This is a genomic window from Streptomyces sp. UF-297 (assembly GCF_058245575.1).
Window position 1 is genome coordinate 1 of the sequence record NZ_JBSIBZ010000074.1, and the last position, 52,692, is coordinate 52,692.

Here is a 52,692-nt window from a genome sequence, read left to right on the forward strand (position 1 = left end):
CCCCCCCCCCCCCCCCCCCCCCCCCCCCCCCCCCCTGGCCCGCCTGCCCTCTTGAATCAGAAGTTCCACCGTGCCTTCTCCCGTGCTGGGCACCGAGGCGCAGCACACCGCCGAGCCCCCGGCTCACGACATACCGGGCCGGTCGTCGAAGATGGCCCGGGCCGGCATGGTCCCCCTGGTTGTTCGCCTGGTCGCCGAGCTCATGGACGTCCTCGACCAGTCGGTCGTCCTGACCGCCCTGCCCGCCGTCCAGGAGTCGACCGGCGCCGGCAGTGGAGCTGCCGGAATATCGCCCGGCGCCATTCGAGGTGCGTGACGGCGACCCACCGTTGCCGCACCGGGCTCACAACCGTGCGTTCGGGGGCGACTGTCCGGATTGTATGCGTGCTGCCGGTGTGCCCCGGCAACGCGCGTGGGTGCCGGATGCACCATGTGTCCATGACGGGCATGCGACTGAGGCGGTACTCGGTGTCGATTGCCGTTCTCGTGGCTGCCGCGACTGCGGGCACAGCTCCGGGGGCGCTGGCGGACACCCCGGCCCCGCCCGGCCAGGCCGGTTCACCGGCTCCGGACCCAGGGCTTGACAGACCGTCAGGCCCTGCATCCGTTCATGTACCGATGCACCTCCGCGTCGCGGCGTCCGCATGCGTACGGCTGCGGCAGAGCCCGGGCCTACTGCTGCTGTCCGTCCGTGTCTCCGTGCGCCTCGGCGCCGGGGAGGCTCGGTACTGTCCTCCGCGCTCTGTCACCCCGCCGCCGCCCAGGATTCCGCCCTCCCCTTCTCCCCGCCCGTCGTCTCCCGCACCCAGCATCACGCCGGCATCGCCCATCGCGAGCATCCCGCCCTCGGCCCTGCCGTCCCGGCCTGCTGCGCGCCCCACTCCCCTGGCATCGCAGTCCGCACCGGGAGAGCCGTCCCCCCTGCCCTCGTCAGCCAGCCCCGGCGTCACGCGCACGGCCGTGCCGCCGGCCTCCCGACCGGAGGCCCGGTCGCCGTCGAGTCCGCGCCTGGCTACCGCCCTTGCCCGCGCACCCCACGCGGCGCCGGGCCCGGTCCGGACCCCGGAGCGCGAGCAGCCACGGAGCTCCCCGGCCACCCCACCGGGCGTGCCCGAGCCGGAGGCCGGACTGCAAGGGGACGCCGCACCGCAAGGAGAGCCCTCCTCCACCATCTCCGGCTTGTCCACACTGTCCCGGCTGCTGCTGGTCACCGTGCCCGGCGTGCTGACATCTGTGCTCTTCGCGACCCTGCGTGTCCGAAACCGGTCCCGGACACGGTGACCCGTCTCGCCCCTGCTCGCCGTCAACGCTGCAGCAGCGGGCCCTCAAAGGTGTCGGGAGTGACCCGCATGGCGTTGCTGAAAGGGGTGTTCAGGTCCCAGAGGAAGTGGAGCAGAAAGCCGATCATGACGCACATTCCCACCACGACGATGACGTGCGTCCAGCTGCGGTTCGTCGGGTAGACGAAGACGAACCCAAGCGTGATCCCCGCCCCCGCGATCAGACCGAACCAGATATACGCCGACAGCCCGGCTCCTTCATCCGCGTACGCCGCGCGTTCCACACGCTGCGCGGCGATCTTCTCGACGCCGTCGAACCCGCTGCGGAAGGCAGAGATCTGCCGCTGGTTCTCCGGTTCGAACGACATGATCACCTGCCGCAACTCCGTCAGCCGCGTCTCGGTGACCTCGCTCATCGCCCCGCTGTCGCGCATCTTGGGCCACTCGTCATCGAGCACACTGCGCGCGTAGGCGCGAGCGGCATCCTCGGCGCGGGCCCGCTCGGGCCCGGGCAGCTGCTCCGCGGCAGCTTGGACCCTCGCCACCGCGACGGCCTCAGCACGCACCGCATCCTCCGCGCCCTGGCGGGCCTCCCAGACGGCGGCGACCGACAGCCCCAGCATGATCGCGTAGATCACTCCGACCCACATCGTGGCGTAGTCGAGCGTGGCCTGAGTATCGCCTTCCGGAGCCCTTCGCTGGTGGATCCGGAAGAGCAGAGCAATCCCGGCAGAGAGGACCAGGATGAGGGCGAGACTGTAGAAGATCTCCTGCACGCGTTCGCCTCCGTCGGAACCGGATCGTGAACAGCGCTCAGGAGAGCCGCGGGCGCGTCGCTGCCACCCTCCCATTCCCTCCCCGAAGCCTCGCCCCCGCACATCGAACACGGCATACGGAGGACTCGTGCGGCCGTTCGCGCCAGCCTCGATTTCGGTTGCGCTCGCCGCATCGCCGGTCACGGGGCACTTCGACGGCTTCGGCACACTCCCTCTCTCGGCGTGGACCCGGATCCGTACGCCGCCGCCCCACCGTTCATGACCGTCCGGCCTGGTACCTCTGCACGGGCGACGACCAGGGGTGCGAGCACGGGGGCTCATCGGGGCACACGCGTGAACTTCCGCTGACCGGACGGGCAGTCGTTGCCGCTGCCTGATCCCGGGCGGCCGGCGCCCGGAGCTCACGGAGTGCCGCGGCAGACACCATCGTGGCCGCGCTACGCGAGGCCATGTCCTCCGGGCGGACGGGCCCGGTGCTCGCGCGAATCAGCACGTGCCCCGAACCGGATCCTTCCGCAGGGCACACCATGCTCACACGGGATCAACCAGCGGCACCGTCCCACGCCAGGGGCACTCCGGAGTGGTCTCGCACGGGGCCCCGCCAACCAAGTGGCTCCGTCCGCACACAGTGGATACGGCCGACGCACAGGTACCAGTGCCGCGCGCCGTGCAGTCGTGTGCCGTGCACGGATCACGCGCGGCCCTGCCAGCTGACCGGAAGCGTCTCGAACTTCCGGAACTTCCAGCCGTACGGGCGCACCTCATCGTCCAGCCGGAGTTCCTGACGGTACGCCAGAAGCTGCTCCAGCATGGCTTCTACGATGGCCGGGACCAGATGGGCGGCCAGACACTGATGCCTGCCGTAGCCCAGCGACATGTAGGGGGTCCGGGGGCGCAGCACATCGAACCGGTCGGCCTCCGAGAAGACGGTCTCGTCCCGGTTGGCCGAGGCGATGCACGGTATCAGCGCTGTGCCGATCGGGATCTCGGTGCCGCCGAGTACGACGTCCTTGGCTGCCACCCTGCCGACGCCGCCGACCGGAGGGCACCAGCGCAGTCCTTCGTGGACGGCGGCGCCGAGCAGAGCGGAATCCGCCCGCACTGCGGCCAGTTGGTCGGGATGGGTCAGCAGCGCGTGGAGGGTGTTGCCCGCGAGCCATCCGGGCTCCCGTACGGCGCTCATCATCATCTTGACGGTGGCCAGTACCTCCGACGCTTCGCGCACAGGGCCGGCCGAGCGCCCCGCGTGGAGCAGTCGTGACAGCACAGAGTCGTCGGGGCTCGCTGCCAGTTGCTCCAGGAGCGGCCCAAGCGCCTGGTCCATGTCACCCGACACCGCCATCCCCAGCCGCTGCGCCTCTGGGTCCTGTGTCGGGTTGTACAAAGCTGCGGTCAGCGACGCCGACCAGCGCACCAGGGTGGGGGTGTCGATCTCGCCGAGACCGAGGAACCATCCGGACACCGCCGTCCCGACGGGCTCGAAGTACTCGGTCATCAGGTCGACTTGGGGGCGGTCGGCCAGTGCGCGAAGCCGCTCGGCGGCGAGGGACCGGGCGTGGGCGGCCACGGAGGGCGCCGACTCCGTGGAGAAGAGGTCGTCCACGGACTCCCGCGTCTTGGCGTGCCGGTCGCCCTCCTGGTTCAGGATGTTCTCCGGCCCGCAGTACGTGGCCAGCGGTGAGGCGGTGTTGGTGGTCGTAAAGGAACCGGGGCAGCTCATCGCCTGTCGGACGTCTTGCCAACGGGTGAGGAATATCGCCTTCACCGCCGGTACCCACACCACCGGTTCCTCGGAACGGAGTTGGGCATAGACCGGGTAGGGATCTTCGTCGAGACGATCGAGCGAAATGCTCTCGGTCAGCGCGGACATCGCAGCACTCCTTCGGCAGGTCCATTCGGCAGGTGCAATGCGGATTCACCGTAGATCAAGGCAACCGACCGCTCTACCCGACCGCCTGCTGCTGACGGTCTGCACCAGAAACGGCATGGCGAATTTCCGAGTGGCGGTCACCGACCGCTTCGGATAACCATGGGGACTGACCATGAGGGGGAAGCGCTGCGCTCCGCGGCAGAAGGGCCGGGGCAGCAGAGGGGATGAATCCATGGCCGAGTCCTTTGACGCCCGTAAGGCGGATCTGGTTCAGCAGGCCCAGCAGCAGATGCAGACGGCGATCGCCGACAACACCTGGACGCAACGCCAACGACTGGCTCTGACCTGCCGGATCCTGTTCCATATGGGCCACGATTCCGGCCTGTCCGGGCAGATCACCACGCGTGCCGAGAAACCGGGTACCTACTACACCCAGCGCCTCGGGCTGGGGTTCGACGAGATCACCGAGTGGAATCTGCTCAAGGTTGACGAAGACCTCAACGTCCTCGAAGGCGGTGGGATGGCCAATCCCGCCAATCGCTTTCACAGTTGGGTCTATCGGGCTCGTCCGGATGTCAACTGCATCATTCACACGCACCCTCCGCACATCTCGGCGCTGTCCATGCTGGAGATTCCACTCACCCTCTCGCACATGGACACCTGCCCGCTCTATGACGACTGCGCGTTCCTGCCCAAGTGGCCCGGAATTCCGGTCGGCAACGAAGAGGGAGAGCTGATCGCCGGGGCCCTGGGCGACAAGAAGTCGCTCCTGCTGGCCCACCACGGGCAATTGGTCGCGTGCGCCACGATCGAAGAGGCCTGTGTGCTCGCGGTGCTCTTCGAGCGTGCGGCCCGATTGCAGCTGCTCGCGATGGCCGCGGGATCCATCAAGGCGGTGGACGAGCTGCTGGCCGCGGAGGCGCACGACTGGATCTCCACGCCGAAGCGGCACCAGGCCGCCTTCGCGTACTACGCGCGACGGGCGATGCGCGGCGGCCACGACGACTGCATCGAGCCCGACACACCCGACGTCTCGGGAGCCGAGCAGCAGCAGACGGTCGACGTCAAGGGAGGGCTGGGATGAGCACGCCGAAACTCCGGGGCATCGTCGCCTATCCAGTCACGCCGTTCCGTCCGTCCGACGGTGCGGTCGACACGGCCAAACTGCGCACGCTGATCGACCAACTGGTCACGACGGGCGCGCATGCCGTCGCACCACTGGGCTCCACGGGTGAAAGCGCCTACCTCTGCGACGACGAATGGTTCGAGGTCGCGGAGACGTCCCTGGACGCCGTCGCCCGGCGGGTACCCAGCGTGGTGGGCATCTCCGACCTCACTACCGCCGGCGCCGTCAAGCGCGCCACATTCGCCGAACAGCATGGGGCAGACGTCCTGATGGTGCTGCCGGTCGCCTACTGGAAGCTGTCGGAGCGGGAGATCGTGCAGCATTACGGCACGATCTCCGAGGCCGTCGGCATTCCGGTGATGGTCTACAACAACCCGGCCACCAGCGGCGTCGATATGGCGCCGGATTTGCTGGTCCGGCTGGTGAACGAGCTCGACAACGTGACGATGGTCAAGGAGAGCTCGGGCGACGTACAGCGCATGCACCGGCTCCACCAACTGACCGATGGCCGGCTGCCGTTCTTCAACGGAAGCAATCCGCTGGCACTCGAGGCGTTCGCCGCCGGCGCCGTGGGCTGGTGCACCGCCGCGCCCTGCCTGATCCCTGCCCAGGTCCTGGCTCTTTACGAGACGGTCCAGCGCGGTGACCTCTCGGAGGCCAGAAAGCAGTTCTACCGGATTCTCCCGCTGCTGCGATTCCTCCTGGGCGGCGGACTGCCCACCACGGTGAAAGCCGGCCTCGCCCTCCAGGGGCTCGATGTCGGCGATCCACGGCGCCCTCTTCTCCCGCTGGACGAGCCCGGCACCCAGCAACTCAAAACGCTTCTCGCACAGTTGTGACTGCCGCTCGGGCGGCCCGCACGCAGGATCCGCGCGGACGCCGTCGCACCGGCGGGTGCGCATCCGAAACCCGAATCGTCCGACACCGTCCGATCCGACACCGTCCGACCAGAAAAGGGATCCCGCATGCTCAGGCCCATTCATACCGACCGTCGGCAGGAAATGCTGCCGGTCAATCCTTTGTACAGCGGGCTGGTTCCGGAGGGTGGTGTGCCACGTTTCCGGCTGGCGGACAGCCCCATGAGCGCGGACGCGGCCAGCGCCCTGATCCGTGACGAGCTGATTCTCGACACCCACGCTCGGCTCAATCTGGCGACGTTCTGCACCACATGGATGGAACCGCAGGCGAGGGAGCTCATCACGGAGTGCCTCGACCGGAACCTGATGGACCAGGACCAGTACCCGCGGACCGCAGAGTTCGAGACGCGCTGCGTGAACATCCTCACCAACCTGTGGAACGATCCTGACGGCGTCGGCGCCGGCTGCTCGACCGCGGGCTCCAGCGAAGCGGCGATGCTCGCCGGGCTGGCGATGAAGTTCGCCTGGCGCGAGCGCCGCCGCGCGGCCGGGCTGCCCACCGACCGGCCGAACCTGGTCATGTCCACTGCCGTACACACCTGCTGGCCGAAGTTCTGCCGATACTGGGACGTCGAACCGCGCTACGTCCCGATCGAGGAGCCCGAGTTCAGCATCACTCCGGCAGCGGTGGCCGCACAGTGCGACGAGAACACGATCGGAGCCGTCGCGATCCTCGGCTCCAGCGCACTGGGGAAGTACGACCCCGTAGCCGACATCGCGGCAGAGCTCGACCAGTTGAGCACCTCCCGCGGCATCGACGTGCCGATGCACGTGGATGCCGCGGTGGGGGGTTTCATCACGCCGTTCCTGGAGCCCGAGCGCGTGTGGGACTTCCGGCTGCCACGGGTGCGTTCGATCAATGCCTCGGGCCACAAGTTCGGCCTGGTGTACCCGGGGGTCGGGTGGGTCGTCTGGGAGGACCGCAAGGACCTGTCCCAGGACCTGGTCTTCGACTGCGAGCTGCTCGGGGGCAGTCTGCCGACCTTCACCCTCAACTTCTCCCGTTCCGGAGCTCCGGTCGTCGCCCAGTACTACAACTTCCTGCGCCTCGGCTTCGACGGGTACCGCGCCGTCCAGCAGACCTCCCGCGACGTGGCGTACTACCTCGCGCAGGAGATTGCGCAGATCCCCGGCCTTGAGGTGATCGCCGACGGGACCCAGCTTCCCGTGGTCGCGATCCGGGTCCGGCCCGACCAGGACGCCATGACGGTGTTCGACATCCACGACCGGATGCGCCGCTACGGATGGCACATGCCCGCCTACCAACTGCCCCCCAACCTGGAACACATCGCGGTCATGCGCATGGTGATCCGCAACGGGTTCAGCCAGGACATCGCCGAGCACTTCCTGCGCGATCTGCGCACCGAGGTCTCCGCACTGCTGCACGGGGCACCCGACCGGAAAGGACGGCCCGAAGGCTGCCGATAGCCCCCACCGTGCGGCGTCGGACGAGGCCAGCCCATGAGTCGGCCAGAACGCGCGGTCGCGCACGCACTCATCGATGCGGTGACGGTCCAGGCCGGGTGGGGCGAACGCGACGTGGGCGAGCGCGGCAGCGTCGACGACCACTGCGACGTGGACGTGCTTGTGCGGGTCGATCCCCACTGTCACCATCGAGTTGTCCTCATTGTCTGCTGTCGCGGAGGACGGGACAGACGCAAGGGCCCCGGCCAGGGGGCGGACCTATAGCGAGTTGACGGCTCAGCAGGCTTCTCTCAAGTCACTCCCGGCCAGGTTCTCGCCCTGTGGACCGCCGTGGGCATCTCAACGGAAAGCCTTCCGGCACGTGTTCTCCCCGTCGCAGAAGCCCGGCCCGCCAAGGCTGCACCGGTAGGTGTGCTCGTTGGTGCCACGCCGGCGCTCCTACCCCATGCCCTGCACGGATAACAGCACCATCCGGGCCCGCCGCCAGGTCACCACCGAGCCACTGCCGCGGCGGATATTCCGCAGCAGCCGTCTGCCCTCGTCGCCGTTGATCTCACGGAGCCTCACTTTCCCAGCCACGCGGTCCTTTTGGATGCTCCGGCTGGCTCGTGCGGCGCAAGCGAGGAGGCCAGCGACGTGTCCTGGCGAGTCCGATCAGCTGACGGATACCGTCCTTTCATGTCCGACTCAGCCGAAGCCATCAGCAAACCTAATGCCGAGGTCGTCCGCCGCTACCTTCGGATCTTCGAAACGAAGCAGGTCGCTGAGCTCGAAGGACTCGTCGCCGAGGACGTCCTCGTCCACGGGGCGGGCTTTCACGGCCAGGGACGGCACTATCCCGAGGGAGCAGTGCTGACTCCGGGGCCGTCCAACTGTCGCGTTCGGGTGGAAGATCTCTTCGCGGCCGACGACCGGGTCACCGCGGCTTTCACCCTCACTCACACCCACGACCGCAGCGGCCGGGACCTCACCATGACCGGCATCAAGTCCTACCGACTCCGAGACGGACGGATCGTCGAGTTCTGGGGCGAGACCGACCTGTATGGCCTCCTCCGCCAGGCTGGTCTCGTACCCGAGCAGGTGCCGCCCCTCTAGCCAGACGGCACCAGAGCCCCCATCGCTCGTGATCAAGACAGTCACGACACAGGGGCGAACGTTGCTTGACGCGGCACTCGGTTCTGTCCGGCGGATTATGTGATTGCCTCGCGTGGACCATTGTGTTGGTCGTGGGGCGGGGCGATCTTACGGACGACGAGTGGGCGCGACTGGCGCCACATCTGCCGAAGACCGGGTGCTGTGGCGGACGTTGGACTGATCACCGGATGGTGATCAACGGGATCCTGTTCCGGGTCCGCGCAGGTGTCCCGTGGCGGGACCTGCCGGAGCGGTTCGGGAGCTGGAAGACCGTGTACGAGCGCCACCGCCGGTGGTCGGCGGACGGCACCTGGGAAAGGACCCCACAGGCCGTCCAGGCTGCGGCCGACTCTCAGGGACGCATCGACTGGAGCATGGTGAGCGTGGACTCCACCTCGTGTCGGGCCCACCAGCACGTCACCGGTGCACCGCGCAGAGCACCTCGGATCCCAAAGCGGAGATCAACACCCCGGCAGCATCGTCGCGACGAAGGACTCGGCCGGTCCCGTGGCGGTCTGACCTCCAAGATCCACCTGGCCGGGGAAGGCGGCCGCCGTCCACTGGCCGTGCTGATCACGGCCGGTCAGTGGGGCGACAGCCCGCAGCTGAACCCAGTCCTGGAATAAATGAGGGTCAAGCGCCCAGGCGGCGGGCATCCGCGCACCCGCCCCGACCACCTCGGCGGCGATAGAGCCTACAGCTCCCGCCGGAATCGCCACTACCTGAGCAGACGCCAGATCAAGCACACTGTCCCGGAGCCGAAGGACCAGCGGGCCAACCGCTGGCGCAGCGGGCCGAGATGGCCCGCCTGCGGGCTTCGACAAGGAGATGTACAAACGCGGAACGAGGTCGAGCGCACGATCAACCAGCTCAAGCGCTCCAGGGCCGTCGCGACGCGGTATGACAAGCGCGCCTACGTCTTCCACGGCACCGTCACCGTCCGCGTCGATACGCCTCTGGCTCAAGCCATGATCCCGGTGTTCGAGGTCGCACTCCGGCGAGGGGATGCCTTCACGTCTCGGCGCGGCGGAACTTACGGTTTATGGGTTACCCAGAGCAGTTCCGCCGGCCAGCGGTGTGCCCAGTCGGGTGGGTCGGTTTCGTTGTAGCCGTTGGATGTTCCGCGTTCGGGCCGCGGCTCGATGAGGTCGTCGATGACGAGACCCGCGCCGCGCAGGACCTTGACCCAGTCGCCGTAGGTGAGCTGGTAGCTGGTCGCGCCGTCGCCTTCGGCGATGGTGTTCAGCCCGAAGTAGTCCTTCTGCAGCGTCGTGGTCACGCGGCCGGCGCCTTCGTCGTAGCAGGCTTCGAACCATGGGCTGGCGACGTTGAACACCAGGCGCCCGCCTCGGCGCAGGATGCGTGCGGCCTGCGGGACGGCCAGGTGCGGGGGCGCCCAGCTGAGTCCGCCGAAGTCGCAGAACACCAGGTCGAAGCTGTCGGTGGCGAAGGGCAGTCGCTCGGCGGCGCCTTGCACCAGCGGGTAGCGGGCCGCTCCCATCGCGCGGGCTGCTGCCGCGAGCTGGGCTTCGGACAGGTCGAGCCCGACCACGGCGGCGCCCTCGGCTGCGAGCGCCCTGGACCACTGACCGGCGCCGCAGCCGAGTTCGAGGACGCGCTTGCCGGTGACGTCGCCCAGGGCGCACAGGTGCGCGTCGGGGATGGAGTACATGCCCCACAGCCGGGGCGCGGCGCCGATTTGTGGGTCGTGCTCGTGCTGGTAGGCGCTGCTGATCTCGTTCCAGAGACGCCGGTTGGCGGGGATGCTGTCCACCTGCCGACTCCAGCACTGCCTGCCGGGGGCGGTCAACACGATTAGGGCATTGGCCGGCCCTCGCCTCGGTCCGGCCCTGACTCGGTCCATGATCCGCCGGACGAGCCCTAAGCGCTCGTCGCCCACATCGCGGTCACGATGGGTGTCAGGGCAGCCGATTACCCGTCAGAGCGGTGCCTGTCGATGGCGCGCAGCGTCCGGTCCCTGTCGACCTGCGCGCGGATCAAAGCCTCGAACAGGGCTTCCGGATCGCCGCCTGCCCCTGCGATCGTGGAGAGGAGTGTGGCGATGAGGCTGGTGAGGACGGTGACCAGGTCTGCCGACCCCGCCGGGCCGCGGACTTGCAGCAGCTGACGCACGGCGTCGTCGAAACGGCCCATGGCCACTTCGTCTTCAAGGGCCATGCCGAGCCAATCCGCGAGGAAGGTCCTCACGACCGCCACGGCATCGCCCAGGGCGAGGTCCACGTTGTAGTCGGTGCGCGCCTGCTCCGCTTCCTTCAAGACGGCTGGCCTGGTGGGCGTCCGTGGCTCCGTCCAAAGGCCTTGGCTCTTCCACTGCTCGTAAGGGAGCGGCTCGGCGGCGTCGCGGCGGGCGCGGTGATGGTCGGCCGGATGGCCGCTGCTCGTACGGCAGGCGCGCCCCGGTGGGACGTCCGACACGGCGGTACCAGTCGCGCACGAGCTGCTGCTCGGGCCCGGATCGCAGCGGAATCCTGGGGACACATCGCGGGGCATGGGGAGGGTGCAGCGGACCGTACTCTCCCACCTGCGCAGTGAACCCGCCGGGCGCAGCGCCATCGACGGCGCTCCGCTGCTGACCTCGATCACCCGACTCGCCTGTGTCGTCTACGAGGTGGCCCAGTCGAGCGACGCCCAGCGCGCGGATGCGGGGCCGGCGCGTGGACTGTGGTGTGGGCACGCGGTCTCGCGCACAAGGCGCTGCCCTGCTGCGCTTGCACCTCTTGCACCTCTTATGCCCACTTGTCGGCGCCGTCGCGTTCCCGCTTCACTCTCTGATGCCGCACGCATCGCTGCGGCTTGCTACTGAACCCGTCCGTTCGGGTCGCGCCCCCTTGCCAGTTCCAGCCGCCTCTACCAGGCGGAAACCCACTGTGCCGTACTCCACTTCACTGGCAGAGAGAGGCCAACAACCTTGGCAATCGACAGTTCCGTCGCTGTGCGCGAGCTGCTGGGCTGGTCTCACGCCCAGATCGAGCCCGTCCTGCGGGAGGTGGTCGCCGAGCTGCAGCCGGATCTTGCCCGGGTGTGCGGCTATCACCTGGGCTGGCTGAACGCGGACGGCAGCCCGGCCTCGCAGGTGGCCAAGGGAAAGGCGCTGCGGCCGGCGATGGTATTGCTCGCCGCCCGGTCCCGGGGCAGCGGCCCAACCGCGGCGGTGCGGGCTGCGGCAGCCGTGGAACTCGTCCACCAGTGGTCATTGCTGCATGACGACATCATCGACAAGGACGACGTGCGGCGGGGGCGTTCGTCGGGGTGGGCGGTGTACAGGGTGGGTATGGCCCTGCTGGCCGGAGATGCGTTGCAGCAGGCCGCTGCCCACTGCCTATTGGCAGCCGGAGAACGCGGGGCGGCCTCGACGCCGCTGTTGTTGAGCACGGTAGCGAGGCTGACTGAGGGGCAGGCGGCCGAGCTGGGGCTTTCCGCCCGCGATCCGGCGGAGGTGGGCATCTCCGACTACGTGGACGTCGCCGAGCGGAAGACCGGCGCGCTTCTTGGCTGCTCCCTGGGCCTCGGTGCCCGCTTCGCCGGCGCCGACGAGACCGTCGTACGGACACTGACCAGAGCCGGTCACCTGCTGGGGATCGCGTGGCAGGCGGCCAACGACATCGAGGACATCTGGGCGGACACCGCCGTGACGGGAAAACCGGCGCGGGGGGACCTGCGTGAGCACAAGCCCACACTCCCGCTGATCACCGCCCTTCAGACCGGCACTCCGGCCGCACACACCCTGGCCAAGGCCGTCGCAAAGGACCGGCCATGGCCGACGCCCGGGGCACTCGCCGAACTGATCGACCAAGCCGGGGGCCGCACTGCCGCCCAGGAGTTCTCACGCCGTCACCTCCACCAAGCCCTGAACCTCGTCGACGACGCCGGGCTCGGCCTGGAACTCGCCACCACGCTGAAGACCCTGTTTCGCTACATCGTCACCCGCACCTGAACACCACAGCCCTCCCCCGGCGTCGGGAGGCACCGGCCGACGCCATGGAACACGACCTGGGCCCTCTGGCTCCGGGCCCTGCTCGCCAGCTGGCGAGCAACCGCCACGACGGAAGGGCGAATCTCGAGATGACCGACGAACCCCGCGACCCCATAACGATCCTCAAAGACACCGCTGATGCCCTGCGCCCACTGCTCCGCTCCCATGTACACCTGCTACCGCAAGAACTGCGGCACCTGGCGGGCCTGCACTTCGGCTGGTGGACGGATGACGGCACCGTGGTCGACCGGCCCGCGGAAGGCAAGGCTCTGCGCCCCGCACTCGTCCTGCTGGCGTGCCGGGCCATGGGCGGCTCCCCGTACGCGGCGCAGCAGGCGGCCGTGGCGGTCGAGCTCCTGCACAACGCGAGCATGCTGCACGACGACATCGTCGACCAGGACCAGACACGCCGCGGCCGCACCGCGTTGTGGGTCGCCAAGGGCATTCCAGCCGCGATCATCGCCGGTGACTCGCTGTTCTTCACCGCCGTCCGGGTACTGACGAAGACCCCGCACGCCGCGAGCACTCTTGCCTTGCTGCTCGACACCACCCAGACACTCCTGGAAGGCGCGTACAACCAGACCAACGCGAAGGAACAGACACTGGGCCGGGCCCGCCGCCACGCCACTGAGGCGTTGGAGCAGCTCGCCGTCGCCGGTCCCGAACCCACTCCCGCTGCCGAGCTGGTCTCCATCGCTCACCTCGTCACCCACCGGGACCACTGACTCCTCCCGCGCCGGCTCGCCGTCATGCCCCGACGCCCCAACGCCCCAACGCCCCAACGCCCCAACGCCAGTCTGCCCACCACGTGAAGGGCCCCGCCATGACCTCCCTACCCGCAGACCGACCGCTGGCCCGCAACTCCTATGAGCAGAAGCTGAACCGGCACTGGGAAGACAAAACCGACGACCCCATCAACCTGCTCCTGGGCGCTGACGACGGCCTCTACCACCACCACTACGCAGTGGGCAGCTTCGACCGCACGATCCTGACCGCACCCGCACCGCAGCGCGAGAAATTGATCCTGGCCGAGATGCACCGTATGGAGCATGACGCTGGAACTGTACGAACGCACACTGTGCCTGATGTTGGAACTGCAGCGACGTCTGCTGCGGGACCCGCGCCCGCAGGTAGCCCGATACGCAGCCGAGCTGCCGCAGTGGATTCCCGCCACTGTCCACTTCACCGCGACAAGCGCCCGCTACTGGGAGACAGCCTCACGCCAGGCGGGCAAGCCTCTCGACCTGCCCTCCCTGAGCCTCACGCAGACGCCCACAGTATGGGACGCCGCAGACCTCACCCCGCCGCCCTACCCGCAGATCGCCTGGTGGTGGAACCAGCTCCGCTGACCACCCGGCACACCTGCCGGGACGGCTACCGGGTACGGCGGTACAGGGTGGCCGCTCGTAACAGCGCCAGGCGGCAGGGCATCCGCCGGGTACTGACCGCCACCAGCCCCCGCACGGAGGTGGAGCACATCATCAGCGCCCGCCGCGCGCAGGCACTACACGTGCTGGACTGCACGCCGTTCCCGCCCACCGCGACCGCCGCCCCACGGCACCTCTGCTGTTGAAGGTAGAACACGTAGCCGGGGAGTCCGCAAGGTGCATGTACCTGCTCGTGGTGGTGGATGTGGCCGTCGAGTCCGGTGGGCCGCTACGGTCTATCCCGGCAGGGGCCCTGCTGAAAGGCTGTCACGCTGCACAGCACTGCCCGGCGAGTAGCTGTCATGCGAGGAGTGCCGTGATCATCATTGCCGGGAAGCTGTACGTGGATGCTGCCGCCCGTGACGCGTACCTGGCCGGATGCTCGAAGGTCATCGAGCATGCCCGGGCCGCCCCCGGGTGCCTTGACTTCGCCCTGTCGGCCGACCCGATCGAGCCCGACCGGATCAATGTGCACGAACGCTGGGAGACGGACGAGGACCTCGAACGCTTCCGTGGTGCGGGCCCGGAGCCCGAACAGACAGCTCAGATCCGCGGCGCCGAGGTAAACAAGTACCGGGTATCCGGTGTCGAGGCCCCGTAGCCATGCCCCTTCCATCATGACCGGAGCCGGATGAGGAGCGCGGCGGCGGTGACGGTGCCGATGACCTCTTCGAGCTGCATGGCACCGGCGCTGCAGGCTGGCCTGGGCAAATGCATGCGAGCTTTCGCGCTGCCTGACACCACAAGGTCGTGCGCCAAGCAACCTCGCCTGTCAGACCCTCCGTTTATCGTCTGCTTCATGACATCTATGGATCTTGTTGCGTTCGATCAGGCGTGGGGCCGCCTGGAAGCATGGCTCGCCTCGCATTCCCCTGCGGATCACGCCGCGCTTCGGCCACCGGCAACAGCTGCGGAGATCGCCGAGCTGGAGCAGCAGCTGGGTTTCGCCCTCCATCCTCAGCTCAGGAGGCTGCTGGAGCTGCACAACGGTGTTGCCGAGCCGGAGCCGGACAGCGGACCGGGGCCCGGGGCGTTCCCGGCCGGAGACATCCTGCCGCTGGGCCACCGGCTCATCTCCACCACTGAGATCGCTTCGATGCACAAGATCCTCGTGGAAGTCGGTGAGGACAACGCCGAGGCCGAACTGTGGGACGAAGACGACGAGGACCCCGCCGGCCATCTGCACCAGTGCGTGCCGTTCGCCCTACCCAACGACGGCGGTGTCGCCTTCCTCGACCACCGGCCCGGACCCACGTGCGGACACGTATTCGAGATGGGCATCGGCTCCGGAGACCTGGACGGCACGCTCTGGGGCCCGAGCCTGACCGAGTTAGTGGGGGCTGTAACGGACGCCCTGGAAAAGGGGACCCCGTTCCTGCATTACTGGCCCGCCACGTTCGAGCACGCTTCCGGCAGGACCTGCATCGACTGGGAGGTCCGTACGTAGATCACCGAACTGGCACGGTCTTCTCGCCCAGTTGCCAGCGCGGGCACGCTTTTTCGCCTCGCGCAATCCCGCACTGATACCGCGCGGTTCGACAGTAGCTGGCCCTGCCCTACCGCGCTGAGCACAGTTGGTCACGCGATGGGCAGCCGGCCGAGCGCCCGGTCCCGGCCGGCCCGCGCGGCCATGAACGCCCCCACATCACTGCCGTCGGCAAAGACGGGCCCCTGCCACGCCGGCGGAGCCGCGAAAGGCCCGAGCCCGACGCCCGTACCGAACCGGCCAGCCGCAGCGTACAACTGCTGCAGGATCCCCCAGTGCCCTCATGTCGATCTGCCCGATGAAAGCCGTCCACATCCGGGCAGCAGGGTCGAATTCAGCTACGAAGTACAGAAGTTGGCGCCGCTGCCCGAAGCCGACGCGGCCCTGCGGGGGCCGAGCTGGCGATGACCAAAAACAGCCAGACCGAGGCCCCAGCCCTGCTGGTCCCTGCGCGGCAGCACAGCGAATACATCGGTCACGAACTCCGCCAGGTCGCTGCGAAGCCGTTCCACCTGCCCAGACCTCATCCCCACAACGTGCTCCGCACCGGACATGAACTCCTGAGCTGACGAAGCACTACGAGGCGGCTGTACCGACAACCCGCCGAGGTGTGATCCGCACGACGAGCCGCACCACCTCCGGCGGCAGTTCCCGGTACTCCTGGGCCGCCGACTCCCCCTCGTACAGAACGGCGAGCCGGACGATCGCCTCCCGGTCCACGTCCTCGTACAGGGCGGCGGTCCCGCGGACCTCGACGTAGCGGTCCGGGTCGGCCGTGTCGTACACGGTCACGCTCACCCGAGGATCCCGGCGCAGATTGCGCACCTTCTTGCGCCCCTCCTGGGTGGGGATGAGGAGAGTGTCACCGTCCCGGCCGATCCATACGACCGAGGTCTGCGGACTGCCGTCCGCGTTGACGGTCGCCAGGACGGCGTGGTGGGCGCCGTCGAGGAGCTCGCGGGTCGCGTCGTTCAACTCGACTGTCACGCACCGAACTTTAGAACGCGGCCTCGGCCTTTGGGCAGAACGCAGCCCCGACCTTCATTCCGTCAGCACGCAGCCTCGACCCCGAGAACGCAGCCTCGACGCATGCCCGACAATCTCACCCTGACCGCCCGCCGCACCGTGCGACACCTGGTGGCGGTGGACACCGAGCAGGGCGCGATGCCGACGGATCCGGTCCGTCGCCTAGGTGTGGCAACCCGTTGCCAGACGCGCTATCCCGGCGCCCGACGGCACGGGCTTGGATCTCTCCAGCTCATCAGCCCGGGCTCGGTGCATGTCGGGAACGACCCCAGGGTAGAGGTGGACGATCTTCCAGCCGATGTACCAGCGGGTGCAGCCCGCCCCGCGGGGCATCACCAGGACGGCCGCCTCGATAGCGGACAGCTCCGCATACCGGCGCAGCCGGTCGGCAGACAGATCAGGCAGCCACTTCTTCAACTGCGCGGCCTTGCGCGGTCGGTCGCTGAACTGGCGGCTGAGTTTGCGCAGCCGCTTGTCCTACTGCGCAAGAAGGAATGGGCCGAGCAGCATCGACAAAACTCGCGCCTGGGAACGCTCGGCATCGGTGAGGTGACGGTCCAAGTCCGCCAACTCCAGATCAAGCAAGTCATCGGCGGCTTCGCCGGTACACCTCATTGTGACGTGGGTCCCTGACCGGACCAGCGCCGCCACACAGAGCATCCAAGCAGCACCATCCGACGGCGGGCACGGCGCGGCGGGGCCGGCGTAGGGGCGGTTCTCCAGGGCGACGGTGGCCGTCATGCCCCAGTCCTTGCCGCTGAAATTGCGGTACAGGATGGCGTGATAGCGGTCGTCCTTCTTGCGATAGGCTGTGACCAGATCGGTTTCGGTCGTACAGCCGTCGCCGGTGTCGAGGCAGGCTGAGTTGTCTCCCGTCCGGGGATTCTCCCAACTGGCCTGGACGCTTGCGATGCCTGCGCGGATCCGGGTACGGGCGGTCGTGCCGCGCGTCGGGTCGATCGAGACGGTCTTCCACTCGACGATCTCATACGGCCTCACCTGGCGCGGCGGGGCCACCTCGACCTTCCCGTGTTCCGCCTCGACGTCGTCGATCCATACAGACTGGTCGGTGTTGTTCACGAACACCATGCAGGCGGAGATGTTCTGCGGCCATCCTCCGGAGTTCGTCCTACAGCCTTGCGACGGCATGTTCTTGTCGTGCGGGGTGATATCGGCGAACACCACGCCCTTGGTCTTGCGCTCATACCACTGGGTGTCGTTCGCGCTCACACGGTCCCTGCTGCGGTAGTCACCACCGAGCACCTGGGTCGCCAGGGAGGCGTCCTGGGCGACCTGATAGCGCAGTTTGCCGTCGTCCGCCGCTTCCCAGCGCAGCGTGAACTTCTCCTTGCCGCCGGCGCCGTACGTCACCGTGCCGCGCAGCGGTCCGTCACCACCCCAGGGGTTGCGCCGCAGGGTGAGCCACTGGTCCGCGTCCTTGGCCAGCCGGTCGGGCAGCGGTGCGATGACCTTGCCCTGTCCCTCGACGTCGGCCTTCATCAGCTCCAGGTCCTGGCCGGTGGAGTTGCGTACGCCGATGCGCAGGGACTGGCCGGTCAGCGCGGGGGGCGCGGCACCGAACCACTGCTGGAAGCCGGTCTTGGCCAGCGGCTGGACGGGAAGGTCCATGATGATGTCCCGGGCGTTGTCCCACCGCTTCTTCTCGTGGCAGCTAAAACCGAATTTGGGATCGTAGCCCTCGCAGTTTCCGAAGTCCCCCCTTGCCCATACCGCGTCCATGAACTTCGCGTTGAACTCGGCTACCTGCTGCTTGTCGTTCTCAATCTTGCGGACGTTGGTCTCCATGACCTCGGTCATGGAGGTGTCGAATTTCTGCGCGGTGTCGGTGAGCAGCCTGGCGGCCGTTTCCTTGATCTTCGGAAGCTGTTCGGCGAGCGCCTCGGCCATGCCCGGCTCGTTCTCGTGGCGCTTGAGAGCCATCTCGATCTGGGCAACGGAGGCGTGCACGTTCTGCTCGAAGCGTTGGTACATGTCCTTGAACGCCTTCTCGAGCTGCGGCCGGAGCTGCTGCTGCGCGACGGTGGTCAGCATCCGGTGGAATGCCTCATCCCGCGCTTTGCCCAGGTCGCGCTTGACCACCTCAGGATCCACGACGGTGGAGTCCCCCCACGCGGTGCCGACCCAGTGGGCCGTCTTCTCCCGGTCGTCCACGATCTTGCTGATCTCGTCCGCCAGCATCTTGCCGAAGACGTAGACGGCCAGCCCCGCATCGACGATTTCGCCGGCCGCGGGGACGTACTGGCTGGCGACCCAGCCGGCCAGCATCACACCGCTGAGCGCCGCCTCCTCGCCATTACCGTGGGCGATGCCGTCGACCAGGCCCAGCGCGGGACCGAGCACCGGGGTGAACGATGTCAGCGAGGCCGCCTTGGTCAGGGCGTCGGCATCACTGGCCAGCGTCTTGCCGATGTCGATGACCATCTGCGGCGTCATCGCCGCCCCGAGGGCGGAGTTCAGATGCCCCGTCGTCTCCCGGAACACGTTGAACACCCGCTCGGAGGTCATCGCATCCCGCAGGGACGGCGTGAAGACCTCCCCGCCGACCTTCGTCCGCTCCGCGAGGGCCCTGTCGATGGTCTCCTTGGCGGTCTTCTTCCACTCCTCGTACGAGTGCTGTTCCGGCGCCGTCACCTTGGGCAGTCCGGCATGCTTGTCCAGGGCCTCCTTCAGACCCTTCGCCGGGCTGCCGTCCCCGGCCAGCGCCCCGGCCAGCTCGGTCAGCGCCGTGCCCGCCTCGGTCAGCTTGCCGCCATCGGACTTCCCGCCCGATGCAGCAGCCTCCAGCTTCTCCCGGACCGCCTTCGCCTTCTTTCGCACCTCGTCCGAAACATCCGCAGCCTTCTCCAGAGAGCCGGCCGCCTCAGCCACCGCCTTGAGCACCGCCGTCACATCCCCCTCACGCCGCAACCCGACCAGGGCAGCAGAGACCTCCCGTGCGAACCGCGCCTGCGCCGACTCCTCCGGCAGGCGCACCTGCGCGTCCGGGTGGTCCTTCACGAACTGCTCGACCTCGGCAATCCGCTTCTTCGTCTCCTCCGTCACCTCTTCCGACGGGCCATCAGGGCGGCATGACGCTGCCAAACGGAAGAAGCGTTTGCAGGATTGCAGACGGGTCTGCTTGCCGGTTTCGGCGAGCTTCTTCTCAAGGGCGCCGGGATTCTTCAGATCCTCGTCGGTGACGGACTTGCCGGCAGGCACCGTGAGGAACTTGCCATGCACCTCAGATTCCGGCATGGCCCACACGCGAGAGGCCGTCTGCCCGTCGTGACCGTAGTGCCGCCGCGCGGGCCACCCCAGTTCCGTGGCCAGGCTGGTTTCCGTGATGTTGAAGGTGGAGCGGCGGCCCAGTTGAACGTCCTCCAGGACGCCTCTGTCCGCTCCCGGCTCGGCCAGTGCCTTCTCGACAGCCTTGTCCGACTCCTCGAAATGCTTCAGCCGCAACTCGGTCCGGCCGTCCTCTCCCGTGACGGAGGTGAGGAGCTTGTCGCGGTCCTTCCCGCCCAGCGTGCCGACTTCTTCACCTGGGATCGCGATCTTTCCGGTCTCGCGTGCGCTGTTGTGGGTGTACTCCGCCTCCACGGGGACATCGTTGTTCTTCCCGTCCAGCAGCGCCCCCTGCAGATAGTGCGCGTTGTGCACCAACTCATGCCCGACCAGCAGCGTCTCGTTCACGGCAATCGGCGTCTTGTCCGGCTGAAAGCCGAGGAAGACCTTCTCCTCGTCCGGCATGGCGATCAGACCTTCGGAGCCGTTGCCGTTCCTGGCACGGTCGCGGTCGTAGGCCTGCGCCACCGGTTCGGTGACGACCACATCCGACTTCACGTCGTCGTGGGGTACGCCCGCGCCATCCAGCTTCCGCGTCAGACTGTCGGGCCATTTCTTGTCGTCGTCGGGCATGCCCCGGTAGAACACGACGTTGACATCGGGCAGCCCGGTTGCCGGCTTCGCGCGCCCCAGCGCCCGGTCGAGGGGCTGCATGCGGCTGATTCCCTCCAGCAGGGTTCTGCCGCCCGGCGTCTCAGCGAGCCTCTTCACGACGGCCTCGACCCGCTCAGCGAACGCCTTCGCAGCCTTTTCTTCACCGCCGCCCGCAGGCACGGTGTGCCCGCCATGGGCAGGGGTGTACCGATCGTCCAGGACCACGATCCCCGACTTCACCTGCGATCCAGGGATCGGAATGCGGCGGCCGCGCGCCGTCTGTCCCGTGGGCAACGTGATGGTCACCACCTCGGAAGCAGCCGGTGCAGGCGCCTCGACGGCCGCTTTCAGGGCGGACGGAGTCACGGGCTGCGGTGCGGCGTACGCCGCGGGGGCGGCTATACCCACCAGGGTGGCCGTCGCAAGCACGCCGGCCAGCGCCACCCGCATCGGTCTTGTGAAAACCGGTCTCATCTCTTCTCTCGAATCCATGCCAACAGCACGACGCCGCCCACCGCCGCTCCACGAAAGGGCGGCCGCAAGGCGGCGTCAGCTGCGGGACGCAAAGGTTCACTGCACAACGCGAGGCCGTACGACGCACAGATGCACCACCGACACGACCAGGGCACCGCCCCGGCGCAGGGAATGCTGACGCACAGCGCCGATCGCACTGACCGGCACCACAGGGACGCCAAGGATCGATCACTGTCCGGCCAAGCCTCGCGAGAGAAGAGATTAGCAGCCGAAATGCCCCACGATGTCCAGAATTTGATTATCCATAAGACCCCCTATGAGCTCGTAACAGGACTTGTTGAAGCGCCCTGACCAGACGTGATCGATGTCGCCGACCGGAAGGGCCGACAACCTGGTCGGCGATCGACGGTCTCGTCGGCGTTCTTGCGACGGGAGGTGATGTTGCCGCCGTCTTCGCGCAGCCACAGGTCCCGCCCGCACAACTGTCAGAGCCGGTAAGAGCACCCGCTCGGCGCGCCCTATATCGGGACCGCGCCGTCCCCGCCGAGTGTCCTGGGAGCGCCGCGCCGGTACAGGACCAGCGTGACGAGCAGGCCGATGGCGAAGAACAGCGCCGAATACCAGTAGGCCGTCGAGTAGCTGTGCAGCGCGGCCTGGGCCTGCGCCTGCGGCGTGGGCTGCCTGCCCACGAGGTAATTCGTCGCGGCACTCGTCGCCAGGGTGTTGAGCAGGGCCGTGCCGATCGAACCGCCCACCTGCTGGCTGGTATTGACCATCGCGGATGCGACGCCCGCGTCGTGCGTGGCGACGCCCGAGGTGGCCAGGTTCATGGCCGTCGCGAAGATCAAACCGAGCCCGAGGCCGGACACCAGGAGCGGCGGCAGCACGTGCGCCGGGTAGGAGCTGTGCACGTCGAGCGCGGTCAGCCACGCCATTCCGGCCGCTGAGAGCCCCATGCCGGTGGGCACGACGGGTTTCGCGCCGACGCGCGGCACCAGCGTGTTGGTGGTGACCACCGATGCAACGACCATGGCGGCGACCATCGGCAGAAACGCCAGCCCCGTCTTCACGGGTGAGTAGTGCAGGATCTGCTGGAGGTAGTACGTCAGGAACAGGAACACACCGAACATGCCCGCGCCTGAGATGAACATCGCCAGGAACGACGCCGCGCGGTCCCGGTCCAGGACGACACGCAGCGGGAGCAGCGGGTGTGCGGCGCGCGTCTGCCACCAGCCGAACGCCGCCACGAGCACGGTGCCCGCGACAAGATAGCCCCAGGTCTGGGCGCTGCCCCAGGGGTGTGTCTCGGCGTTGGAGAAGCCGTACACAATGCAGAACAGGCCGGCGGAGACCAGGAGTGTGCCGGGCACGTCAAGCTTGGGCCGGTCCGCGGGCGCGCCCGCGTGCAGCAGTCGCATGCCACCGACCATGGCGACGGCGGCGAAGGCCAGGTTGACGTACAGGCACCAGCGCCAGTTGAGGTACTCGGTCAGGACGCCGCCGAGCAACAGTCCCACTGCGCCGCCCGCGCCCGCGATCGCGCCGTAGATCCCGAACGCCTTGGCCCGCTCGCGCGGGTCGGTGAACGTCGTGGTCAGCAGCGACAGCGCGGCCGGTGCGAGGAGCGCGCCGAACAGGCCCTGCAGGGCGCGGGCCACCACCAGCATCGTGAAGCTGGTCGCCGCACCGCCCAGCGCGGAGGCCGCCGCGAACCCGGCCAGGCCCGTGAGGAACACCAGCTTGCGGCCGACCAGGTCGGCGATGCGCCCGCCGATCAGCAGCAGGCTGCCGAAGGCAAGCGCGTAGGCGGTGACGATCCACTGACGGTTACCGTCGGTGAACCCGAGATCCTCCTGTGCTGACGGCAGAGCGATGTTCACGATCGTCGCGTCCAGCACCACCATCAGCTGAGCGATCCCGATCACGGCGAGGATCAGCCAGCGGTGCTCGTGCCGGCCGCCGGTGAGCGCAGGGTCGGGCCGCTGGGCTGACGATGACGCGGATGTCGGGGATATGCCGTCCACGATGTGGTCTCCTCACGCATCCCCTGCTCCACGCTAATCGCGCCGCATGCCCCTCGCGACCCGAGCCCGCCTCGAAGCCCACAGCGTCCGGCTCACCCCGCGGCCGCGGCCCACCGGCACAGCGTTCCGTCTCTGGCTCAGCGAACAGGCGGGCCCACCATGGCCAGAGCCGGCAGCGGCAGCCGACCACGGCGGGCCGCTGATCATCTGGATGCGCGCCGTCATCCGCATCCGCCGCGTCGCCCCGCACCGGGCCGCCTCCGTGTGGATCTCCCTGGCCAACGGACGCTTCGAGACCGACACTGGCCAGGAACTCCACTTGGGCACCCACCGTGAGGTCGAACGTGGTGCCGGCCGCCCCGATGACGAACTGCCGAGAGACCCGCGGAAGGCTCCTCCCCCGACCCCCGAGGACGTGAGCGAGCCCGATTTCCAGCAGCTGTTCCGCTGTCTGCGCGCCACCGGCGCATATGAGGGTGAAGCCGACACCGCTCGCGAGGATCCGAAGTTCCGGGAGCTGTTCGGTGTCGTCGGGGCCGCCGATGCCAAACTCGCGCCAGACCTGCTCGCCCAGGACCTCGCTGAGGCGGGCTTCGGCCCTGACCACGGTCCAGGCCGAACGAGTCCACGGCCTCTTACAGGAAAGCGCCGGGGTCGGTCCAGGAAGGACTGCGGAACCGCAGCGGGTCGATCAGCTCCGGGGACCAGCCCTCGCGGCGGGCCCGGGCGCAGTGGGCGGACAGGCGAGGCCCATCGGCGCCGTGTTCGGGATCAGGAACTCCGCGGCGCAGCGGTAGTGGAGCTGTCGGAGCGTGCACTTCAGCGGCTGGTAACCGGTGGCGATCCGCGCGGCCCGCTCCACCACCGCCGGACAGTGCACCCGCTCGCGCGCCATACCGGTACCCCTCCTGCCGGAGGCGCCGTCGAGCACCTGGCAGCGGGTGAGGAGTCGGCGCCGAGATCGGCAACAACTGGTGGATCTCCCTCGTCTGGTGCCTGGGCCTGGCGGTCCTCGGCTACTTCAGGTCGAAGTCGGTGTTCAACCGCGACCCGAAGTAACCCCCCTGGGCTGCCTCGTGCAGCTCACGCCCCCAGGGTCACCCCGGGGGTGCTCACTTACGTGACGGGAAAGTCGAAATGGGTGTCCGGATACGGTTCATCTGTGAGCGTGTAATGCCACCACTCGCAGTCGTACGCACTGAAACCGCAGGCCTCCATGAGGGTACGGAGGTACTGACGGTTTCTCGCTTCGGCTTGCGTGATCCCTTGTGCTCCATGATGCGAGATGGAATCCATCAAGTCATGGGAACCGCCCATGGGGAGGAGTTCATGGGAAGCCAGGTCATAGAGCGTGAGGTCAATGGCGCTGCCCCGGCTGTGCCCCGACCTGGCGGCCACATATCCCCGCTCGAACATCTCGGCTCGGTCGATGTTCGGATAGTGCCGCGCCTTGGTGCGGCCGTCCTCCGGCTGCTGCGACCAGCGTATGAAGCAGTCGACGGCGCGCTGCGGGCGATAACCGTCCCAGAGGAGCAGGCCGAAGCCCAGGGATTCGGCCTGCTCGCGTGCTCGTTCCAGTCCTTCGCACAGCGCCCTCGTGCCGACGATCCGATTGGCCAGATACCCGTCCACCGGCTTTCCGGTGAAGTTGTCCCAGGTGGCGTACTTTGCGTCCCAGCGGATTCCGGCCGTTCCGGACGCGAACTCGTCCACGAAGACGAAGTCGTCCTTCATCGGCTCTTCCCCGTCAATGCCAGGGTCAGGATGCGGTCGATCACTTCACCGAGTGGTACCCCTGCGGCCGCCATCATGCGCGGATAGCGGCTGTACGAGGTCATGCCGGGGAATGTGTTCACCTCGTTGAGGACCACTGCTCCGTCCTCCTTGAGGAACAGGTCCACCCGTGCGAGACCGCTGCACCCCAAGGCGCGGTATACGGCCATGGCGGTCTCCTGGACGAGCAGGCGTGACTCCGTAGGAATGTCGGCGGGAACGATCGCCGTCGAGTTGTCGGAACCGGTTTCCGGCGCATCCTCCTGATGGATCCGGAAGAATCCGTGGGAGAGAGCGATCCGGTCCACCTCGCCCACCATGAGATCGAGTTCGTTCCCCAGGATGGCGCAGCCGATCTCGCTGCCGATGATGGCCTCTTCGATCAGCACCTTCGTGTCGTACTGTCGTGCGGTCTCCAGCGCGCTCTGCAGTTCTTCTGCCCGGGACACCTTGGTGACGCCGAAAGACGAGCCCGAACGCGTCGGCTTCACGAAGACCGGATAGGTGAGCAGGCCGGGGTCGATGTTCTGGTCTGCCGCGGCGGTCAGGAAATTCGGCGTGGCAACTCCCGCGTTTGCGGCGACGGTGTAGGCAAGGGATTTGTCCATGCACAGTGCGGAACTCTGCACATCGCAGCCCGCATAGGGGATGCCGGAGAGCTCAAGCAGCCCCTGTATCGCACCGTCCTCGCCGCGCTTGCCGTGCAGCACGGGCAGGACGACGTCCAGGGGGATCGTCTCGTACCGCCCCTGCGCCTGTCCCTCTTCCTGGACAAGCAGTCCGTGCACGGCGCTGTCCGGCGACAGTGCAGCCGGACGGCAGTTTCCGTTCTCCCAATCCGTGTCGGGGCCGTCGCAGAGTTTCCAGGCGCCGTCCTTCGTGATGCCGATATAGAACGGTTCGTACTTCTCGTCGTCGAGGTTCCGGGCGACCTCTTGCGCGGACTTGATGGAGATGGGGTGCTCTTCGGAACGTCCGCCGAATATAATTCCGACCTTCAGCCTATCCATGCTGGTTCCCGCTTTCGAATTTCAGGCAGTTGGTGAGGGAGTTCTCGACCGTGTCACGCAGGGCGCGGTCCGTGTAATAGGCGGTGTGCGGGCTGATGAGCACATTCGGCAGCTCTTGCAGCCGCAGTGTCGACTCGCTTTTGATGGGCCTGGTTCGGCAGTCGGCGTAGAAGATTCCTTCCTCGCCCTCGACGACATCCAGTGCAGCGCCGCCGAGCCTGCCGCTCTCCAGTGCCGATACCAGGGCCTTGGTGTCGATGAGCGCCCCCCGTCCGGTATTGACGATCAGCGCGCCCCGTTTCATCTGCTCGATACGCCGCCGATTCAGCAGATGATGCGTATCCGAGTTGAGCGGTGTGTGGAGAGTGACCAGGTCGCTCTGCTGCAGCAACTCGTCGAGAGGAACGTATTGGGCGAGGGTTTTGGGGTGATTGTCGTGCGCGAGTATTCGGCAACCGAAACCCCGCAGCCTGTCCACGACCGCAGCGCCGATGCGTCCCGTGCCGATCACGCCGACGGTCAGATCGCGGAGTTCCTTGCCGCGCACTTCGTTCAGCCGGTAATCGTGGACATCCGCACGCCGGATGATGGATTTCGCGTCGCGCACCGCCATCAGCATCAACATCAGCGTGAAGTCGGCCACGCTGTCCGGCGAGTAGCTGACGTTTCCCACCGTGATGCCGATGCCGGCCGCGTATTCCACATCGATGTGATTGCACCCGATGCTCCGCGTGGAGACGTATGTCACGCCGGCTTGGCCAAGCGCAAAAAGAGCGGCATTGGCGATGGGAGTCTTGTGGCCGACACTGACGGACCGGCTTCCGGCTGCCAGTTCGCTATTCGCTACGGATAGCGGCGCGTCCGTGATGGTCGGCGTCACACCGTAGCGAGGGGCCAGCTCCCGGAACAATACGGCTTCATCGGGGCCGCACCCATAGACGGTGATGCGGGGCGGTTCGCTGTAGGTCATACGTACAGTCAAGGCTGTGTGGCGTTGCCGGAACGTATGCGGATTTCGATATGCCGGCGATACACCGTGGCGCATTGACTGGCGGCATGACTTACAAGGAATCAGCGTGATCCCCCTCAGCCTCGGCGAGATCGCCGCAATCGTCGGCGGGACGGTCGAGGGCGACGCGGCGGTGACGGTGACTGCACCGGCCGTGCTCGACGGCCGGCAGGCCGAGTCGGGCGGCCTCTTCGTCGCCTTCGTCGGCGAGCACGTCGACGGCCACGCATACGTCGGCCAGGCCGGCCGGGCCGGCGCGGTGGCCGTGCTCGGCTCCCGGCCCACGCCGCTGCCCAGCGTCGTCGTCAAGGACGCCCAGGCCGCGCTGCAGACGCTCGCCGCGCACGTCGTGGCCCGGCTGCGCGACGGTCTGACCGTGGTCGGGGTGACCGGTTCTCAGGGCAAGACCAGCACCAAGGACCTGCTGGCGGCCGTGCTTTCGAGCGCCGGGCCGACGGTCGCCACGATCGGCTCGCTCAACAACGAGCTCGGCGTGCCGCTGACCATGCTGCGCACGGACGCGACCACCCGGTTCCTCGTACTGGAGATGGGCGCCCGCCACATCGGCGACATCGCCGCGCTCACCGGTCTGGTCACGCCCGACATCGGCGTCGTCCTCAACGTCGGCCAGGCCCACCTCGGCGAGTTCGGGTCACGCGCGGCCATCACCGAGACCAAGGGCGAGCTGGTGCGGGGGCTCGCGCCCGGCGGCACGGCCGTCCTCAACGCCGACGATCCCCGCGTGGACGCGATGCGGGCGCTCACCGCCGGGCCCGTGCTGACCTTCGGACGGGCGGAGCACGCCGACGTGACGATGCTCGATCTGGATCTCGACCGGCTCGGCCGGCCGTCCTGCACGCTGCGGACCGCCGACGCCCGCGCGCCCCTCGCGCTGCCGCACGTGGGCGCCCACCAGGCGCTCAACGCGTCGGCCGCCGCTGCAGCGGGGTTGGCGGCCGGAGTACCCCTCGACGTGGCCGCGGCGGCACTGGCCACCGCTTACCTGTCCCAGTGGCGGATGGAACCGCGCGTACTCGCCGGCGGCGCGACTCTGCTCAACGACTCCTACAACGCCAACCCCGACTCGACCCGCGCCGCCCTGGACGCACTGGCGGCGATCGAGGGCGGGCGCCGCATCGCCGTACTCGGCGAGATGCTCGAACTCGGCGACGACAGCGCGGCCGAGCACCGCGCCATCGGGGAGTACGCCGCCGCGCGGGCCAACGTGGTGGCCGTGGTCGGCGAGGCCGCCCGGTCGATCGCCGACGGAGCGGGGAAGCGGGCGGTGCTGCTCGACGGCAACGGCGCGGCCGTCACCTGGCTGCGCGGCCACCTCGCCGCCGACGACGTAGTGCTCGTCAAGGCCTCCCGCGGGGCGTGCCTGGACGAAGTGGCCTCCCAGCTCATGTAGTTGGGCCTACCGCCCGCGGTGTCTCATGTCCGTAGGGCCTACCGCCCGCGGCGCCTCATGTAGAGGTCGAAGGCCCGGTAGGCCATCGGCCGCAGGGGCAGGTCCCATTCGCCCACGTACCTCACCGCCTGACCGCCGGTGCCGGCCTTGAACCGGATCAGCCCGACGTGCGGGTCGTCGGCGTCGAGGGTGGGGGTGATGCCGCGCAGGTCGTAGACGTCGCAGCCGGCCGCGAGAGAGTCGCGGATCATCGCCCACTGGCAGGCGTTGGAGCCGCGCACCTCGCGCTTCTCGGTGGAGGAGGCACCGTAGGAGTACACCGCGTGGGCACCCACGCGGACCAGGATCGTGGCGGCGACCAAGTCGCCCTGATGGCGGGCCAGATAGAGCTTGATCCGCTCGGGGTCCTCCGCGCTCAGCGCGGCGAACATGGTCTCGAAGTAGCCCAGCGGCCGGGGCGTGAAGCCGTCCCGCTCAGCGGTGTGGACGTAGAGGTCGTGAAACGCCCTCAGGTCCGCGCCGCCCGCACCGACCGTGACCTCGACGCCCTCCTTGGCGGCCTTCTTGATGTTGCGGCGCCATTGCTGGTTCATGCCCCTGAGCAGCTGGTCCTCGGTCCTGCCGGCCAGCGGAAGCTCGTACTTGAACTGCGGATGCCCGACCCCGAAGCCCTCCTGAGGGCTCTGCGGCAGCCAGCCCGCGCCTCTGAGCCAGCCGGCCACCTGGGCGCCGACCGGGTCCGACCACTGGCCGGGCATCTCGGTGAGCCGCTTGCGGCCCGGGTCGGCCACACCCTCCTTGACCTGAGCGGCGCTCCAGGCGTCCGTGCGCACCGGCGGGCCGAGCCGGATCGCAAACGCGCCGTGCGCCTTGAGATGGGCCACCAGCGGGTCGAGCCACACGCCCAGATCGCCGGTCCAGCCGATGACCGGGCCCTCGGGCAGGTAGGCCAGCGTGAACCGTTCGAGCTTTGGCACCGGGCGGTGCAGGACGAGCCCGGCGCCGACCAGTTGCCCGCCGTCGAACCAGCCGAGGGACTCGCTGCGCCACTCGGTCTTCACGCTGCCCCAGGCCGGCGTCTGCAGGAAGCTGGCCGACCGCTGGGACCGTACGAACGCCAAGTGCTCGGTGGTGCTGATCGGCCAGACGGCCAGGGGCCCGACCAAGGCGCTCGCCCCCGAGTGCCTTCGGGGCTCGGCTGCTGCTTGTACTGGTTCGCTGTAGGACATGCCGCCAGTCAAGGCAATGCGGTGTTGCAGGCGCGTATGCGGTTTTCGATACGTCGTCGATATGTTCCGGATTTTCCGGTACGGCGCCTCACCAGGATGTGGTCACCGATGTGGTCACCAGCTGACGCGGGCCGCCACCGGCCGGTGGTCGCTCCCCGTGGACGGCAGCACCCATGAGCTCTGCGCCTCCACGCCCCGGGTGAGGATCTGGTCGATCCGTACCATCGGGAACTTCGCCGGCCAGCTGAAGCCGAATCCGTTCCCGGCCTTGTCCTGGGCCGAGTGCAGCTGTGAGGTGACGCCGTCGAGCGCACGGTCGTCCGTGGTGCCGTTCATGTCGCCGAGCAGCACCATCCGCTTGTTCTGCTCGGCGGCGACGGCCTCGGCAAGCGCCTCGGCGTTCCTGTTCCGGGTCTCCGTCCCGAAGCCTCCCCTGGGATGCACGCGTACCGATCCCAGATGGGCCACATACACGGCCAGCGGCCCGTGGCCGGTGGCCACCGTGGCACGCAGCGCCCGGTTGTCGGCCAGCTTGAGGGCGGCCGGCTTGGAGTCGCCCAGCGGGCCGACGTCCTGCGCGGTGTCGACCGGCCGGATGTCCGACAGCGGCAGCCTGCTCCACAGCCCGACGGTTCCCTGCACCGAGTGGTACGGGTACGCCTGCGCCAGCTCCTTCTCGTACACCGGCCTCGCCTGCGCGGAGAGCTCCTCCAGGGCCAGCAGGTCTGCACCGGAGCCGGCCAGGTCGCGGGCGGTGCCGACGGGGTCGGGGTTGTCGGCGTCGACGTTGTGGCTGACCACGGTGAGGTCGCCGCCCGGGTGCGACTTGTCGGTGAGCAGCCCGCCGAAGAGGCTCACCCACGTCACGACCGACAGCAGCAGCGCGACCACCGAGGAGGCGGACCGGCGCCACAGCGCCCCGGCGAGGAGCACCGGTATGAACACGCCGAACCATGGCAGGAAGGTCTCCACCAGGCTGCCGATGTTCCCGAACCGGTTCGGGATCTGCGCGTGCAGCAGCAGGAGCAGGCCGAGCAGCAGCGCCAGCGCCGTGAGCACCCGGCCGCGCTTCCACGGCCCCGGCTGGGACAGGCTGCCGATCGCCCGTTGGATGACCGAGCGCTTCCCGGTGCTCTCGACGGGTTCGGTGGTTGCGACGGTCTCGGCGCGTCCCTCCGCTTCGACCTGCTGCCGCGCGCCCACGACGCCTTCTCTTACTTCACTCACTGATCAAGTTCCTGAACTACTTGGCTGAATACAAGGCTGAGGCGGGCAGTTGAACGGCGATACGCAGGCCGCCGTCGGCGCGCGGGGTGAGAGTGAGGGATCCGCCGTGCACGTGGACGATCCGCTGGACGATGGCCAGGCCGAGGCCGACCCCGGCGTGGTCGTTGTGGATGCGTTCGGTGCCGCGCTGGAACGGTTCGGTGAGGGTCGAGACCACCTGCCGAGAGAGCTTCTCGCCGCTGTTCTCGACAGTGAGTACCGCGCTCCCGGAGCGGACACCGGTGCGGACCCACACGGAACCGCGTTCGGGCAGGTTGTGCACGATGGCGTTGTGCACGAGGTTCGTCGTCATCTGCAGCAGCAGCGCCGGCGACCCGGAAGCCGTGGCGATGTCACCGGAGGTGTCGATGGCGACCCCGCGCTTCTCGGCGAGCGGGAGCAGCGTCTCGGCGGCCTCTTCCATGAGCAGGGACAGGTCGACGGGCTCCCGGGTGAAGGCCTGCTTGTCGGCGCGGCTGAGCACGAGCAGCGCCTCGGTGAGGTCGATCGCCCGGGTGTTGACGATGCGGAGGCGCTCGACGAGCTCGTCGATGTCGCGGTGCGGATCGCTGCGGGCCACGTCAAGAAGGGCTTGCGTGGTCGCCAGCGGTGTGCGCAGTTCGTGCGAGGCGTTGGCGGCGAACCTCTGCTGCTCGGCGACGTGCGCTTCGAGCCGCTCCAGCATGGCGTCGAAGGCATCGGCGAGTTCACGGAACTCGTCCCCGCGGCCCGGCAGCCGGATGCGGTGGGAGAGCGATCCGCTGGTGGCCATGCGGGTGGCGTCCGTGATGCGGGTCAGCGGAGCGAGCATGCGGCCGGCGAGGATCCACCCTCCCACGAGGCCGAACACCAGCAGGAACGCCAGTACCGCGGCCGCCCTTGGAGCGAATACGTCCAGAAGGGCGGACCGGACGGGGAAAACAGCGCCGAGCTTGTCTTTGTCCTCGGCGTTGTAGAGCTTCGCCTGTTCGGGGACGTAGGCCAGGAGGAACACCCACACGGCCGCCATCAGCAGGGCGCCTGCCAGCATGAGGAATCCGGCGTAACTGAGGGTGAGCTTGACGCGAACGCTCACACCAGGATGCCTATCCACGGATCTGCCCCTCGCGTTCGGTGCCGGGCGCCGTGTCGATGCGGTAGCCGACGCCCGGCACGGTGGCGATGATCCAGGGTTCGCCGAGACGCTTGCGCAGAGCCGAGACGGTGATCCGCACGGCGTTGGTGAACGGGTCGGCGTTCTCGTCCCAGGCCCGCTCCAGCAGCTCCTCGGCGCTGACGACACCGCCTTCGGCGGCGACGAGGACTTCGAGTACGGCGAACTGCTTCCTGGTCAGCGCGACATAGCGGCCGTCGCGGTGGACCTCCCGGCGGAACGGATCAAGCCGCAGCCCCGCGATCTCCCGCACGGGAGGCCTGCTGTGCGCACGCCTGCGGTCGAGTGCCCTGAGCCTGAGGACGAGTTCTTGCAGTGCGAACGGCTTCGTGAGGTAGTCATCGGCGCCGAGTTCGAACCCGGTGGCCTTGTCGTCGAGGCGGTCGGCGGCGGTGAGCATGAGGATCGGCATGCCGCTGCCGGAGGCGACGATGCTCTTGGCGACCTCGTCACCGCTGGGCCCGGGAATGTCCCGGTCGAGGACGGCGATGTCGTACGTATTGATGCTCAGCAGCTCCAGCGCGGTGTCGCCGTCACCCGCGATGTCCGCCGCGATGGCTTCCAGGCGCAGGCCATCGCAGATGGCCTGCGCCATATAGGGCTCGTCTTCGACGATCAACACACGCATACTCCGAGGCTACGAGCCCGGACATATCCTCGTCGTATCGAAAACCGCATACGGGACAGCAACATGCCGCGGCCTTGACTGCAGGCATGCCCCTCAGGACCTTCGGCGGAAAGCCCCGAGCCGCGGACCGCCGTAACCGATCGACCCTCCTCGCGGCCCTTGCGATCGCCGGCACGGCGCAGGTCGGCGTTCTCGGCTGCCAGTCACCGGAATCCTCGATGTCCTCGGCCACCTCGCCCCCATCAAGCGCGCCGCCCCCTCGGGCGCGCCCTCTGCCGCGCCCGCACTGCCGGGCGAAGCTTCCTCCCGCCGGGGGCACGGTCCGCTCGGCGAGGCGGACGGCGCCGTCCCCGACGGGCCCCGGTCGTCGGACGGGAAGTCGTTCATCGTGGCTCTCCTGGCATGGGTGGTCGGGCCGCCTGTCCGTAGCCGTCCGTGCCTGCTGGTCCGTCGCCGCGCAGCGGGCTGAAGCCGACGTCCAGGTGCGGCCGGGGACCGGCCCGTCCTCCAGGTCGACCTGGCTCGAAAGCTGGACGGGAAACCCGTCACCGGGCACGTCACGAGCCTGTTCCCGGTGCCCAACGCAGCCAGTGCGTCGGCGAGTTCGAGGCGGAGGGCATCGACTACGACAGCGCCCGCCGCATCCGCGCTTCCCGGTGTCGCCGCCGAGTCCCTGCGGCGCCAAGACGGCGGTGTACGCGTACAAGCCGGCCTCCTGAGGCGCGGGCCGCGCCCGGCGGGCGAAGCCGCCGAGGCGGTGGCCCGGCCAGGGAGAGCGTCAACGGTGCGACTCGTGCGTAGCCGGTGTCGACCGGCCGGGCAGCCGGCGCCTCAGAGGTCATCTCGTTCAAGTTGATGAGCAGCCTGCGGGCGTGGAAAGCGAACCGAACACGGACAGCTGATCGTTCGGGATCGACCCATCGCCCGGGATGATCGAGGTGGCCCGGCGTGACCACCCCCGTCTGCGGTTCGGACTCGGCTCCATGACGGACCCCGACCTCGGCGATGGGGCGAAGGCGGAGGGCTATGGCGGCCACCCGATGAAGGTCCGCGTCCATCGTCGCCGGCACAGCCAGATGATTGCCTGGCTCAACGAGGCCGGCTTCACCGTCGACGAGCTGCCACCTCCAAGAGCGACACGACCACACACCGATCGGACTCGCCGACACACGAACCGAATTCACGCCTGACCAGCAGAAACCAGCCGATCGCTTTCGGAAAGCGGATGGCTTCTCACTGGCTGAGGCTGGTTGAGTGCGCCCGCGCCAGACCAGCGTTGCTTTACCGTCGCGGACCTCCCTGTCCGCCGGTGCTGGCCTCTGCCTGGTTCCGCACATCGGTTGTCCTGCCGTCGAGTCGCGGTGTTGGCCGTGGTCACCGTCCTGTGGCGGTCCGGACGGCGGGGTGCGGTCCGGCTTCCGGAATGCGGGGTTGTGGTTTGCCCGGCAGGAGACCCCAGGGTTTCCCCCGTAGTGGCGGTCGCCCGGGGGCGGCATTCTGCCTCGTATGCGATCAGGCCACGGCAGGAAACTGGAGGGAACGTGACGAAGGGGTCATGGAGCGTCAATCAGCCCGGCATGCGGAAGGCACTCAACAGTTATTTTCTACGGAAGAGCGGCGGGAACAATCGGTTCCGGATCACCTCGCCCTATCCGCTGTTCCCGGAGGCCGCGCAGCTCGACGAGCGGTTCGACAAGATCAAGTCCGAGGTGTCGGCGCTCGTCAGGGAGCGGAGTATCCGCCGGTACGGCGACGTCGACCCGGTGCGGGCGCCGGACGTCTCGGAAGCCTGGCGGATCTTCTACGCGTACGCGCTGGGCGAGGCCAATCCGGCGTCGCGAACACACTGCCCGACGCTCATCGACTTCGCGGAGCGCACGCCGACCGTCGTCAACGCGATGGTCGCGATTCTCGATCCGGGGGTGGCGCTGAAGGCGCATGAGGGCCCGTACGCGGGAATTCTCCGCTACCACCTGCCGCTGGTGGTGCCCAAGAACCGGCCGCCGACCATCCGGGTCGACAAGGATCTGCACACCTGGAAAGAGCGCGAGCCGATTCTGATCGACGACACCTTCGAGCACGAGGTCTACAACGAGAGCGACGGCCAGCGGGTGATCGTGATGGTCGACTTCCGGCGTCCGATGGGTTCGGTCGCGGACGGTCTGAACCGCTTCGCGCTGCGCATCAAGCGGAAATGGTCGGCGTATTACATCCAGCAGTCGAACGGTGACATCTGATCGCTGGGTGTACCGCGCGCAGACGGAACATACCGCCGCGCGAACCATCTACTGCCGTACCTACAGGGGGATCTGGATGCATGCTGTCAGCGGCGTAAAAACGCGGCTATCCGGCCGCCATCCCGCACGCCGAACGCCAACCGTACTCGTCACCGGTGGCTCCGGAGTCGTCGGCAGCGCCCTGCTGCCGAAGCTCGCCGGGCACCGAGTCATCTGTCTCACGCATGCGGCGGGGGTGGACCACCCCGACGTGAGCACCCTGCGCGGTGACATCCGCGCGCCGCGCCTCGGGCTGACCCACGCCGAGTACGAGGACTTGACGGCGGCCGTGGACGTTGTCGTACATGCCGCGGCCGCCACCAACTTCGGCGCCATGGCACAGCTGCGGGACACCAACATCGTGGGCACCGGCCGGATACTCGACCTCGCCGCCGAGGCCGGCGCCCGACTGATCCACATCAGCACCGCGTTCTTCGCGACCGGGGACGCCGCCAACTCCCCGGCCCTGGCCTACGCACAGTCCAAGGCAGACGCCGAGGACCTGGTGCGGACGGCCGGACTGCCGGCGACGATCGTGCGCCCCTCGATCGTGGTCGGGGACTCCCGCACCGGGCGCATCGCCCGGTACCAGGGCTTCCACAAGGCGCTGGGCGCGGTGATGCGGGGGCTGTTCCCGCTCGCCCCGCTCGACCCGGCGTGGCTGCTGGACTTCGTACCGCAGGACGTGGTGGCCGAGGCCGTGGTCGGCCTGCTCCACGAGGGAGGACGGACCGGCTGCGGGGAACTGTGGCTGACCGCCGGGACGCGAGCGCTGACCCTCGGCGAGACGGTCTCCGAAGTGGTCGCGCTGAGCGGGGAGTTGGGGCGGCCCGTGCCGCCGGTACGGTTCGTGGAGCCCGAGCTGTATGAACGGCTCATCCTGCCGGTGTTCCTCAAGGCCATGCCGACCCCGGCGCGGCTGGCGCTGGTCGGCCTGGTCGAGCAGCTGTCCGCGTACATGGCCGTCCGCCGCCCCTTCCTCAGCGATCTGCCGGAGCTGCCCGACCAGCGTCACACGCTCCGGCAGTCGATGCGGAGCTGGGCCGGGACAACGCGGCTGGTGCGCCGGCCCGTTGCGGTCCGCGCATGAGGCGCACGACGGGCACAGCTGGTACGGCGGACACGGCCGATACGACAGGGATGGCCGACACCGAAGACGCCGGCCGCGCCGCCGTCCTCGGCCAGCACCGCGCCCATGTCAACCGCGGCTTCGCACAGGTAGCGACCCTGCTGGGGCTGCCGATGGAAGTCCGCTCGACAGGGGCGCTGGTCCACGACGAGCACGGCCGTTCCTACCTTGACTGCGGCGGCTACGGCGTCTTCCTGCTCGGCCACCGACATCCGGATGTCGTTCGGGCCGTCGCCGCGCAGCTGGAGGTCCACCCGCTGCCGACCCGGGCGCTGCTCGAACCGACCCTCGTACGGGCAGCCCGAGCACTGACCGAGGTCGCACCGGCCGGACTGGAGTATGCGTTCTTCACCAACTCCGGCGCAGAAGCAGTGGAGTTGGCGCTCAAGCTGGCGCGGGTCAACGGGCGGCGCCGGGTCATCGCGGCCGAGGGCGGCTTCCACGGCAAGACTCTGGGCGCGGTCAGTGTGACCGGCCGCGCCCGCTACCGCACCGGGCTCGAACCGCTGCTGCCCGGCGTGCAGTTCGTCCCGTACGGCAACCTCGGCGCCCTCCGTTTCGAGCTGGCCCGTGACCCCGCCCCCGCCTGTGTGCTGCTCGAACCCGTACAGGCCGAGGGCGGGGTGCGGATTCCACCTGCCGGTCATCTCATGGGCGTACGCGCCCTGTGCGACGAGTTCGGCGCGCTGCTGATCGCCGATGAGATCCAGACGGGGCTGGGGCGGCTGGGTTCGTGGTGGGGATGTGACAACGAGGGGGTCCGCCCGGACATTCTCACCGCGGGGAAGATCCTCAGTGGTGGGGTGGTCCCGGTCGCCGCGACCCTGGCCACCGCCGAGACCTTCGAAGCCCTCAACCGCGACCCGCTGTTGCACTCCTCCACCTACGGCGGCAACCCCCTCGCGGCCGCCGCCGCGGCGACGACCATCGAGGTGCTGCGGCGGGACGGCCTGGTCGACCGCGCCCGGCACCTCGGCGACCGGCTGCTGCCACAGGTCCGCCAGGCGCTCGGCGCGGCGGGACCGGAGACCGTACGGGCGGTACGTGGGCGCGGACTGCTCATCGGGATCGAGTTCGCCACCGCCCGGCACGCCGGCACCTTCCTCGCCCGGATGCTGCGGGAGCGGGTGCTGACCTCCTACACGCTCAACTCCAGCACCGTCATCCGGCTCACCCCGCCGGCGATCCTCGCGCCCGACGAAGCCGACTGGCTGCTGGGGGCACTGCGGCGGACCGCGGCCACGCTCGCCTGACCCCGGACCGCCCTCTTCCACCGTTCCCCTTCCTGGAGTCCACGTGCACGACGTCCATGTCAACGGCCATGTCCCCGACACCACCACCGGCGCGGTCTTCCGCGCCCTCACCGACTTCGCCCGCTATCCGCAGTACACCGACGCCGTACACGCCGTATCCGTCGAGGTCGGCCCCGACGGCGAGCACCGCTCCTCGTGGTGCGTCGACTTCGCGGGCGGCATCCTCAAGTGGCGGGAGCGCGACCTGATCGACCCAGCCCGCCACCGCATCGACTTCGAACTGCTCGACGGCGATCTGCCGCGGTTCGAGGGCCGGTGGCGGCTGCGGGAGTACGGCACCGGGTGCAGCATCCTGTTCGACGCCTGCTTCGACCTCGGCGTGCCGGGTATGGCCGACGTCCTCGAACCGGTCGCCGCCCGTGCCCTGACGGACACCGTGATGGCCATTCTGCGCGGCGTCCTGGGGCCGCGCGCCACCCTGACGGACCGCTGCGGACGGCCCCTGGAAGTCCCCGGCGGCGGCCGTGGCTGACCGGGGGGCGACCGGGCTCACGGCCGCTTCGGCGGCCCTGCCCCGCACCCCGCTGAGCGTCGAGATCCGTGACAGTGCCGCCGACATCCCCGAGGAGGCGTGGCGCCACCTGGCGCCGCCCGGAGATCCGACCTACGGCCGGGCGTTCTTCCTCGCGATGGAGCGCGGCGGCCTGGGCCCGGACGCGTACGGCTATCTGCTGCTGCGCACCGGCGAACGGATCGCGGCGATCCTGCCCTACTGCGTGTTCGGCGCGCTGCCCCTGGAGGACATCGTGGGCAAGGAGGGGCGGCGGGCGCTGCGCCCCATCCGGTGGATCCTGCGCCGCCCGCCGCGGATCAAGGCGCTGATGTGTGGTCATCTCCTGAGTGCCGGGCGGGTGTTGCGTGCCGACGGCCCCAGTCCCGGCCCCGCGGCGGCGGGCCTGCTGATCGAGGCGGTCGGCGCGCTGGCCCGTCGGCACGGCGCGCGGTGGACGGTGCTCAAGGACTTCGTCCGGGCCGACCTGGACTGGCTGCGCCCCGAGCTGACCCGGCACGGATTCTTCTGCGCGCCGGGGCTGCCGGACGCGGTCCTGGAGGCGCGGGCCCCGACGTTCGACGGGCATGTCGCCACGCTGTCCGGGAACGCCCGGCACAGCATCCGGGCCAACCGGCGCAAGTTCGCCCGTCAGGCGGACACCAGCGTCGAGGTACGGGACCGGTTCGCCGATCTGGTCCCGGAGATGCTGCCGCTCTACCACGCGGTGCTCGACCGCGCGGAGACCCGGCTGGACGTGTGGACCGCGCAGTTCCTGACCGCGCTGTCCGAGGACCCCGGCATCGCCGCCAAGGCCGTACTGCTGCGGCAGCGGGACCAACTCGTCGGATTTCTGGTCTGCCTGATCGGGACGGGCGGGTCGGTGGCCCTGCGGATCGGCCTGGACTACGGCTGTGCCAACGACCTTCGGCTGTACCACGTCGCGCACTACCGGTGCATCGAGGAAGCACTCGCCGCCGGGTGCACCACCGTAAACCTCACCCAGACGACCTACACCCCCAAGCTCCGGATGGGCTGCCACCTGGTACCGCTGGAACACGCCGTCACCCACCGCAACCCGCTGCTGCGGACGGTGCTGCGGCGGTTCCTGCCACTGGCGCTCAACCGGTCCGGGCAGGAGGCATGATCGATGAACAGCCGGAGGGGCCGATGAGCGGCCAGCCGCAGACCGCCCTGCTCGGCATCGGCGGCTACCGGCCGGGCAGGGTGGTCACCAACGCCGAACTGGCCGGACGCGGGCATGTCACCGACGCCTGGATCCGCTCCCGGGTCGGCATCCATGAACGCAGGCGGGCCGGCGAGGAGGAGACCGTCGTGGTCATGGCGGCCGAGGCGGCGGGCAAGGCGCTCTCCACGGCGGGCCTGGCCCCCTCCCAGATCGACCTGGTGCTGCTGGCCACCTGCTCGATGCCCACCCCGATGCCCAATGGGGCAGCCGAGGTGGCGCACCTCCTGGGGGTGCGAGCCGCCGCACTCGACGTCAACTCCGCCTGTGCGGGCTTCTGTTACGCCCTCGCGGTCGCCGACGCGACAGTACGGGCCGGGACCGCGCAGGCGGTCGTGGTGATCGGCGCCGAACGGATGTCGGACTGGACCGACCCCGCCGACCGGGCCACCTCGGTCATCTTCGCGGACGGCGCCGGTGCGGCCATCGTCGGCCCGGCCCCGCGCCGCGGCATCTGGCCCGTGGTCTGGGGCAGCGACGGCAGCCGCAGCCATCTGATCCGGATACCGGCCGGCACCGGGACCATCGAGATGGCCGGGCCCGCGGTGTTCCGGTGGGCCGTCACCGAACTCGAAGGCGTGGCACGGGAAGCCTGCGCCCGCGCCGGAGTCACCCCGAACGAACTCGCGGGATTCGTACCGCACCAGGCCAACGCCCGCATCGTGGACACCGTGGCCGCCCGGCTCGGCATACCGGCGCAGCGGGTCGCCCGCGACATCGTACGGACGGGCAACACCTCGGCGGCGTCCGTCCCGCTCGCCCTGCTCGACATGGTCGAACGCGACCTGCTGCGCCGCGGCGATCCGGTGCTGCTGCTCGGCTTCGGCGCCGGACTCACCTTCGCCGCGCAGGTGGTGAGCTGCCCCTGACGCGGTCCCGAAACAACCGGCCCCCGAACACCCTCACCTGCACCACGAGCGCCCAGGCCTACTTCGGCGTCCGCGCAGACATCACCACCCATCGGTCCCGCATCCGCGCAACCGACATCGCGCCCGGTCACCCTCGGTGGTTGTTCGCAAGCCCCTGATCTTGGTCCTCGTTGATCGTTGGGCCCGCACCAGCCCGTATCGGCATCGCCGAGTGGCGTGGAGTGGGAAGCTGGGCCCCCGGATTCCTCAGTCGCGTCCGAGAACGGCGGCCGCCGCGGGCGCGCGGAGAGAGGCTCCCCCTCGCCATCTCCTCGCGCGATACGTCCTCCGCGGCACCGGGGTGCGGGCGTACCCCGTCTCGAACCTGCCGCGAGAACGAACTGGAGCCGCGTCGGACGGCGGTGCGGCTCCAGCGGCCTGCAAGGCGGAAGCCGGCCCGGGTCCGGGGATCGACGGATCACAGACAACTGCCGGGCACTTCACGGTGTGCCGACCCGCGTCCTCGGGCAGAGGACAGAACGGACACCGACACGATCGGAATGGGGGCTGACCTGGAACTCCACTGACGATTAAGGCTGTTGCCCAGAGGGTGGTCCGGGGCGCGTGTTTGCGATCCCGGTGCCGATCTCGCGGGTTGGATAGTGCTCCGGCATGTCTGCCGATGCCCCGGATGACGACGACGATTTCGGTGCCGATGAGGACGACGAGCTCCCGCGCCTGATCGACTGTGATGAGTGCGGGAAGGTGATGGCGCCGGGCCTGTTCGACGGGGACGATCCGCTGATGACGGTGCTGCCGGACTCCTCGGCGATCTATTGAGAACCCGAAGAATGACGGCAAGCGGATGGCCACGCTCTGCTCGCCGGAGTGCCGGCCTCCTCCCCCAGCGAGACCGCCCCGCTCGGCGAGCGCGTCCACCAGGGTGCGCGCCTGCACCCCGCAGCGCATGATCAACGAGAGCTTTCAACCTAGCCGCATGTAGCTGCAGTTGACCATCACCAGCCGAAGGCCGGACAGACAGCTGACCCAGGCAGATGTGGTGGAGACCGCTGGCCCTCGTCGCTCGGCTTGCTTCGAGGGCCAGGGGCGCGGCCCCCCGCTGGTCGTCACCGGGGCCGATCGCCAGTCAGCGCGGGCGCAGCGGGCGGACGGTGTCTCATGTCCCACACGCGCGTCTTACGCGGAGCTGTCCCAGCAGGTCAGCCAGTGGGATGACCCACGAGTGACTCGTCTTGACGCCATCCCTGGCAACTGACGTTGGCTGGCACGCACTCTCGATGTGCAGCTAGGAGGTGGCCCGCGCTGCCTCCACCACTACGGGAGGACAACAACCATGCTGATGACGAAGGGCAAGGCCATCACTGGCTCGGCCGCTCTTGTGCTGGCAGGCGTCCTGGGCGCTACGGTTCCGGCGCAGGCTGCTTCTGCGCCCGTCGCCGCCGGCGGTACGGCACCCGCGTGCATCGATCGCAGTGGTGTCAGCAACATCCCTGACGGGGGCATCCACGGCTACGTGTACAACTACTGCGACAAGCCGATGCGCGTGAAGGTCGTCGTTCACTCTTGGCGGGACACCTCCTGCCAGACCATCCCGGTCAACAAGGGCAAGTACTTCCACACCGTTGGCGGGCGTTACGACCGAACCGCGGTCTGCTGAGCCCAGCACGGGGCACAGAGGGCCCTGGCGATCACCACCAGGACCCTCTGCCGTTCGAAGGGCCGGCCAGCGACGCCAAACGGGACCGCTGTCACCGATCATGCATGTGACCTGCACAAAGAGATGTGAAACAGCTTCTGATCTTGACTCTGTCGGGGATCTTGGAGTTTCCCGGTGCGGCAGCGTGATCAGCGGGCACGCTCGGGCGGTTCCGCAGGCCGATGTGGTTGCCGAGGTGTTCGTTGTCTCTCTGTCTCCGTTCTGGTGACCAAGTTCCGGCTCTGACCGTGCAGATCGCACGGGCGAGCAACCCGAACAGCACGACAGCGATGTGGGTGAGAGACCGGCCGGACGGGCTGTGGGACGACCAGGACTTCGCCTACTGGTACCCGCGCGACGGGCGGCCGGGGCTCCGATGCACTGCTGCCATCCCACAGCCCGCGCAGCCCCCAACTGGTGACCGCGTCCGCCTCCCACTGGCGGGACACGGCCCGAACTGGTCGATGTCGGCGAAATCCAGCCGACGACCACACTGCACAACGGTGCCCCCGCGTTCGGCGAGGCACCGGAGCAGGTCGTGAACAAAGCCGCGTCCTGTCCATGAAGCGGGGAAGTTGGCTTGCAGAGGGCTTCTGCCCCACTGCGGCATCGTGTTCGGGTGGCCGGTGGTGAGTGACGGGGGAGAACAACGATGGGGCGTCGTGAGAAGGAGCTGGATCCGGCGGGGGGACCGGTGCAGCGATTCGCGGTCGAGTTGCGCAGGTTGCGGCAAGAGGCGGGGGCGCCGACGTATCGGGTGATGGCGCAGCAGTCGGGATATTCGGCGGCCTCGTTGGCGACTGCGGTGGGAGGGGAGAAACTGCCGACCCTTGCGGTGGCGCTGGCGTACGTGACCGCGTGTGGCGGCAACATTGAAGTGTGGGAGCGGCGCTGGCATCAGGCCCGCGAGGCGCAGACCATCCAGCCCGCAGTCGGCGATGAGGAGTCGGCGGAGGCACCGTACCGGGGCCTGGCCCGCTACGAGCCCGGAGACAGCGCCCGGTTCTTCGGCCGCGCCCAGCTGACCGGCGACCTCTTCGCGCTGACCCACGCACATCGCTGCGTGATGGTGTTCGGTCCCTCGGGCAGCGGGAAGTCCTCCCTGCTGCGAGCCGGCCTCATCCCCCGGTTACAGAACGCCGTGGACGCGGGCCTGCGTCCGGCGGCCATCCGGGTCTTCACGCCCGGCCCTCGGCCGATGCACGATCACGAGAAGCTGTTCGCCCCGGCCGCGGCGCCGGGGGAGACCTGGCTGATGGTGGATCAGTTCGAGGAACTGTTCACCCTGTGCACCGATCCCCACCAACGGGCCCGTTTCTTGGAGCTCCTGGCGACCGTCCGGGAGCCGGACAGCTCGCTGCGAGCGGTGCTGGGCGTGCGGGCGGACTTCCTCGCCCGCTGTCTGGCCCACCCTGTCCTGGCCGCGGCGGCCCAGGAAGCCAGCCTGCTCATTGGACCCATGGCACCGGCCGAACTACGCGAGGCGATCGTCAAGCCGGCCACTGCCCAGGGCCTGATCGTGGAGAGGGCGCTGACGGCCCGTCTGATCGAGGAGACGGGCTCGGAGCCCGGGGGATTGCCGCTGCTGTCGCATGCCCTGCTGGAAACCTGGCGCCGACGCCACGGCCGCACGCTGTCCATGGAGGCGTACGAGGCGGCCGGCGCATTCCATGGCGCGATTGCCCGGACCGCCGAGGACATCTACGCCCGGCTCGATGAGGAGCAGGCTGTGCTCGCTCGCCGCATCCTGCTGCGTGTGATCACTCCCGGTGAGGGCGCCCCCGACACCCGCAGGCCGACCAGCCGCGCCGAACTCGACTTCGGCAACCCCTCCGACACCGAGCTGGTGCTCGAACGCCTGGCCCAGGCCCGCCTGATCACTCTCGACGACAGCATCGTCGATCTCGCCCACGAAGCACTCATCACTTCCTGGCCCCGGCTGCGCGCCTGGATCGAAGAGGACCGCGAACGCCTGCGCGCCCACCGGCGGCTCACCGAGGCCGCCCAGATCTGGCAGGAGCTCGACCACGATCCCGGCGCCCTGTACCGCGGCACCCGTCTGGCCACCACTGACGAATACTTTCCTCACAGCCACCACGATGACCTCACCAGTCTGGAGCGTGACTTTCTTACCGCCAGCACCGCCACCCGCGACCAGGAACACCGCACGGCCGCCCGCGCCACCCGACGGCTGCGCCGGTTCACCGTGGCCCTGTCCGTGCTGCTCGCCTTCGCCTTGACGGCAGGGGTGTTCGCCTGGCAGCAGAGCCGACGCAGTGACCAGCAACGCGACCGGGCAGTGGCCGCGCAGCAGGTGGCCCTGTCGCGACAGCTCGCCGCGCAGTCCGCCTCCCTCCTCGGCAGCGACCCCGACCTGGCTTCCCTGCTGGCGGTCCAGGCACATCGGACCAGTCACACGACAGAGGCCGCCACCAGTCTCTACGCCGCTGCCGACCTCCCACTCAAGTACCGCATGGGCAACACCGGCGATGTCACGTCGGTGGCGTTCAGTCCGGGCGGGCGCACCCTGGCCAGTGGCGACGAGGGCCGGACGGTGCGGTTGTGGGATGTGGCCACCGGCAAGACGCGTACCGTCCTCACCGGCCATGGCAGCAGTGTTACCTCGGTGGCATTCAGCCCCGACGGGCGCACCCTGGCCACCGGCAGTTACGACGAGTCGGTGCGGTTGTGGGACGTAGCCACCGGCAAGACGCGTACCGTCCTCACCGGCCATGGCAGCAGTGTTACCTCGGTGGCGTTCAGCCCCGACGGGCGCACCCTGGCCACCGGCAGCATCGATCGGTCGGTGCGCCTGTGGGACGTGTCCACCGGCACTATGCGCGCCGCTCTCACCGGCCACGACAACAGCGTCACTTCGGTGGCGTTCGGCCCGGACGGGCGAAGCCTCGTGAGCGGCAGCGACGACCAGTCGGTGCGACTGTGGGACGTGGCAAGCGGCAAAGCCCGCACCACGTTGACCGGCCACGGCAACAGCGTGACCTCGGTGATGTTCAGTCCGGACGGGGAGACCGTAGCCACCGGCAGTTACGAAGAGTCGGTGCGACTGTGGGACGTAGCCACCGGCAAGACGCGTACCGTCCTCACCGGCCATGGCAGCAGTGTTACCTCGGTGGCGTTCAGCCCCGACGGGCGCACCCTGGCCACCGGCAGCACCGATCAGTCGGTGCGACTGTGGGACGTAGCCACCGGCAAAACCCGCACCGCTCTCACCGGCCACAGTCGCCCCGTCACCTCAGTGGCATTCAGCCCCGACGGAAACACCCTGGCCACCGGCAGCACCGACCGGTCAGTGCGGCTGTGGGACGTGGCCACCGGCAAGACGCGTACCACCCTCACCGGCCACGACAACAGCGTGACCTCAGTGGCATTCAGCCCCGACGGGCGCACCCTGGCCACCGGCAGCACCGATCAGTCGGTGCAATTGTGGGACGTGGCAAGCGGCAGGGCCCGTCGCGCTCTCACCGGCCACCGGAAACCCGTGACCTCGGTGGCGTTCAGTTCGGACGGGCGCACCCTGGCCAGCGGCGACGAGGACCGGGCGGTGCGGTTGTGGGACGTGGCGAGCGGTGAGACGCGCACTACGCTCGCCGGAGCCGGCTCTGCCGTGGTGTTCAGTCCGGACGGGCTCACCCTGGCCACCAGCAGCCTCGACAACGGGTCGGTGGAGTTGTGGGACGTCGCCACCGGCAAAACCCGCACCACCCTCACCGGCCACAGCCGTCCCGTCACCTCAGTGGCATTCAGCCCCGACGGAAACACCCTGGCCACCGGCAGCACCGACCGGTCAGTGCGGCTGTGGAATGTTGCTCTGCCCACGCTGGCCGAGTCCGTCGACAAGATCTGCCGTGCCGTCCACCGGGACCTCACCAGCCAGGAACGCTCGACGTACCTGCCGGGACAATCCCCCGCCCCGGTCTGCCCATCCTGACTCCGCTCACGTGCCGCACGGCCCCGTGTCGGTTGTCAATGTTGGGGCAAGTTCCAGTTTCGGCCCTGATGAAAAGGGGTGGCGTATTGCAACCGAATACTTTCCTGGTTGCCTGAAGAGGAATGCCATCTTGTTCGCCGGAGTGATGCGCACGCCAAATCTCATAGCATCTAAGTGGGTGTTCTGCGACGGTTCGTGGATGCTGGTGATCATGGGCGGTGATCGCGGAGACCTGGGCAGACCTCACCCTCACGGTGGACATGCAGGCCCCTGCGGCGTCGGATATTTGTCAGACCTCCGGTGGGCGGCCGGTTTTGCCCTATCGCTCTCTGTAGCTGATCGGCTTCGCTTGGCACGCACGCTCCGGCGAGTGGACGGAGCGCAGTCGCCGACTTCAGGGGGTACTCGTGACCAGCAAGGAAGAAGAGTCGAGCGGGCAGCCTGTTGCCGTCCGGGCAGCCGACGCGATCGCCTTCATCCAGACCACTGAGGGATGGCTCAATGAAGTGACCAGTGTTCTTCAGCGGATGCGGGTGCTGTCGATCCAGTCGGCGAACGGCACGTACAGCGAGGAGGACCGCTCGGCGATCCAGATCGAGGTCGACCAGCTGACCGACGAGATCGCACGTGTCGCCGACCAGGCCGACTTCAACCGGATGAGGACGCTGCGCGTGCACGTGGGGGCGAACACCAATGAGGCGCTGGCGGTGAACATCTTCGCTGCCAATGTCCAACACCTCTTCGCCGGTGAGGCCGCCGAACCTGCCGATCAGGGCGCAGCTACCCCGACCAATCAGCAGGGCGGTGCCGGAGCTCAGGGCGGGGCTGCCGTGGCGGGTCCGGTGAACGTCATGACGGCGATCGACGCCCACTCGTCCATCGCGAAGATCGACGTCGCGATCAGGTCCGTCACAGACCAGCGGTCGAATCTGGGGGCGTTCCAGAACCGTCTCGAGTCCGCAATCCGCCGCAGCTGCGCAGGATCCGCCACGGACGCCGCCGACAAGCTGCTGGAGGCCATCGGCGCCGAGGCCCAGCGGGTGGCGGACAAGTCCGCAGGGCAGGCATCGGCGGAGTTGGTGGAACTCGCCCGCGCCTACACCCGCGTGATTGAACCCGCGGCCCTCAACAGCCTCGGTAACTTCTGGCAGGCACTGGGCGACAAACCCCGCTCGGTCAATGCCGAGTCCGCCGCGGGGCCGGCTGCACCGGCGAGCAGGAACATGATCACCGGCACGTCGCAGGCGGACGTCGCCGTGCTCGTTGTGCCGGCCGATAAAGGGGGCCTCGAAGGCGCCTTGTCCCGCACCTCACAGACGCAACTGTCTGCCGCTGATGCCCGCGACAGGCTGCTGGACGCCATCGGCCGGAAAGCCCAGCTCGTCGCCGAATCCCCAGGACAGACAGCCACCGCGCTCACAGAACTCGCCCGCGCCTACGCCCTGGTGGCCCCCAAAACCGCAGCGATCGCCGTGCCTGCCGTCCACGCTCGCGCCGGGGAAGGGCGCCACAGCATCAGCCTCGTGGCTCACGTCCCCACCAATGGGTTCTACGTCGTGCCTGTCGACCCGGATCTCGTCAACAAGGACCAGGACATGAGCTTCAGCCCGATCGCGGGGACGATGAAGCCCGTCGAGGGCTTCTTCGATGTCAGGAGCCAGCCGCCGACGACCGAGACACGGTCCTGACCCTGCCGTACACCGGCGGTCCCGCCAGGTAGGCCCCCGGGGGGACCGCCGGATCCTCATCATCCGGGCGCACAGGGGCCTCGGCAGACCGAAGCAAGATCGCCAACAGCATCGTTCGTGCTGAGCAGACTCAGGGCTGTGTCGGTGCTCAGCCCGACCCGGTCCCTGGCGAGGACGGCGTCGGCCGGGACAGGGTGAACAGGCCAGGTTCGGGCTCGGTGAGGATGTCTCGGTCGACCAGGCGTTTCAGTTTGGCTCGGACGCTCTCGGTGTGCCGTGGTTCGGTGCCGATGCCGAGCATCTCGCAGACCTCTTTCGCGCGGAGCCCGTGCCCGGCCTGTTCGAAGGCGGAGAGGACCTCGCGGTAGCCGGGCGGCAGCGGCTCGGGCGGCTCGATGCCGTCCTCGGCGGCCAGTTCCAGCATTGTCGCGCGGGTGATGTCCAGGCGTTCCAGGGTGCGTTCGGTGGCGGCGAGCTACTCAGTGAGGAGGGCTGTCTGCTCACGCAGCTGTGCGGCTGTCTCGCGGACCAGCTGCTGCCGGGCCTCGATCTTGCCCAGGAGTTCCTTCATCCGCGCTTCCGCTGGGAAGAGGTGGAGGGGGCCCGGCGGGTGGGTCGCGCCAGGTCGGAGTGGTGGTGCGGGTGAGACGGCGGAGCATGACGTCGGTCATGGACCAGTGGATCCAGGCCACCGCGCTGGCCGTTCTGGTCTCGTAGTCACGCACGAGGCGTCTGTGCAGCATGAGGGTGCCGAGAGTCTGCTCGACCACCCACCGCTTGGGCTGCGGAGTGAACCCGCGTGTCCCGGGCTCGCGTTGGACGATCTCGACGTCGATGCCGAGGCGGGCACCATGCTCCACGACGGCCTCCTTGAACCCGGCGTCCACCCACGCCTTCGTCACCGTCGGCGCGGTCGCAGTGACCTTGTCCAGCAAGGCGATGCCGATGGAGTTGTCGTGCACGCTCGCCGCGACCACGAACACGGCGATGACCAGGCCGATGACGTCGGTGGCGATGCCTCTTTTCCGCCCTGTGCTTTTTTGCCCGGATCCAGTCCGGGCGTCTCCTTCGGCGCGTTGACCGAGGCCCGCACGGTCTGCGAGTCCTCACCACGGCAGTGGGGTCCCCCGGTAGGAGCCGGCCCTGCTGCTTCCCTGAAGATCGCTCCCGAGCGGCAGGGGCGCACCCGTCCCACGGACGTCCGCAGATGCCACACCGGCCATCACTCCGGAGCCTTCTGAGCCTGGTCACAGGGCAGTCCGGCGTACCGGCCGGAACATCTCGGCGGGATCGGCCCCTAGGGGAACCTCCCGGCGCCTTGCGACCGCACGCACCAGACTGCGCGTGCTGATCCGGCCGGAGTTCAGACACAAGCTCTCGCCTTGTGGTTTATCCTCCGGCTTCGAACGTGCTTCACACGTGAGTGGGGTTTGCCCAGATCAGGGCACGTGGGAACGGCCTTCCGCTGATGCTGTGCTCCGTCACAGATACACCGTTCAGCAGGAAGGCCGTGAGGATGAGTCTGTCGTGCGTGGGTGTCCCGCAGGACGCCATCGGGCAACTGTCATGCTTCCGGGCGGACTTCTACGACTCCTTGACCGGTCGCGCGGATGCGCTGTTCGAGCTGACGGACGCCCTGCTGTGCACGGACGGGCCGGTGAAGACACTGGTCGGACTGGCTCTCGCGCCCGAACACCGGCGCGGGCACGGCGCGTTGTACGGCGGTCTCAACCGGGGCCGTGTCGAGGTCGCCCGGCTGCGGCGGGTGCTGGCCTCGGTGCCGCTGCCGCGGGCGGCCGTCTGGTCCTGGCCGTGGACGTCTCGCCGTGGCTGCGGCCCGACGCTGCCACCAGCGACGCCCGCTCGTTCTGTCACACCTACGGCCGGGGCGAGAACAAGCACCTGATGATTCCGGGCTGGCCCTGCTCGTGGATCGTCGCGCTGGAGACGGGCCGTTCCTCGTGGGCCGCGCCCCTGGACGCCGTACGGCTGAGGCCGGGCGATGACCTCGCCGCCGTGACCGCCGCCCAGGTGCGGGACCTGGTCGAGCGCCTGATCACGGCGGGTCAGTGGAACGAGGGTGACCCGCCCATCTGGATCGTGCTTGACGCCGGCTACGACGTGATGCGTCTGGCCTGGCTGCTGTCCGACCTGCCCGTCGAACTCCTCGGGCGCCTGCGCTCGGACCGGGTCATGCGCCGCCCGGCACCCTCCCGCGAGGAGTACTACCGGGCCCATCCCCGCGGTGGTCACCCGCCCCGGCACGGCGGCGAGTTCATCTTCAAGGACGCCAGGACCTGGGGCGCCCCCGACGCGGAGACGAAGACCGTCACCACCCGCTACGGCACCGCCCACGCCCAGAGCTGGGACCGGCTCCACCCCGAACTGCAACAGCGGGCCGCCTGGCGGGACCACCCCGGCAGGCTCCCCGTCATCGAGGGCACCGTGATCCGCCTCCAGGTCGACCACCTGCCCAGCGGCAGCAACCCCAAGCCCCTGTGGCTGTGGTGGTCACGGCCCACAGCCACCCCTGCGGAGACGGACCTGGCCTGGCAGGCGTTCCTCAGAAGATTCGACATCGAGCACTTCTTCAGAATGATCAAGCAGACCCTGGGCTGGACCGCCCCGAAACTGCGCGCCCCCGAAGCCGCGGACAACTGGACCTGGCTGATCGTCGCCGCCTACACCCAACTCCGCCTCGCCCGTCCCCTGGCCATTGACCTGCGACGTCCCTGGGAACGGCCCGTCCCCTCGAACAGGCTCACGCCCGCCCGGGTCCGGCGCGGGTTCCGACACCTGCGTGCCAAGATCTCAACCCCAGCCGGAGTGCCGAAACCCTCCAGGCCCGGCCCCGGACGCCCACCCGGCTCGAAGAACCGCCGCCCCGCCGAACGCTACGACGTCGGCCTGCTCCTGGTCACCGGCGAACTCCACCGCCGCCCCACCCACCACAAGACTGGCACCAAACCACGCCGCACTGGATAAACCGCAAGCTCGCTAACGGATGACGTACTCCCCGCCCACGGTACGGGTCCGGCAACCTGACCAGCCGCTCCGTCAGCGACATGCCCGCCACCCGGTGCGGCGGCAGGGGCTCGACGAGACACGGCATGGCAGGCTGACGGCACACCGAAGCTCCGTTGCAGGCAGACGACTTGGGAAGGTCATCGGCATCAACAGGGTTTCGTTGCATCAGGTACGGCCGCCCCGCCGTGCGAGGCTACGAGATCACGCAACTCCGCAACGGTCCTGCGCCGGGACCTGCCATGCTGAGCAGGTTCGATTCGATCCTCACACCTTGGAGGCTTTGATGCGTGCAGGCGTCGTTGTCGCCGCGCAGCCCGGTGTGGAGGACCTCGCCGTGCGGGCCGAGGAGTTGGGCCTGCACAGCTTCTGGGTCAACGACACCCCAATGGTCCACGGCGACCCCTTCGTCGCCTTGAGCCTGTGTGCGAAGGCCACCAGCCGCATCAGGCTCGGCATCGGCGTGACCTCACCGGCGCTGCGCTCGGCCCCGGCCGCCGCGAGCGGGCTCGCCAGCCTCAACGCCCTGGCACCGGGCCGGATCATCTGCGGAGTCGGCACCGGAAACACCGCCCGGCGCACCCTGGGCATGCGGCCGACCACGGCGGCCAGGCTGGAGAACTTCACCGCCGCACTGCAGGACCTGTGCGCCGGACGCTCGACCGAGTACCGGGAAGGCAATCGGGTCCGCGACATCCGGTTCCTGCACGCCGGGGCACACGTGAACACCACCGACCCGATCGAGTTCGCCGTGGCCGCGCTGCTCGGACCCAAAGCCGCCGCCGTCGCCGGCCGCCTCGGCACCGGCCTCATCTCCTTCGGCCTGCTGGACCCCACCGCCTGGCACGCGCTGCACCACACCCGCCGCCACGCCGCCCAGGGCACACCCCCCGACCCCGACTCCCCCACAGAATCCCGAGCGGACTCCTACCTGGTCACCTCGCTGCACCTACTCGACGAGGGCGAGGACGAGGACCCCCACGGCGTCGCGGCCCGGGACGCGACGGGCCACCTCGTCCTGTCGCTGCTGGCCTTCGCCGCCGACACACCCGCCTTCGCCGAGCAACTCGGCCCCGAGGAACGCGAGGCGGTGCGGCGGCTCCTCGACCGGCGCGGCACTACCGCCACCGCGCCGGACCGGCACACCAAGCTCTACCCCAACTACCTCGGACGCATCGCACCGCAGGACCGGGACCTGGTTCTGCCCTCGCTGATGAACACCCTGGCCCTGGTCGGCACCCGCGACGACCTCCTCGCCCGCATCACCACCCTGGAACAGGCCGGCGTCGACGAACTCCTCATCCAGCCGGTGATCGACCCGCCCACCGAGATGGCCCTGCTCGCGACACTCCTCACCTGCGACCCGCCTGCCGCACGTCCTTGACCTGCACACCTACAAGATCATCAAGACTTTGCCATCGCTCTGCCGAGCGTGCCCACGACGATGCTGTTCGACGGCATGGTGTTTCCCATCAGCCAGCCGGTCACCTCACCGGACGCTACGGCCCCTCGCGTTGCCCTCATGTGCGAAGCACGTTACCCATCAACGGCGAGCAACAGCACGGGTCCAGATCACCGGCTGCGGATTGACATCAGATATCCCACATGCCTCTCGCGGTGCCGTCGGCTGTACTGTCTCAACGGACTGCGTGGTGAGGGAGACAGATTTTGCGAGTGGATTTCCGGGTGGGCGACATCATCAGGATTTCCTGCCCCCTTACCTCTGCGCGCGTCACGGGGAAGTCGCGGGAGCACGTGACGGTCGAGTGGCCCTGGTGGTCGGTGGATCCGCACTGCGACTGGATCGAGTGGAACGGAGAGGTGGCTCTCGTTGGTGATCCGGCTTCGCACGGGTGGGAGCGCGAACTGTTCCGCACCGATCCGGCAGCCGAGCGGTTGACCATCGGCGCTACCTGCCGCGTCGGCATCCCGCCCACCCTCGTACACGTAGTCTCCGTCGATCATTTCGATCCGCCGCGGGAGACGGGGCGTCTTCCCCGTCCCCGCCGACATGTGGCGGTTCTCCGCACCGGCCAGTCGCTCGATGTCGAGTCGGAGGAGCAGGGCAACGAAATTGACCCGGACGACGACATCCCGATCAGTTTCGATCTGGTATTCCGCCCCTACGCCTGTCTTGTCGCCGGAGACGAGGTGGCCGATGCCGCGGGACGTGCGTGGCGCTTCGATGCCCCGTGGAACTGGCACCCCTTCGACGGCTGCCAACCTCACGAGCCCGTTTGGCCTCTGACCCTGCTGACCCGAGGAGGCCACCCAGACGAGGCAGCGGCAGCTGCCGTCACAGACGCTACGCAGAACGGCTCGCACCAGAAGGAGATCGCCCGCTGGGGCGAACTGGCACAGGCCAGTCCCGCTGGTGCTTCCGGCAGGTAGTGCGGCCGCCTGTGGAACCGTACGGCACTCGTCGTCCGAGTTGACTTGCGGCGCGTTGGGTCGCGCAGCAGGCACAAGCCACGGATGGTTTCGTTCACGAGATCCGACAGCGGATATTCGGTTCTCCGGGGCCAGGTCGACGTTCATGAGGACCGACAGCACCCGGCCACAGCGGCACCGCCGCCGGGCAGGGTGGGCGTTCCTCGACAGCTGTGGGCCCTTTGCCGATGGAACTGGCAAAGGG

At 68.6% G+C, this 52,692-nt stretch carries 41 protein-coding genes and 3 pseudogenes; 26 read left to right on the forward strand and 18 right to left on the reverse strand.

The features are described from left to right. Positions 1-70: 70 nt before the first annotated feature. Positions 71-316, forward strand: coding sequence for a hypothetical protein (locus tag AC4IJH_RS32205; RefSeq protein WP_490855466.1), 246 nt, complete (start codon positions 71-73; stop codon positions 314-316). Positions 317-1,303: 987 nt separating this feature from the next. Here the strand turns inward: AC4IJH_RS32205 and AC4IJH_RS32210 are convergent. After that, positions 1,304-2,056 carry a bestrophin-like domain gene (locus AC4IJH_RS32210; protein ID WP_490855467.1) on the reverse strand — a complete coding sequence of 251 codons (753 nt, stop codon included), beginning with the start codon at positions 2,054-2,056 and terminating at the stop codon, positions 1,304-1,306. A 691-nt stretch (positions 2,057-2,747) separates the two neighbouring features. Continuing rightward, entirely contained in the window at positions 2,748-3,926 is a 1,179-nt protein-coding gene (locus AC4IJH_RS32215) for a cytochrome P450 (protein ID WP_490855468.1), read from the reverse strand. Between the two features lie 232 nt (positions 3,927-4,158). On the opposite strand from AC4IJH_RS32215, the gene AC4IJH_RS32220 reads away from it, so the two are divergent. The 3 genes from AC4IJH_RS32220 (at position 4,159) to gad (ending at position 7,397) form a co-directional block, all read left to right on the forward strand. Continuing rightward, complete coding sequence (locus AC4IJH_RS32220; RefSeq protein WP_490855469.1) at positions 4,159-5,010, forward strand: aldolase; 852 nt, start codon at positions 4,159-4,161, stop codon at positions 5,008-5,010. Beyond that, positions 5,007-5,891 carry a dihydrodipicolinate synthase family protein gene (locus AC4IJH_RS32225; RefSeq protein ID WP_490855470.1) on the forward strand — a complete coding sequence of 295 codons (885 nt, stop codon included), beginning with the start codon at positions 5,007-5,009 and terminating at the stop codon, positions 5,889-5,891. Before AC4IJH_RS32220 ends, AC4IJH_RS32225 begins: the two co-directional genes overlap by 4 nt. Before the next feature lie 240 nt (positions 5,892-6,131). Further along, a complete protein-coding gene (gene gad / locus AC4IJH_RS32230) occupies positions 6,132-7,397 on the forward strand; it encodes a glutamate decarboxylase (RefSeq protein WP_490855471.1) in 1,266 nt (421 codons plus the stop codon). Positions 7,398-7,838: 441 nt separating this feature from the next. Here the strand turns inward: gad and AC4IJH_RS32235 are convergent. After that, a pseudogene (locus AC4IJH_RS32235) lies at positions 7,839-7,973 on the reverse strand (IS630 family transposase); the annotation flags it as partial. 99 nt (positions 7,974-8,072) lie between these two features. On the opposite strand from AC4IJH_RS32235, the gene AC4IJH_RS32240 reads away from it, so the two are divergent. Next, positions 8,073-8,489, forward strand: a complete 417-nt coding sequence (locus tag AC4IJH_RS32240) for an ester cyclase (protein WP_490855472.1) — start codon at positions 8,073-8,075, stop codon at positions 8,487-8,489. A 131-nt stretch (positions 8,490-8,620) separates the two neighbouring features. After that, positions 8,621-9,500: pseudogene (locus AC4IJH_RS32245) on the forward strand (IS5 family transposase). A gap of 61 nt (positions 9,501-9,561) precedes the next feature. On the opposite strand, the gene AC4IJH_RS32250 reads toward AC4IJH_RS32245, so the two are convergent. Continuing rightward, positions 9,562-10,302 carry a class I SAM-dependent methyltransferase gene (locus AC4IJH_RS32250; protein WP_490855473.1) on the reverse strand — a complete coding sequence of 247 codons (741 nt, stop codon included), beginning with the start codon at positions 10,300-10,302 and terminating at the stop codon, positions 9,562-9,564. A gap of 158 nt (positions 10,303-10,460) precedes the next feature. After that, positions 10,461-10,805 (reverse strand): hypothetical protein, encoded by a 345-nt coding sequence (locus AC4IJH_RS32255; protein WP_490855474.1) that lies wholly within the window; start codon positions 10,803-10,805, stop codon positions 10,461-10,463. Between the two features lie 652 nt (positions 10,806-11,457). On the opposite strand from AC4IJH_RS32255, the gene AC4IJH_RS32260 reads away from it, so the two are divergent. The 6 genes from AC4IJH_RS32260 to AC4IJH_RS32285 all read left to right on the forward strand — a co-directional run bounded on the left by AC4IJH_RS32260 (position 11,458) and on the right by AC4IJH_RS32285 (position 15,396). Then, positions 11,458-12,483 (forward strand): polyprenyl synthetase family protein, encoded by a 1,026-nt coding sequence (locus AC4IJH_RS32260; RefSeq protein ID WP_490855475.1) that lies wholly within the window; start codon positions 11,458-11,460, stop codon positions 12,481-12,483. Between the two features lie 128 nt (positions 12,484-12,611). Continuing rightward, positions 12,612-13,247, forward strand: a complete 636-nt coding sequence (locus AC4IJH_RS32265; protein WP_490855476.1) for a polyprenyl synthetase family protein — start codon at positions 12,612-12,614, stop codon at positions 13,245-13,247. A gap of 324 nt (positions 13,248-13,571) precedes the next feature. Next, positions 13,572-13,871 carry a hypothetical protein gene (locus tag AC4IJH_RS32270; protein ID WP_490855477.1) on the forward strand — a complete coding sequence of 100 codons (300 nt, stop codon included), beginning with the start codon at positions 13,572-13,574 and terminating at the stop codon, positions 13,869-13,871. Continuing rightward, positions 13,850-14,095 (forward strand): hypothetical protein, encoded by a 246-nt coding sequence (locus AC4IJH_RS32275; RefSeq protein WP_490855478.1) that lies wholly within the window; start codon positions 13,850-13,852, stop codon positions 14,093-14,095. The genes AC4IJH_RS32270 and AC4IJH_RS32275 overlap by 22 nt, the downstream gene beginning before the upstream one ends. Positions 14,096-14,265: 170 nt before the next feature. Next, entirely contained in the window at positions 14,266-14,550 is a 285-nt protein-coding gene (locus tag AC4IJH_RS32280; RefSeq protein WP_490855479.1) for a putative quinol monooxygenase, read from the forward strand. Positions 14,551-14,748: 198 nt separating this feature from the next. Then, positions 14,749-15,396 (forward strand): SMI1/KNR4 family protein, encoded by a 648-nt coding sequence (locus AC4IJH_RS32285; RefSeq protein ID WP_490855480.1) that lies wholly within the window; start codon positions 14,749-14,751, stop codon positions 15,394-15,396. Between the two features lie 615 nt (positions 15,397-16,011). Here AC4IJH_RS32285 and AC4IJH_RS32290 read toward each other — a convergent pair. From AC4IJH_RS32290 to AC4IJH_RS32320, 7 genes are all read right to left on the reverse strand, one after another. Then, positions 16,012-16,422, reverse strand: coding sequence for a PPOX class F420-dependent oxidoreductase (locus AC4IJH_RS32290; RefSeq protein WP_490855481.1), 411 nt, complete (start codon positions 16,420-16,422; stop codon positions 16,012-16,014). Between the two features lie 516 nt (positions 16,423-16,938). Then, complete coding sequence (locus tag AC4IJH_RS32295; protein ID WP_490855482.1) at positions 16,939-20,850, reverse strand: hypothetical protein; 3,912 nt, start codon at positions 20,848-20,850, stop codon at positions 16,939-16,941. Between the two features lie 542 nt (positions 20,851-21,392). Next, a complete protein-coding gene (locus AC4IJH_RS32300) occupies positions 21,393-22,889 on the reverse strand; it encodes an MFS transporter (protein WP_490855504.1) in 1,497 nt (498 codons plus the stop codon). 700 nt (positions 22,890-23,589) lie between these two features. Beyond that, positions 23,590-23,793 carry a hypothetical protein gene (locus tag AC4IJH_RS32305; RefSeq protein WP_490855483.1) on the reverse strand — a complete coding sequence of 68 codons (204 nt, stop codon included), beginning with the start codon at positions 23,791-23,793 and terminating at the stop codon, positions 23,590-23,592. Positions 23,794-24,014: 221 nt separating this feature from the next. After that, positions 24,015-24,632 (reverse strand): D-Ala-D-Ala dipeptidase VanX, encoded by a 618-nt coding sequence (gene vanX / locus AC4IJH_RS32310; RefSeq protein ID WP_490855484.1) that lies wholly within the window; start codon positions 24,630-24,632, stop codon positions 24,015-24,017. Next, a complete protein-coding gene (vanA, locus tag AC4IJH_RS32315) occupies positions 24,629-25,681 on the reverse strand; it encodes a D-alanine--(R)-lactate ligase (protein WP_490855485.1) in 1,053 nt (350 codons plus the stop codon). Before vanA ends, vanX begins: the two co-directional genes overlap by 4 nt. Then, on the reverse strand, positions 25,674-26,651 hold the full coding sequence (locus tag AC4IJH_RS32320; RefSeq protein ID WP_490855486.1) for a D-isomer specific 2-hydroxyacid dehydrogenase family protein: 978 nt from the start codon (positions 26,649-26,651) through the stop codon (positions 25,674-25,676). The genes vanA and AC4IJH_RS32320 overlap by 8 nt, the downstream gene beginning before the upstream one ends. Before the next feature lie 106 nt (positions 26,652-26,757). On the opposite strand from AC4IJH_RS32320, the gene AC4IJH_RS32325 reads away from it, so the two are divergent. Further along, positions 26,758-28,101 carry a UDP-N-acetylmuramoyl-tripeptide--D-alanyl-D-alanine ligase gene (locus AC4IJH_RS32325; protein ID WP_490855487.1) on the forward strand — a complete coding sequence of 448 codons (1,344 nt, stop codon included), beginning with the start codon at positions 26,758-26,760 and terminating at the stop codon, positions 28,099-28,101. 38 nt (positions 28,102-28,139) lie between these two features. Here AC4IJH_RS32325 and AC4IJH_RS32330 read toward each other — a convergent pair whose 3' ends face one another. The 4 genes from AC4IJH_RS32330 to AC4IJH_RS32345 all read right to left on the reverse strand — a co-directional run bounded on the left by AC4IJH_RS32330 (position 28,140) and on the right by AC4IJH_RS32345 (position 32,377). Further along, complete coding sequence (locus AC4IJH_RS32330; protein WP_490855488.1) at positions 28,140-29,330, reverse strand: lipid II:glycine glycyltransferase FemX; 1,191 nt, start codon at positions 29,328-29,330, stop codon at positions 28,140-28,142. Between the two features lie 114 nt (positions 29,331-29,444). Beyond that, positions 29,445-30,431, reverse strand: coding sequence for an endonuclease/exonuclease/phosphatase family protein (locus AC4IJH_RS32335; RefSeq protein WP_490855505.1), 987 nt, complete (start codon positions 30,429-30,431; stop codon positions 29,445-29,447). A gap of 142 nt (positions 30,432-30,573) precedes the next feature. After that, positions 30,574-31,689, reverse strand: a complete 1,116-nt coding sequence (locus tag AC4IJH_RS32340) for a sensor histidine kinase (RefSeq protein ID WP_490855489.1) — start codon at positions 31,687-31,689, stop codon at positions 30,574-30,576. Then, positions 31,682-32,377, reverse strand: coding sequence for a response regulator transcription factor (locus AC4IJH_RS32345; RefSeq protein WP_490855490.1), 696 nt, complete (start codon positions 32,375-32,377; stop codon positions 31,682-31,684). The genes AC4IJH_RS32340 and AC4IJH_RS32345 overlap by 8 nt, the downstream gene beginning before the upstream one ends. A 1,541-nt stretch (positions 32,378-33,918) precedes the next feature. Here AC4IJH_RS32345 and AC4IJH_RS32350 point away from each other — a divergent pair. From AC4IJH_RS32350 to AC4IJH_RS32395, 10 genes are all read left to right on the forward strand, one after another. Next, a complete protein-coding gene (locus tag AC4IJH_RS32350; RefSeq protein WP_490855491.1) occupies positions 33,919-34,614 on the forward strand; it encodes an aspartyl/asparaginyl beta-hydroxylase domain-containing protein in 696 nt (231 codons plus the stop codon). Between the two features lie 76 nt (positions 34,615-34,690). Next, entirely contained in the window at positions 34,691-35,743 is a 1,053-nt protein-coding gene (locus AC4IJH_RS32355; protein ID WP_490855492.1) for an SDR family oxidoreductase, read from the forward strand. A 50-nt stretch (positions 35,744-35,793) separates the two neighbouring features. Then, positions 35,794-37,035, forward strand: coding sequence for an aspartate aminotransferase family protein (locus tag AC4IJH_RS32360; RefSeq protein ID WP_490855493.1), 1,242 nt, complete (start codon positions 35,794-35,796; stop codon positions 37,033-37,035). Positions 37,036-37,078: 43 nt separating this feature from the next. Beyond that, entirely contained in the window at positions 37,079-37,567 is a 489-nt protein-coding gene (locus AC4IJH_RS32365; RefSeq protein ID WP_490855494.1) for a type II toxin-antitoxin system RatA family toxin, read from the forward strand. Then, positions 37,560-38,732, forward strand: a complete 1,173-nt coding sequence (locus AC4IJH_RS32370) for a GNAT family N-acetyltransferase (RefSeq protein ID WP_490855495.1) — start codon at positions 37,560-37,562, stop codon at positions 38,730-38,732. Before AC4IJH_RS32365 ends, AC4IJH_RS32370 begins: the two co-directional genes overlap by 8 nt. Beyond that, on the forward strand, positions 38,729-39,700 hold the full coding sequence (locus tag AC4IJH_RS32375) for a beta-ketoacyl-ACP synthase III (protein WP_490855496.1): 972 nt from the start codon (positions 38,729-38,731) through the stop codon (positions 39,698-39,700). The genes AC4IJH_RS32370 and AC4IJH_RS32375 overlap by 4 nt, the downstream gene beginning before the upstream one ends. 651 nt (positions 39,701-40,351) lie before the next feature. Next, positions 40,352-40,519, forward strand: a complete 168-nt coding sequence (locus tag AC4IJH_RS32380; protein ID WP_490855497.1) for a hypothetical protein — start codon at positions 40,352-40,354, stop codon at positions 40,517-40,519. 514 nt (positions 40,520-41,033) lie between these two features. Continuing rightward, on the forward strand, positions 41,034-41,357 hold the full coding sequence (locus AC4IJH_RS32385; protein WP_490855498.1) for an alpha-amylase inhibitor: 324 nt from the start codon (positions 41,034-41,036) through the stop codon (positions 41,355-41,357). Between the two features lie 691 nt (positions 41,358-42,048). Further along, entirely contained in the window at positions 42,049-45,345 is a 3,297-nt protein-coding gene (locus AC4IJH_RS32390) for an nSTAND1 domain-containing NTPase (RefSeq protein ID WP_490855499.1), read from the forward strand. Positions 45,346-45,752: 407 nt separating this feature from the next. Next, a complete protein-coding gene (locus AC4IJH_RS32395; RefSeq protein WP_490855500.1) occupies positions 45,753-47,033 on the forward strand; it encodes a flagellin N-terminal helical domain-containing protein in 1,281 nt (426 codons plus the stop codon). Between the two features lie 148 nt (positions 47,034-47,181). Here AC4IJH_RS32395 and AC4IJH_RS32400 read toward each other — a convergent pair whose 3' ends face one another. Then, complete coding sequence (locus AC4IJH_RS32400; RefSeq protein ID WP_490855501.1) at positions 47,182-47,457, reverse strand: hypothetical protein; 276 nt, start codon at positions 47,455-47,457, stop codon at positions 47,182-47,184. 76 nt (positions 47,458-47,533) lie between these two features. Next, entirely contained in the window at positions 47,534-48,049 is a 516-nt protein-coding gene (locus tag AC4IJH_RS32405; protein WP_490855506.1) for a transposase family protein, read from the reverse strand. Between the two features lie 500 nt (positions 48,050-48,549). Between AC4IJH_RS32405 and AC4IJH_RS32410 the strand changes: the two are divergent. The 3 genes and pseudogenes from AC4IJH_RS32410 (at position 48,550) to AC4IJH_RS32420 (ending at position 52,448) form a co-directional block, all read left to right on the forward strand. Further along, a pseudogene (locus tag AC4IJH_RS32410) lies at positions 48,550-50,018 on the forward strand (NF041680 family putative transposase). Positions 50,019-50,343: 325 nt separating this feature from the next. Next, on the forward strand, positions 50,344-51,441 hold the full coding sequence (locus AC4IJH_RS32415) for an LLM class flavin-dependent oxidoreductase (RefSeq protein WP_490855502.1): 1,098 nt from the start codon (positions 50,344-50,346) through the stop codon (positions 51,439-51,441). A gap of 302 nt (positions 51,442-51,743) precedes the next feature. After that, positions 51,744-52,448: a hypothetical protein gene (locus tag AC4IJH_RS32420; protein ID WP_490855503.1), complete on the forward strand. Its 705-nt coding sequence runs from the start codon at positions 51,744-51,746 to the stop codon at positions 52,446-52,448. Positions 52,449-52,692 lie beyond the last annotated feature (244 nt).

Excerpts from the sequence above, each read along its gene's own strand:
- AC4IJH_RS32215 (WP_490855468.1), bottom strand. The coding sequence starts at position 3,926 with ATGTCCGCGCTGACCGAGAGCATTTCGCTCGATCGTCTCGACGAAGAT.
- AC4IJH_RS32220 (WP_490855469.1), top strand. The coding sequence starts at position 4,159 with ATGGCCGAGTCCTTTGACGCCCGTAAGGCGGATCTGGTTCAGCAGGCC.
- AC4IJH_RS32225 (WP_490855470.1), top strand. The coding sequence starts at position 5,007 with ATGAGCACGCCGAAACTCCGGGGCATCGTCGCCTATCCAGTCACGCCG.
- gad (WP_490855471.1), top strand. The coding sequence starts at position 6,132 with ATGAGCGCGGACGCGGCCAGCGCCCTGATCCGTGACGAGCTGATTCTC.
- AC4IJH_RS32240 (WP_490855472.1), top strand. The coding sequence starts at position 8,073 with ATGTCCGACTCAGCCGAAGCCATCAGCAAACCTAATGCCGAGGTCGTC.
- AC4IJH_RS32265 (WP_490855476.1), top strand. The coding sequence starts at position 12,612 with ATGACCGACGAACCCCGCGACCCCATAACGATCCTCAAAGACACCGCT.
- AC4IJH_RS32270 (WP_490855477.1), top strand. The coding sequence starts at position 13,572 with ATGACGCTGGAACTGTACGAACGCACACTGTGCCTGATGTTGGAACTG.
- AC4IJH_RS32285 (WP_490855480.1), top strand. The coding sequence starts at position 14,749 with ATGACATCTATGGATCTTGTTGCGTTCGATCAGGCGTGGGGCCGCCTG.
- AC4IJH_RS32295 (WP_490855482.1), bottom strand. The coding sequence starts at position 20,850 with ATGCGGGTGGCGCTGGCCGGCGTGCTTGCGACGGCCACCCTGGTGGGT.
- AC4IJH_RS32305 (WP_490855483.1), bottom strand. The coding sequence starts at position 23,793 with ATGGCGCGCGAGCGGGTGCACTGTCCGGCGGTGGTGGAGCGGGCCGCG.
- vanX (WP_490855484.1), bottom strand. The coding sequence starts at position 24,632 with ATGAAGGACGACTTCGTCTTCGTGGACGAGTTCGCGTCCGGAACGGCC.
- vanA (WP_490855485.1), bottom strand. The coding sequence starts at position 25,681 with ATGGATAGGCTGAAGGTCGGAATTATATTCGGCGGACGTTCCGAAGAG.
- AC4IJH_RS32320 (WP_490855486.1), bottom strand. The coding sequence starts at position 26,651 with ATGACCTACAGCGAACCGCCCCGCATCACCGTCTATGGGTGCGGCCCC.
- AC4IJH_RS32330 (WP_490855488.1), bottom strand. The coding sequence starts at position 29,330 with ATGTCCTACAGCGAACCAGTACAAGCAGCAGCCGAGCCCCGAAGGCAC.
- AC4IJH_RS32345 (WP_490855490.1), bottom strand. The coding sequence starts at position 32,377 with ATGCGTGTGTTGATCGTCGAAGACGAGCCCTATATGGCGCAGGCCATC.
- AC4IJH_RS32355 (WP_490855492.1), top strand. The coding sequence starts at position 34,691 with ATGCATGCTGTCAGCGGCGTAAAAACGCGGCTATCCGGCCGCCATCCC.
- AC4IJH_RS32360 (WP_490855493.1), top strand. The coding sequence starts at position 35,794 with ATGGCCGACACCGAAGACGCCGGCCGCGCCGCCGTCCTCGGCCAGCAC.
- AC4IJH_RS32375 (WP_490855496.1), top strand. The coding sequence starts at position 38,729 with ATGATCGATGAACAGCCGGAGGGGCCGATGAGCGGCCAGCCGCAGACC.
- AC4IJH_RS32380 (WP_490855497.1), top strand. The coding sequence starts at position 40,352 with ATGTCTGCCGATGCCCCGGATGACGACGACGATTTCGGTGCCGATGAG.
- AC4IJH_RS32385 (WP_490855498.1), top strand. The coding sequence starts at position 41,034 with ATGCTGATGACGAAGGGCAAGGCCATCACTGGCTCGGCCGCTCTTGTG.
- AC4IJH_RS32390 (WP_490855499.1), top strand. The coding sequence starts at position 42,049 with ATGGGGCGTCGTGAGAAGGAGCTGGATCCGGCGGGGGGACCGGTGCAG.
- AC4IJH_RS32400 (WP_490855501.1), bottom strand. The coding sequence starts at position 47,457 with ATGCTGGAACTGGCCGCCGAGGACGGCATCGAGCCGCCCGAGCCGCTG.
- AC4IJH_RS32415 (WP_490855502.1), top strand. The coding sequence starts at position 50,344 with ATGCGTGCAGGCGTCGTTGTCGCCGCGCAGCCCGGTGTGGAGGACCTC.